The following is a 56937-nucleotide window of genomic DNA, read 5'->3' as shown; positions in this document are numbered from 1 at the left end:
GGCTGCGTGGCCGATCAGCATCCGCTCCGTCACGCGGAAGGTCTTACCGTCCCGCGCATAAAGGTAGGGATGGATCCCTGGGCCATCACCATAGAGCGAATCGAGATCCAGCGCTGGTGTTCGAAAGTTTTTCGTCGCGTTTGCATCGGCTTTCTGCTTATCGAGCGGCGTCGTGTCAAGCGTAATGTCATGGTCGACGAACTGGCCAAGGTAGGTGTAGCCCGCTGGTATTTTCGGATTGTCTCCCTTCGGATCGGGATCTTTCCCCGCCTCCCCGTCCTTCATTGCTTCTGCAAGTTCGAACAGCGCGTCGTCCTCAACGAAAAGCGGCAAAAGACCGCGGAACAGGCGACCAAATTTTCCCGGATCACCGTTTTCTGCAATCTTATCCAGACTGTCGCGGCTCATTCCGCGCACGCCATGGCCGTGCATTGCGATTTCTGTCATGGTCCTTCCTCCAAAGACATTGCCGCAAACCGCTTGCGGCCAATGGTTGCGGAGGAAGCATGACATTAAAACCCTAAGATGCATACTAACCGTATGCACTTTCAGGTTGTACCCGTATTGCGCGCGTTACTTCTCCAATAGCGCCACTGTTTCCACATGCGTGGACCACAGAAACTGGTCGATCGGCGTGACGGACCTGATGCGGTAACCGGCATCCACGAGGATCCGCAGATCGCGTGCGAGCGTCAGGGGATTGCAGCTCACCGCGGCGATCTTCTTGATGCCCGAGCGAGCCAGTTCCTTCACCTGCACTTCGGCGCCGGCCCTTGGCGGATCGAAGACGGCTGCGTCATAAGTCTTCAGCTCCTGAACCGTCATCGGACGACGGAAAAGATCGCGTTTTTCGACGGTCACCGGTTTCAGCCCTTGCGTATTGCGGGCGGCATGATCGAGTGCCTTGAGCGGCTTGTCTTCGCTTTCCACCGCATGCACCCGGCCCAGGCGTGCCAGCCGAAGCGAGAATGTGCCGGAGCCGGCAAACAGGTCGATGATTCGTTTCGCCTTACCGATATGGCCCATGACCAGTTCCGCCATTGCCTCTTCGGCGGGTTTGGTCGCCTGGACGAAACCGCCCGGCGGCGGCGAGACCCGGACAATCCCGAAGTCGATTACCGGCTTCTGCGGCTCGATGACGATTTCGCCATTCACCGAGACGCGGGCAATTCCCTTCAAGGAAAGCACCGTCTCGGTCACCGTCCGGCGTTGCTTGTCGGAAAGCGGCTTCAGTCCTTCGGCGGCAAGATCGAGTCCCGACAGGGTCTCCAGCACCGCAATCCGGAAAGTCTCGGCGCCTGTCGCAAGCGAACGTCCGACGGCCCGTATCGCATCGAACCGTGCCACAATGCCGGGCACGGTGATGGGACATTCCTGGATGGAGAAGATCTGGTTGGTTTCGGCTCGGTTGAGGCCGAGCAGGAATTCCTTTTCCGTCAGCTTGGCGGAAAAGACCATGCGACGGCGCTCGGCCGGACGGGCAATGACGAGATCGCCCACATCGGGGACAAGGCCCTTGGATTTGAGCGCTTCGACGACCAGGCTGCGCTTAAAGGCGTGATAAGGTGCATCGGCCAGGTGCTGCAGCGAGCAGCCGCCGCAGGCATCGCTGTCGGGACCGAAGTGCCGGCAGGGTGGCGTCACCCGATCCGGCGAAATGTTCGCGGTCGACATGACCGTGCCGTGATCGCCGTTGCGGGCAATGGCAAGCGTCTCGCCCGGCAGGGCGTAGGGTACGTAGACGGGACCGTCGGGTCCGTTGCCGATGCCGTGCCCTTGCGCGCCCAGCCTGTTGATGGTGATCGTCACCGTACTCATTGCGGCTTGCGTCCGGCCAGCAGAAATTCCTCGTTACCGTCGCCGCCGGAAATCGGCGAGGGGATCATCCCGAGGCTTTTCCAGCCGATGTCTTCGACAAGCCAGCGCTCCAGTTCGGCGGCCACGGCCGGTGCCGTTTCCGGTTCCTTCAACAGCCCCGCCTTGCTGATTGCATCGCGGCCGGCCTCGAATTGCGGCTTGACGAGCAGCACGCAATGGGCACCCGGCTCGGCAAGCTCGAGCGCTGGAACCAGCGCCAGCTTCAGCGAGATGAAGGAGACATCCGAGACGATGAAGGTGATTTCGCGATTATCGTAATCGTCCGCCGTCAGGTAGCGGGCATTGACCCCTTCGATATTCGTGACGCGATCATCGGCAATCAGCCGCGGATGCATCTGCCCGTGGCCGACGTCGATCGAGGTGACATGTTCGGCGCCGCGCATCACCAGGACCTCGGTAAAGCCGCCGGTGGAGGCGCCGATATCGAGACAGTCGTGGCCAGCCGGATCGAGCTTGAAGTGATCAAGGGCGGCCACCAGCTTCAGCGCCGCCCGCGAAACATAATCCTGGGCCGGATCGTCGATGCTGATGTCGGCATCGGCGGCAAAGGTAAGGCTCGGCTTGGTGACGACTCGGCCGTTGACGGTGACTGTGCCGCGCGAAATGGCGTCGCGTGCACGGGCGCGGCTTGCAACAAGATCACGCGTTACCAGAAGCTGGTCGAGGCGTTGGTCTTCGGAATTGGAGGTCATGGTGGCAGTCAATGCCTGCCAATCCCCTGCCATGCAAGCTTTTCCTGTTCAATCGCGTGTCGCGATGCTTCTCTGCTGCCGGATATACATCTATGTTATGGCCTTCCGGGGCAGGGGGGTGAAGACATGCGTCGCATGACGGTGATGGCTGGTATTTTGCTGGCGGCGGGGCAGTGCTTCGCCAATGACACGACGGCCAAACTCACCACCGGCGGCCTCGTTTATGTCCAGACCTCCGACGTGTCGATGGAGGAGGAGGCGCTTTACCTGTCGCGCGAAGAGGTGCTGGTCGACTATGTCTTCCGCAATGGCAGCGACAAAGACATTGAGAGCATTATCGCGTTTCCGATGCCGGATGTCGTCGGCGGCTCGCAAAGCGATATCGCTTTCGGCGACACTGAGAATGACAATTTCCTCGGCTTTTCGGTGGTCCAGGACAGCCGGCAGATCAAGCCGGAGCTGCAGCAGCGGGCGATCGCCACGGGCATAGACTGGACGGACGATCTGGTGGCGCAAAAGGTGCCGCTGCTGCCCTATAGCGACAAGACGCTTGCGGCGCTGAAGCAGCTTCCGGAAGCCGTCAAGGCGGAATGGGTGGCGCGGGGCCTCCTTTTCGTCAACCGCTACGATGCCGGCAATGGCTGGCAGGAAGAGCTGACGCCGGCTTGGACATTGCGCTCGGCCTATTGGTGGAAGACGACATTTCCGCCCGGCGAACCGGTCCGCGTCAGCCATCGATACAAGCCGAGCGTGGGCGGTACCGTTGCCATGAGTTTCATCGAAAACGGCAAGCCGGCCATGGACTATCGCAGCTATGCGGAGCGCTACTGCATTGACGATGCCTTCATGAAGACGGCCGCCAAGCTGGAAGCGGCAGCCGGCAAATCCGGGCCGCATTATACCGAGCAGTGGATTTCCTACATCCTGACGACCGGCGCCAATTGGAGCGGGCCGATCAAGAAGTTCAAGCTGACGATCGACAAAGGCAAGCCTCAGGACTACGTCAGCTTCTGCGGCAGCGGCGTCAAGAAGGTCGGACCGACGACCTTCGAGATGACGGCCGAAGATTTCACCCCCGAGAAGGATCTTCACATCCTGTTTCTGACGGCAGCGGACTGGTAGCCGCTGCGGACATGCGCATAGACGAGAAAGCTTGTCGCTGACGCTTTCGAAACCGCTTCACCCGGCAGCACCAACGCCGATCTGCGTCTTCCCCAGCGCGCCGAACACGGTCGACACGATGCCGGCGCGGTCCAGGCCTGCCTTGGCATACATGGTGTCCGGATTGGCCTGTTCCATCCAGATATCCGGCAGCACCAGGGAGCGGATCTTCAGGCCGTTATCAAGCAGGCCTTCGACGCTCAGGAACTGCATGACGTGACTGCCGAAGCCGCCCACGGCGCCTTCTTCGACCGTAATCAGCACCTCGTGATGGCGTGCCAGTTGGCGGATCAGGTCATGGTCCAGCGGCTTGGCGAAACGCGCATCGGCCACGGTCGTCGACAGGCCCGCCGCATCGAGGTCTTCTGCCGCCAGCAGACATTCCTTGAGACGCGTGCCGAAGCAAAGCACAGCCACTTTGGCGCCCTGCTTCATCACCCGGCCCTTGCCGATTTCGAGGATTGTGCCCCGTTCCGGCAGCTCTACACCGACGCCTTCACCGCGCGGATAGCGGAATGAGATCGGGCCTTCGTTATAGGCAGCGGCCGTGCGCACCATATGCTTCAGTTCCGCCTCGTCGGCGGCCGCCATCACCACCATGCCGGGTAGGGCGGCGAGGAAGGTCGTGTCGAAGGAACCGGCATGGGTCGGCCCGTCGGCACCGACGAAACCGGCTCGGTCGATCGGGAAGCGGACCGGCAGCTTCTGGATTGCCACGTCATGCACGACCTGATCGTAGCCGCGCTGCAGGAAGGTGGAGTAGAGCGCGCAGAAGGGCTTGAAACCTTCAGTCGCGAGACCTGCGGCAAAGGTCACCGCATGCTGCTCGGCAATCCCCACGTCGAAGGTGCGGGCGGGGAAAATCTCCGCGAGCTTGTCTATGCCCGTGCCGTTTGGCATGGCGGCGGTAATACCGACGATCTTCTCGTCGATTGTCGCTTCCTGGACGAGCGCATCGCCGAAGACGCTGGTATAGCTTGGGGCATTCGGCTTCGACTTCGCTTGGGCTCCGGTGATGACGTCGAATTTGTTGACGCCGTGATACTTGTCGGCGGCCGCTTCCGCCGGCGGGTAGCCCTTGCCCTTCTGCGTCACCACATGGATCAGCACCGGCCCGCGGCCATTGTCGCGCACATTGCGCAGCACGGGCAGGAGGTGGTCGAAGGAATGCCCGTCGATCGGGCCGATATGATAGAAACCCATTTCCTCGAACATGGTGCCACCGGTCACGTAGCCGCGCGCATGCTCGACGGCGCGGGTTATGGCCCGGTCGATGCCGCGGCCGAGATAGGCGGTCAGCTTCTTGCCCAGTTCCCGCACGCCCATATAGGCCCGGCCCGAGGCAAGCCGCGCCAGATAGGCACTCATCGCGCCGGTCGGCGGGGCGATCGACATGTCGTTGTCGTTGAGAATGACGATCAGCCGCGCATCGAGCGCGCCCGCATTGTTGAGCGCCTCATAAGCCATACCGGCTGACATGGCGCCGTCGCCGATGATCGAAATCACATTGCGCTTCGAGCCCGACAGGTCGGCGGCCACGGCCATGCCAAGGCCCGCCGAAATCGATGTGGAGGAATGCGCGGCACCGAACGGGTCATATTCGCTCTCGGCGCGGCGGGTGAAACCGGAAAGCCCGTTTTCCTGGCGCAAGGTGCGGATCCGGTCGCGGCGGCCGGTCAGGATCTTGTGCGGATAGCATTGATGCCCGACATCGAAGATCAGCCGGTCGTCCGGCGTATTGAAAACCTTGTGGATGGCGATCGTCAGTTCGACAACGCCGAGACCCGCGCCCAGATGGCCGCCGGTCTTCGACACCGCATCGATCATTTCGTCGCGCACTTCACGAGCAAGCTGCGGCAGGTCACGGTCCTCGATCTGGCGAAGATCAGCGGGAAGCTTGACCTTGTCGAGCAACGGCGTCGTGGGGAGGGATGTCACAGAGGCTGCCTTCTCTCATCTTGTTCGCAAGCGCGTGCCTTCACAAGATGAGAAGAAAACGGGCTTTTTCAAGTTGTCGCGGTGCCGGTTTCTAATCGATTTTAGCCGGTGGGCAAGGGTACAAACTCTTCCTCGTCTCCCGGCACGATATCGAAGCGACCAGTCCGCCATTCTTCCTTGGCCTTCTCGATCCGCTCCTTTGAGGAGGACACGAAATTCCACCAGATATAGCGCTTTGAAGTCAGCGCCGCCCCTCCGAACATCATGACGTGACAGCCGGCCTGCCCGGCCTCGATGGTGATCTCGTCGCCGGGGCGAAACACCAGCAACCGATCCGCGGCAAACCGGTCGCCTGAAACAACCAGCTCCCCGGACAGGATGTAGACGGCCCGCTCTTCATGGGCGGCGGAAAACGGAAAGCGCCGGCCTGGCTTGAGCCGGACATCCACATAAAGCGTATCGGTCAACGTCGAAACCGGCGATGCAAGACCGTCGAAAGAGCCGATGACGACGCGGCCGCTTGCTCCGTCGGCGTCGATGACCGGCATGGCATCTCTGCCAGTATGCGAGAAGGCTGGGTCTGTTTCTTCACGGTCCTCGGGCAAGGCAAGCCACGTCTGCAGGCCGGAAACAGATGTCGGATGGCCGCGGAGGTTTTCCGGCGTCCGTTCGGAATGGACGATGCCGCGCCCGGCTGTCATCAGGTTGATGTCGCCGGGCTTGATGACGAGTTCGGTTCCCAGGCTGTCGCGATGCTTGATTTCACCGTCGAACAGGTAGGTGACGGTCGAAAGGCCAATGTGTGGATGCGGCTTGACGTCGAGAGCCTGATCGGCGCGCAGCAGAGCCAGGCCCATCCGGTCGAAGAAGATGAAGGGTCGACCAGCCGCCGCTGCCGCGTCGGTAAGGCACGCCGCACCAGGAAACCGCCGATATCGCTGGAGCGCGGGATGATCAGGTTCTCGATGGCATCGCAGGCCAAGGCATCGCCGGCGGCAGGGTCGATTCCGGGAAAGAAGGACATGGCGGCTCGCTAGAGTGTTTCCTGGTCGTCCGGATACTGCCCCAGGAATGTGTTCAGTTCAACGAGAAGCGGCGGGAGGCGATCTGTAACGATCATCCAGACCACCTCATCGAGAATATCCTCGTACCCGTGCCGAAGTACGTTTCCGACGCCCCTGATATTGCGCCAGTCGTGAGCGGGGAAAAGCTCTTCTGCCGTTGGTCCAAGCTTGATACTTGCTTCCGATAGTCTCGCGAGGCATCTTTCGGAAGCATCGCGTGTGATCGAGCTTTGCAGGTAAGCCTCGAAGTCCATTCCGCGCGTATATTGCAGAATGGCTTGTCCATTCTCGACGATGTCACGGATCCGGATCAAAGGGCGCTTAGTAGGCAACGGCTCGATCCCGTTCGACGCTTCTGCGGAAGCGTTCTTTGCGGAGAGGTTCGGGCACGATGTCAACGCTGCTCGCACCGGTGATGCCGATAATCAAAGCGCGCAAATCTTCGATCGCGCTGAAGTAACCCCAGCCCGAATGAAGCAGCGGTTCGGCAAATTTGACGAGGACATCAAGGTCGGACTCGTCCGTCGCTTCGCCGCGCGCAACCGAGCCAAAGATCGACACATGCTCCGCACCCGCGGCGCGCAGTTCCTGCTCGTGCTCTCTTAGCTTGGCGATGACCTGGTCCTTGTCCATGGCCGATAATATAGTCGAGCCCGTGATTTTGGTCGATAGCCGTCGACCTGGCCCTCAGGCTCTCGCCGGAGACCGTCCAAAAGAAAGGCGGCAGAAGCGTTCGGTAAGCTTATTCGCTGTCCAGCGGCTCGACACCCTGGGGGTTGCCGGAACGGTCCAGGCGGATCTTCTCGATGCGGTTTTCCGCCGCCGTCAGCAGCTTTTCGCAGTGCTTCTTCAAGGCTTCGCCGCGCTCGTAGATGGAGATGGATTCATCCAGAGCCACGTCACCGCGCTCCAGCCGCGCCACGATGCTTTCCAGCTCGGCCACAGCCTTTTCAAAGGAATAGCCGCTCACATCGATGGTTTCGCTGTTGTCGGTCATTCCTTACCCTCTCATCAGTCTGCAAATATGCAAGCCGGCCGACTCGGCCAATCCTTCAAGATCATAACCGCCCTCAAGCAAGCTGACGACCCGGTTGCCGGCGTATTTGCCGGCGATCTCCATCACCCGCCCGGTTGCCCAATCGAAATCGTCACCGACCAGATTGATCTGCGCCAGGGGGTCGCGGTGATGCGCATCAAAACCGGCCGAAATGATGATGAAGTCAGGACGGAAATTCTTGAGCGCCGGCAGGACGCGGGACTTGAAGGCTTCGCGAAAATGCTCGCTGCCGTCATTCGGGGAAAGAGGAGCGTTAACAATATTGTTCTTCGTGCCTGTCTCGTCCTTGGCGCCAGTGCCCGGATAAAGCGGCATCTGATGCGTCGAGGCAAAGAGCACCGACGGGTCGTTCCAGAAGATGTCCTGGGTGCCATTGCCGTGATGCACGTCCCAATCGACGACCGCCACACGCTCGACACCGTATTTCTGCTGGGCGTGACGGGCGGCGATTGCGGCATTGTTGAACAGGCAGAAGCCCATCGCCTTCATTTTCTCGGCGTGATGGCCAGGCGGGCGGGAGGCGACAAAGGCATTGTCCACCTGGCCCGTCAGCACGTCGTCGACCGCTGCCATGGCGCCGCCGATTCCGGTCAAGGCTGCCTGCAGGCTCTTTGGCCCCACATAAGTATCCGCCTCGATCTGGTGGATCTCGTCCTCTTCCGGGATTTCGCGCATGACGGCGCGTAAATGCTCTTCCGGATGGGCGAGCAGGACGGCATCCTCATTGGCCTGCGGAGCCTGCTTGCGGTCGAGCTTGTCGAAATTCGGGTGCTGCAGGGCAATCGCCAGGGAGCGCAGCCGGTCGGCCCGCTCGGGGTGGCCTTCCGGCGTCTTGTGCTCGAGAAAGAGATCGTGTTCGTAAAGGCGCGTGGTCATTGGGCGGCCTCATGTGTGAGCATCCGGATGGCGTGCCACTCGACATGGCGCAGATGTGGCATATTTTCAAGCGGGAGCCTTGCGGGCCGCCGTTCGGCTTGAAAGAGTGAACTCGACGAAGACGTCAGCCAGAGGGTGCCGTGGCCAAGGAAACTGTCAAACCGCCGGAATTTCGCGTGCCTTTTCGCGATGTCGACATGAACGGAGAAATGTTCCGCTCCGCCTATGTTTCGCGTGCCGAAGAAGCGGTCACCGATTTCTGGCGCCGCCGCAAGGCATTGAAGGGAGATCCCTTCTTCGCGGTCTGCAAGGTCACCTGCAGCTTTCACAAGCCCTTGAAGCTCGGTGATCTGGTGCGCATGGAGGTGGGCGTCAGCAAGATCGGCGGCAAGACGGCCGGTTTTCTCGTGCGCATGACCCGTGGAGCCGAGGCGGTGGCGGAAGCCGAAGTTGTGTGGGCTGCTTGCGATCCGGAGGACCGCGAGCCAGTCGCGCTGCCGGAAGAGCTGCGCGACTGGCTTTATCAGTTTCTCGACTAGGCGCGCTGCGGCAGCAGAGGATAGCCGGCCATCACTGCACGACCGGCGAGCGCCGCAACGACCGCCTTCAGGACATCCCCGGGAATGAAGGCCAGCGAGCCGAGGAACGCCTTCGACAATCCCATGCCGGTAACAAGCGCCAAATAGGTGATGCCGAATGCATAAAGCACCACCACGCCGCCGATCAGCGCTGCAATGAAGAAGCTGACGCCTTGAACAAGGCCTGCCTGCTCCCGGTTGACGAGTCTTTCGCACAGGAAGCCGGTGACGAAGGCGGCAGCCACCCAACCGATTAGATAGCCGGTCGTCGGTGCCGCAAACACGGCAAGGCCGCCGCGACCGCCCGACAGGACCGGCATGCCGATCGCAGCAATCAACAGCACCAGCAGCACCGCGATCATGCCGCGCTTGGCGCCCAGCACAACGCCAGCCAGCATAACCCCCAGCGATTGCGCCGTGATCGGCACGGGAATGAAGCCCAGCATGATGGACGGCAGAAGCCCCAGCACGATGATGATGGCAGCGAAAAGAGCGGCCAGAACAAGATCGCGGGTGACCATGGTTTGGTATTCCTTAGTGGTGACGATGCCTCACTTCTGCCCTCTCAAGCCACGCGCGTCAATCGCAGCTGCAATCTCGTCGGCGCTGCGCAGGGTCAGGATGATCATCGGCACGGCAAGCGTCAGCGGCCGCGGCTTCAGCCCGCGGGCATAGTGGGCGTCGCGAATGGAAATGTAACGAAGAAGCACTTCCGGCACGAAACGGATGACAAGTCCGACCGACAGGCCAATATCGGACGCCTTCATCAGACCCAGCCGCTCCAGGGGGAGGGCAAGCCAGGTGATCTCGTCGATAAAGGCGCCGATTCCGGTCGTCGCCGTGATTGCAGCCGCCAGCAGCATCAGGCTCGTAAGCCTGAGGAGAACCGTAGCGGCCTGCACGGGTGTGTCGACGAGCAGCGTGAACAGCGCAACGATGACGATGGTCAGCAGGATTGGCCGCAGGCGTTGCCAGGAATCCCGCAAGGACAGGCCAAGCATCGCGTAGAGACCGGCGCTGCAGACAGCCATGATGCCGAGCAGGGGCAGGGAACTCACCACAAACAGTGCCACGCTGGCACCTGCAAGCAATAGGAGCTTCAGGCGCGGCGAGAGCCGGTGCAGCAGGCTGTCGCCCTGGACATAAAGCGTCCTCATGCGGCGATCTCCCTGTAGCGGGAAATGACATCCGAGGCATTGCCGTCTGCTGCAAGCCGGCCCTGGTGGAAGAGCAGGAGCCGGTCGAAATCCGCCACCAGGTCGAGGTCGTGGCTGATGACGATGACGCTCTCCTCAAGCCCATCGATCGTGAACTGAACTAGGTTGCGGTTCCTGAGATCCAGTTGGTTGGTCGGCTCGTCCATGATCAGGATGCCGGGCTTGCTGACCAGAACGGAAGCAAGCGCCGCCAGCTGCAGTTCGCCGCCGGAAAGCTCATGCGCACGCCGGTCCGCAAGATGGGCGATGCCGAAGCGGGACAGCACCGCCTCCACGGCGGCATCCGTCAGCTCACGGGAAAGCTTGCGGCTCTTGAGCCCGAGCGCGATATCCTCTTTGAGGATCGGCAGGATGATCTGGTTTTGCGGGTTCTGAAAGATGAAGCCTGTTTCGGCCCGCACCCGGTCGGCATCCTTGATCGTATCGAAGCCGTTGACACTGACCCGGCCGCTCGACGGTGTCACCAGTCCGTTGATCATCCGTACGAAGGTCGTCTTGCCGGAGCCATTGAGGCCGATCACGCCAATCCGGCGCTCGCTCAGCGACAGCGTCAGCGGATGCAGGATCAGGCGCTTCTCGAAACGTGCTTCTGCTTCTTCGAACCGGATATCCAAGCCTGTTCCCCCGTCTTCGGGCGGTCTATAAACGAGATAGTCGGGGAGGGGAATTCGGAACTGAAGGTGAACATTGAAACCGGCACCGGGGCCGCCTACTGTAACCCATGGCGATTCTGATACCCAACGAGCAAGCCCGCAGAATATTCATGGAAAGGCAGCAGCTTTCGCTGCCGCCCGGGCGCGCCCTCACCAAGGCTGGTCTGCTGCAGCTGATCGACGACCTCGGTTTCGTTCAGGTGGACAGTATCGCGACGGTCGAGCGGGCCCATAACATGATCCTGTTTTCGCGCAACCAGACCTACCGGAGGGAGCACCTGACGGCGCTTCTGGAAAAGGACCGCGAGCTTTTCGAACACTGGACGCACGACGCCTCGATTATCCCGGCGCGCTTCTTCCGGTACTGGAAGCATCGCTTCCGGCGCCGCGAGCCGATCATCGCCGAACGCTGGAAGAAATGGCACGGCGAAGATTTCGATGCGGCTTTTGCAGAAACCCTCCAGCACATATGCGAGAACGGTGCGATCATGTCCCGAGACATGAAGGCGGAGGAGCACAAGTCGGGCGGCTGGTGGAACTGGCATCCGAACAAGACAGCGCTGGAATATTTCTGGCATACGGGCAAGCTCGCCATTGGCGGGCGCGTCAATTTCCAGAAGATTTATGACCTGACGGAGCGGGTCATCCCGCCGCATCATTACCAGCCGGAGGTGAGCGAGGCGGAGTTTACCGACTGGGCCTGCCGCAACGCTTTGCAGAAACTCGGCTTTGCCACTTCGGGAGAAATTGCCGCCTTCTGGGATATCGTTACGCCCGAAGAGGCGAAGAATTGGGTCAGGCAGCACCGCGATGAACTGGTCGAGGTGCTGATCGAAACGGCAGACGGCAGCAAGCCGCGTCTTTCTTTCGCATTTGCCGGATTCATCCAAACCCTTGCCGACCTTCCCGAGCCGCCGGCACGCGTGCGGGTGCTGAGCCCCTTCGACCCTCTTCTGCGCAACCGCGACCGGGCCGAGCGGCTGTTCAACTTCTTCTACCGGATCGAGGTCTTCGTACCGGAGCCGAAGCGGCAATACGGCTATTACGTCTTCCCGCTGCTCGAAGGCGATCGGATGATCGGCCGTATCGACATGAAGGCGGACCGCAAGTCGGGCACGCTCGAGGTGCGCAAGCTATGGCTCGAAAGGGGCATACGGTCGTCAGCCGGCCGCCTCGAAAAGCTCGAGGCGGAATTGCTGCGGGTCGGCCGTTTTGCCGGTGTAAGCAAGATCACCTACCAGAGCGACTGGCGCAGTGCTTAGTGCCGGTTAGGCTCTCCAGCGCAAAAAGACGGTGGCAAGCGGCGGCAGGGTGAGCAGGATCGATGACGCCCTGCCATGCGCCGGATGCGGTTCCGTCCAGGCTTCGCTCTGACCCAGATTGCCGCCGCCGTAAATGCCGGCATCGGTGTTTAAGACCACTTCCCAGCGCCCTTCAAAAGGCACGCCCATGCGGTAACCTTCGCGCGGCACCGGCGTCATGTTGGACGCGATCAGCATGGCCGAGGAACGGTCCTGAGCGCTGCGGAGCATGCCGTAGACGCAATTTTCGGCGTCGTCGGACACCGCCCATTCAAAGCCTTCCGGGTGCAGATCGCTGAACTGCAGGGCAGGCTCCTGGACATAAAGCTTGTTCAGGTCGCCGATTAATCGCTGCACGCCTGCATGGTCGGGCTGGTCGAGCAGGTCCCAAACGATTGAGCCGTCGTGGTTCCATTCCGTTTCCTGGCCCAGTTCGCAGCCCATGAACAGGAGCTTCTTGCCCGGATGGCCCCACATAAATCCGAAATAGGCCCGCAGATTGGCCATTTTCTGCCAGTGGTCGCCCGGCATCTTGCCGAAAAGCGAGCCCTTGCCGTGTACCACCTCGTCATGGCTGATCGGCAGCATGAACCGCTCTGAGTAGGCGTAGACCATACCGAAGGTCATGCCGCCATGATGGTATTTCCGGTAGATCGGGTCGTCCTCGATGTAGTGCAGGGTGTCGTGCATCCATCCCATATTCCACTTAAAGTCGAAGCCTAGGCCGCCCTCTTCCGGCGGCTTGGTAACGCCCGGCCACGCGGTGGATTCCTCCGCCACGGTAAAGGCATGCGGGCAGCGCTCATGGACGATGCTGTTCAGGTGCTTGAAGAACTCGACGGATTCGAGGTTTTCGCGACCGCCATACTTGTTGGGGATCCATTCGCCTGCATCGCGGCTATAGTCGCGGTAGAGCATGGAGGCCACCGCATCGACGCGCAGAGCATCCACATGGTAATGCTCCAGCCATTCCAGCGCGCTGGCGATCAGGAAGCCTTTCACCTCGTTGCGTCCGAGATTGTAGATCAGCGTGTTCCAGTCCTTGTGGAAGCCTTCGCGCGGATCCGCATGTTCGTAGAGGGCCGTTCCGTCGAAATTGGCAAGGCCCCAAACATCGGTCGGAAAATGCGCCGGCACCCAGTCAAGGATGACGCCGATGCCCGCGGCATGGCAGCGGTCGATGAAATAGGCGAAATCCTCGGGCGTGCCGTAGCGGCCGGTCGGTGCAAAGAGGCCGAGCGGCTGATAGCCCCAGGAGCCACCAAAGGGATGCTCCATGATCGGCAGCATTTCGATATGGGTGAAACCCAGTTCCTTGACATAGGGCACCAGCCGCTGGCTGAGTTCCACCCAGTCGAGCGACCGATTGTCTTCTTCCGGAACGCGGATCCAGGACCCGAGGTGAACTTCATAGACCGAGATGGCAGCTTCGCCGGAGCGGTCGGCCCGTTTGGCGCGCATCCATTCCTCGTCGCTCCACCGGAAGGGCTTCGAAGAGGCGATGATCGATGCTGTCGAGGGTGCAGCCTCGCTGGCACGCGCAACCGGATCTGCCTTTTGCGGAAGCAGGTTGCCGTGAGCATCGATGATCTCGAACTTGTACCGCTCGCCATGCGTCAGCCGCGGGATAAACAATTCCCATATGCCAGCCTGGGGCCGAAGCCGCATCGGGTAGCGCCGCCCGTCCCAGGCGCAGAAATCGCCGACCACCGACACGCGCCGCGCATTCGGCGCCCATACTGCGAAGCGGACCCCCTGCACGCCATCCTGTTCCACTGGAATGGCGCCAAGCGTGCGTCCGAGATCGTAATGGGTGCCTTGGCCGATCAGGTGCAGGTCGAGATCGCCGAGCAGCATGCCGAAGGAATAGGGATCCTCCATTTCCTGGACCGCATCGGGCCAATGGATCCTGAAGCGATAGGGTGCCATGCTCCCGGTGAGGCCCGCAAACAGGCCGCCTTCATGAATGGGCTCCAGTTCAGCCAGAACCTTGCCTGTCTCGGCTTCTATTACTTCCACGGTCAGGGCGCCGGGCAAAAGGGCTCGCACCACTATAAGCTCGCCGTATTGGTGACGCCCAAGGATGGAAAAGGGATCACCGTGCCGGCCGTCGACCAAGGCCTGTAAGCCTTCCTGGACCGTACCGGTCATCAAATCGGTGCGCTCGTATCTCATGACACATTCTCCAGAAGTCGTGATGCGATCGCCGAGAAGCCGGCAAGCGGAAGAGGAAGCCATTGCGGACGGTTGCGCACTTCGTAGGCGATTTCGTAGGCGGCTTTTTCCAGAAGGAAAAGGTCGAGGATCTTGCTGCGCGCCTCATCAGCGATGCGCAGTTCTTCCGACCCTTGCGTCGCGTCGAAATAGGCTTGCAGGAAGGCCGGTTCCGCCATGTCGATGAAGCGCTGGATCAACTGCTTGTGGCGCGCATCGTCCACTTCGCTGATCACGTCGCGGTCGAGATCGGCCGAGGCGGCGAGATAGCTCAGCGACCGCAACAGGCCGGCGACATCGCGCAACGGGTTGGTCTTGGCACGCCGCTCCGCAAGGTCGCGGGCCGGCTCGCCTTCGAAATCGATGATATAGGCATCGCTTTCGGCCACCAGGATCTGCCCGAGGTGGAAGTCGCCGTGGTTGCGTGTCATCAATGTGTCTTCGGCCGCACGGGCGAAATGATCAGCGAGGCTCAGCAATTGCTCCTGCTTGTCGAGCAGTTCCTTGGCCTGATTTCCTGGCTCGCCCTCCAGCTCGCCTGCCATGCTTTCGAGCATGCCAAGGCTGGATGAGATCTGTTCCTTGACGGCACCCACCCATTTATCGACATCGCCTGCACCGGCACGCACAGGCTTGAAGTCTTCGTCCTCGGTTGGTTGCGCGAGTGCCACATGCAGTTCGCCCAGCCGCTTGCCGATGGTTGCCGCAAACTCGACGAGAGGCTTGAAATGTTCGTCAGCCGCCTCGGTATCGAGATCGGTCACGGCGATCTCGTCGATCGAGCGGCGAAGATTGCTGAGCATCCAGTTCCAGGCGTCGCCCTGGTTGCGGATAGCGCCCTGAACGATGACCAAAGTATAGCGGTTGCCGTCCGGAGCGGTGCGGGCAACTTCGCCCAGGAGCTGAGCCGTGTTTTTGTAGCCGACATTGGTCAGGTAGCGGGTCATCTCCACTTCCGGATGGATGCCCGGGAAAATGTGGCGGATGAGCTTCACCATGGCCAGATCGCCAAGGATCAGCGAGCTGTTGGATTGCTCGGCGGACAGCCAGTGGACATGCATGTCGTCGTTGAGCGTCATGCAGTCTAGCTTGTCGGTGCCGATGAATTCCAGCGTTCCGGCACGACCGGAAATCACAGAACGTTCGCACAGGCCGCGGATGACGCCGCGGGCAAGGCCCTCCATGGCAAAGCCATCGGTGAGGAAGCCGACGCGGCGGCCCTGCCGGATACGGGCCAGGGCCAGCTGCTGGGCGAGCGCGGTAGGCTGGGTTTCGTCCCACGAAATCGCCAGCGGCAGCAGGTAGGTATCGAGCTTGCCACCCACATCCACTTCCAGCTCGCCCAGAAGTATATTATGGGCAAATGCAATCGGGGTTGCCGAAACCAGACGGGCGGAATTGAGCGCCGACCCCTTGGCTCCGAACCAGCGGCGCTTGCCGAGATAGGTTGGCAGGATCTCGTTCGACAGCGTATTGGCGAGCCGTGGCTGATCCACCAGTTCCTGAAGATCGCGCCGCACGACCATGGTCCCCATGTCCTGCATCTGCTCGGGCGGTTCCGTCCGCCAGGCCGGTCCGTCCGATTCCGCCATCAGCTGGAACCAGAAGAAGCCGTAGGGCGGCAGGGTCAACAGATAGGTCAGCTGTCCGATCGGCGGGAAGGGCGACATGCCGGTGAGCTCGATCGGCACCCGGCCCTCGAACTTGGAAAGATCCAGCTCGACCGCCTGCGGCAGCCGCGACAGGTTTGCGACGCACAGGATCGTTTCGCCTTCATATTCGCGCAGGTAGCAAAGGATCTTGCGGTTGCCAGGCGTGAGGAAGCGTTGTGAGCCTCGGCCAAAGGCATTGTGCTTGTTGCGTAGCGCCAGCATTCGCCGGGTCCAGTTGAGAAGCGAGTGAGCATCGTCGCTCTGCGCTTCCACGTTGACAGCCTGGTAGCCGTAGAGCGGATCCATGACCGGCGGCAGAACCAATCTTGCAGGATCAGCCTTGGAGAAGCCAGCATTGCGGTCCGGGGACCACTGCATGGGCGTGCGGACACCGTCCCGGTCGCCGAGATAGATGTTGTCGCCCATGCCGATTTCGTCGCCATAGTAGAGAACCGGGGTGCCGGGCATGGAGAGAAGCAGCGCGTTCATCAATTCGATGCGCCGGCGGTCGCGCTCCATCAGCGGCGCAAGGCGCCGGCGAATACCGAGATTGATACGCGCACGCCGGTCCGCAGCATAAGTGTTCCAAAGGTAGTCGCGCTCTTCGTCGGTCACCATTTCGAGCGTCAGCTCGTCATGGTTGCGCAGGAAGATGGCCCATTGGCAGTTTTCTGGAATCTCCGGCGTCTGGCGCATGATGTCGGTAATCGGAAAACGGTCTTCTTTGGCAATTGCCATGTACATGCGCGGCATCAGCGGGAAGTGGAATGCCATATTGCATTCGTCGCCGTCGCCGAAATATTCGCTCGTATCCTCCGGCCACTGGTTGGCCTCGGCGAGAAGCATCTTGCCCGGGTGGCTGGTATCGAGAGACGCGCGGATCTTCTTGAGGATATCGTGCGTTTCCGGGAGGTTCTCATTGTTGGTGCCTTCGCGCTCCACCAGATAGGGGATGGCGTCGAGCCGGAAACCGTCGACGCCGGTATCGGCCCAGAAGCGCATGACTTCCAGCAATTCGTCCAGCACGGCCGGATTGTCGAAGTTGAGGTCCGGCTGGTGGGAATAGAAGCGGTGCCAGTAATAGCTGCCAGCCACAGGATCCCAGGTCCAGTTCGACTTTTCCGTATCGAGAAAGATGATCCGAGTTTCAGGAAATTTCTGATCGCTGTCGGACCAGACATAGAAGTCGCGCTCAGGAGAGCCGGCCGGCGCATGCCGGGCGCGCTGGAACCAGGGATGCTGGTCGGATGTGTGGTTGATGACCAGTTCGATGATTACCCTCAAGCCGCGCTGGTGGGCTGCGTCCACGAAGCTGCGGAACTCTTCCATCGTGCCGTAGTCGGGGCTGACGTTGGTATAGTCGGCAATATCATATCCATCATCGCGACGCGGAGACGGGAAGAAAGGCAGGAGCCATATCGTGTTGGCGCCGAGAGACGCGATATAATCCAGCTTCTCGTGCAGCCCCTTGAAGTCGCCTATGCCGTCACCATTGGCATCGTGGAAGGACTTGATGTGAAGCTGGTAGATTACAGCATCCTTGTACCAGAGGGGATCGGAATCCTGGAAAGAGGCCTGTCCCTGAACCTGGCTGCGGCCGGTGGTCACCATATCCATAGTCTTCTTCCTCCCTTATCGGACACGCCAGATTGCGAACGGCAGGCCGTTCTGTGGATCGAGCCTGATTCTTTGTGTCTTTCCGGACAAGGTAAATCGGTTGCCGGTAACAAGATCTTCGACATCAAGCGCGCCATTGTCGGGGAGGTTCCATGACCAAAGCGGTATTTCCACATCCGCCTCTTGGGCATTGTAGGGATCGAGGCTGATGGCGATCAGCAGGGCGTTTTCGCGTCCCGGATTCGACTTCTCGAAGAACATGACATTGTCGTTCCAGGCGGTCAGAAGCTGAAGCCCGAGATGTGAATGCAGAGCCGGGTTTTCCCGCCGGATCCGGTTGAGCAGCCCGATCTCACCCTTGATATTGCCGGGGCGATCGTGGTCCCAGGCGCGGATCTCATACTTCTCGGAATCCGCATATTCCTTGCGCTTGGCATCCGGCCGGCCCTCGCAGAGCTCGAACCCGTTGTAGACGCCCCAAAGGCCAGACAGAGTCGCGGCAAGTGCTGCCCGGATGAGGTAGGCGGGACGCGGCGCGTTTTGCAGGAAGTCCGGGTTGATGTCATGGGTGTTGACGAAGAAATGCGGACGGAAGAACTCCTTCGGCTCTTCCGTGGTGATCTCGCGCATATATTCCTCGAGTTCCCACTTGGCATTGCGCCAGGTGAAATAGGTATAAGACTGCGAGAAACCGACCTTAGCCAGTCGGTACATGACCTTCGGCTTGGTAAAGGCTTCCGAGAGGAAGGCAACCTCGGGATGGCGCGATCGTATGTCAGCGATCAGCCACTCCCAGAACGGAAACGGCTTGGTATGCGGGTTGTCGACCCGGAACAGCTTGACGCCATTGTCAACCCATTTCTGGACAATGTCGCGCAGTTCCACCCACAGCGACGGGATTGCGTCCTTGGCGTAGAAGTCCACGTTGACGATGTCTTCGTATTTCTTCGGCGGATTTTCGGCATAACGGATGGTGCCGTCCGGGCGCCAGTCGAACCAGCCCGGATGCTGCTTCAACCAAGGATGGTCGGGCGACGCCTGAATAGCCAAGTCGAGCGCAATCTCCAGTCCGTGATCCTTGGCCGCATCCACCAGTCGACGGAAATCGTCGAGTGTGCCGAGTTCGGGATGAATGGCGTCATGGCCGCCAGCTTCTGAACCTATCGCGTAAGGGCTCCCGGGATCCTCGGGCGCTGCATGCAGGCTGTTGTTCTTGCCCTTGCGGTTCTTCAGGCCGATCGGGTGAATGGGTGTGAAGTAGAGAACGTCGAAGCCCATCTCGGCTACCCGAGGAAGCTGCGTGATGACGTCGTCGAAGGTGCCGTGGCGGTGCGGGTCGCCGCTCTGCGAGCGCGGAAACACACAATACCAGCTGGCGAAGGTGGCGGCAGAACGTTCGGCATCCACCAGAATTGACTGTGAGCGCAGGCGGTGGGGCCGCCGGTCCGCCAGCGCCATCAGTTCGGCGGTCTCGCTGGCCAGCAGAATTTCAGTACGCTGTGGATCCTGAGCCGCCGTCAACGTGTCGAACAGGGTCTGAAGGCGGGTCTTGATGTCGCCTGCTGCATGCTCGAGCGCATCGAGCACCAGATTAATCCCTTCCTGGATTTCCAGGCGAAGGTCGAGCCGGGCTTCGTGCTTCTTGGTCAGTTCGTAACGGAAGATCTGGTAGGGATTGCGCCAGGCCTCGATCGCAAATTCATGGCGGCCCATGCGCTTCAGCGTGAATTCCGTATTCCAGCGATCGTTGGAGATCAACTGCATTGGCACTTCGGTCCATTCCGCCTCGTCAGCGGCCCGCCACAGCAGGACTGCCGAGAGCGGATCATGGCCGTCGCCGAAGATATCAGCCTCAACCTTGACGGTTTCGCCGACGACGCGTTTGACCGGGAACCGGCCGTCATCCACCGAAGGCGTGATCTTCTCGATCGCAAGCCGCGGCGATGCTGCAGCTTCCTCGGCGGTCCCGACCGAAATTGCGTTGACAATCGGCGATGAGGCGCGGCCCTCGAAGATGCGGAGTTCGCCGGGCTTCAGCTTCAACTGAGCGTCAAAAACTTCGCCCTCGCCGTCAATTGCAGTCAAAGGCAAGAAAGGCGAAGCCGCTTCGCGCAGCACGTTGAAGGGTGCAGCAACGGCGCGGCGAAGGTCACGGTTCAGAACGACGATCCGTACCTTCTCCGAAACGCGAATATCCGCCTTGTCCGTCTGCAACAGGGCCACAGCAGGGGTCTGACTGGTTGATATGACCCTTAGCGGCTGGCGGGCGAAACCCGCCGTGGTTTTGTTGGTGGCTGCATTGATCTGCCGGATATCGGCAGACAGGTCGAAGGAACCCTGCTCGCGCAGGCCACGCAGCCCCAGCCCGTCGCCATGCAGCGGATCGAGCGGGGTGGTTGCTCCAAATTCGAAGCCCATTGGCACCATCAGGCCGCTGGCAAAGGTGGACGCGAGTTTCAAGGCCCGCACCGCCTTGCGCTGCAGCACCTCACAGCTTTCCGTGCCATGCGCCAAGCGCTTGGCAAATGGCGCTTCGGGGAAGGTAACCTGATAGCCGATCTCCCGCTGAACCTGGTATTCATCCATGATCCAGCGTTCTTCAAGGTTCCACCAGGCAAGCGAGGAAAAGCTTCCGTCAAAGCCTGCGCCTTCAATCGCCCTGCGGTCCTCGAATGTTGTGCCGGGTGTCCAGGCGAGAAATACCGTGTCGGACGCAGAGCTGCGGGTCGCGGCGATGAGATCGTACCAGGCTTCAGCGGCGAGGCGACCGATGCCGAGGCAGCGGAAACCGGCAATGCCAAGCGCCGTAAGTCGGCTGATGCGCTCCCGCCAGGCCTCTATATGGTGGGTCTCGTGCATGAAGTCGATGCGCCGACTGCAGCTTTCGAGCGGCGCCGCGCGCGGATCTGCGACGGCCGGCCCGTTCCGTTCCGCGCCGGCAGCAACCTTGTCTATCACAAGATCGAGCATCAGCTTGATACCGTTTTCGCGGGCCGCTTCCATCAGCGTGCGGATGCCGTCCTCAAGGCTTTGCCCAAGGCCGAGTTCCGGGTCGAGTTGATCAAAATTTGCCGTTACGAAAACGCTCGCATTGTGCCCGCGCTCAAACAGCGGCGCGCTGAGCACAGTATCGAAGCCGAGATCCTTTGCGTGGGCGAAAACCTCCCGCCAGGCCTCTATCCCCCTCAGCATCAAGGGGTGCACATAATAGATCTGTGGCGGCACTTGAGAGAGCGAAGTCCGCGTGTCGAACTGGGGGCGCGTGTTCATCGTTTCACCTTGCCGTAGAGTTTCGCATCTAACTGCTGGGCCATGCCCGTGGTTCCGGTCAATCTAAGTGATTGCAATGAATAGGTGTAGCCGCAGTGCGGCCTTCAGCCGTTCCAGAAGCGCGGCAGAGAGCCGCCCGCACCTTCGAGTGGATCGGTCCGCGGGCGGGCCAGCGCCTCGATTTTTGCTCGTTGCGCTTCGCTGGGGGCCGTCGTGCAAATGTCCGCTTCCTGTCCGGGCGGATAAGCGCCGATCACCAGAAAATCGCGGCTGGCATCGATGCGCATGTGGCCGGTTCCGGCGGGAAGCACGAGGCAGTCTCCAGCATTGACGCTGATCTCCTGGCCGGAAGGGCCTCCGAGCATCAGCCGGCCGCGACCGGCCGCAATGCCCAGCACTTCATGGGCGCCGGTATGATAATGATGATAATCGAATACGCCGTCGCGCCAGATGCCTTGCCAGCCATGGCGGCCGAAGCTGGCCTCGAACTGGCGGGCCGCATCCGGTTCGTGTTCGAGAGCATGCCGGTAAATGAGTACTGGCAGCTTGCTATTGTTGGGCACCCAGTCGCTTGACCCGAAGAAGAGCGGTTCAACGGTAAGGCTGCTGGCCGGGCGGCTTGAATCCAGGCTTGGCGGGATAATCTGGACGCTTCGGTTCACATGCCACTCCTCGTTCGTGCCGAGCCGTATCAACCGGCGGTTTGAACGAAGGTTCCGCTTTCAGAGGCAGAAGATGAGGTCAGCTCCGGTTTGCAACCGAGGAGAAACTCCTAGCAGATCACCGTTTGGGCGATCTTGATGCCGAAGCCTTCAAGGCCGACGTAATGCCGCTCGCTACGCGTCAGAAGCTTGATGGAACTGACGCTGAGATCTTTCAAAATCTGGGCGCCAAGGCCGATTTCGAGCCACTCGCTTTCCCGCACCTTGGCTTCCGCATGGGCTTCCTGACCCTGGCGCACTTTACGGCCAGTTTCGGTCTGGCCGACCCCAACGGACCCTTCCCGCAAATAGATGATCACCCCGCGGCCTTCTTCTGCGATCTTCGCCATGTAGCGCTCAATCGCACGATCGACGCCGAATACGTCCTGCGCCACGTTTTCCAGATGCAGGCGGACCGGGATATCGACGCCGTCGCGGATATCGCCGAAGATGACCGCCACGTGCTGCATTGGATCCCAGGGTAGCGAATAAGCGTGCGCCTTGGCCTTTCCATGGGGCGTTTGCACGTCAAAGCTGGATTGCAGTTCGATGAGGGTTTCCTTGCGCTGCCGATAGGCGATCAGATCGGCAACTGACAATTGCTTCAGTTCGTGCTTGACCGCAAATTCGGCGACTTGCTGCCCGCGCATCACGGTTCCGTCGTCGTTGACGAGTTCGGAGATGACCCCGATCAGCGGCAGGTTTGCCAGCTTGCACAGATCGACAGCGGCTTCCGTATGGCCCGAGCGCATCAGCACCCCGCCTTCGCGTGAGATCAGCGGAAAGATATGGCCCGGACGCACAAAATCGGTGGCGCCGACATTGGGATTGGCTAGGTTTCTCACGGTAAGCGTCCGGTCGTCAGCGGAAATGCCCGTTGTCGTCCCGTGCTTGAAATCGACGCTGACGGTGAAGGCCGTCGTATGGGCGCTGTCGTTTTCCGCCACCATGGCGTTAAGATTGAGGCGCTTGGCTTCCTCGCGTGGCATGGGTGCGCAAACGATGCCGGATGTGTGGCGCACGATAAAGGCCATCTTTTCCGGCGTGCAGTGCACGGCGGCGACGATCAGGTCGCCCTCGTTTTCACGATCGTCGTCATCGGTGACGACAACGATTTCGCCAGCTTCGAAAGCACGCAGGGCTTCAACAATGCGCTTCTGGTCATAGGGCATGGGGAGCAATCCTTAAGAACGGCCGCCGGTCTGGGCTCGGTCGCGAAGATAGTGGTCAGCAATCGCGCAGGCGATCATGGCTTCACCGATCGGAACAGCGCGGATGCCGACGCAGGGGTCATGACGGCCCTTGGTGCGGACATCGACATTGCGTCCGTCTGCATCGATCGACTGCCTTTCGCTGAGGATGGACGAGGTCGGCTTGATAGCGAAACGCGCAACCACAGGCTCACCGGTCGCGATCCCGCCGAGAATCCCGCCCGAATGGTTGGACAGGAAGATCGGCTTGCCGTCATTGCCCATGCGCATCTCGTCGGCATTTTCCTCGCCGGAAAGCTCTGCCGATGCGAAGCCGTCGCCGATCTCGACGCCCTTGACGGCATTGATCGACATCAGCAGAGACGCAATATCCTGGTCAAGCTTGGCGTAGATGGGCGCACCGATGCCGGCCGGAACGCCTTCGGCGACCACTTCCACCACGGCGCCGATGGACGAGCCCGCCTTACGGATCTGGTCGAGATAGTCTTCCCAGACGGGAACCATGGCCGCATCCGGGCAGAAGAATGGGTTCTGATCGACCTGGTCCCAATCCCAGTTCGCGCGGTTGATCTTGTGCTTACCGATCTGGATCAGCGCGCCGCGAACCTTCAGGCCCGGCACGACCTTGCGCGCCAGCGCACCGGCTGCGACGCGGGCCGCCGTTTCCCGAGCCGAGGACCGGCCGCCGCCGCGATAGTCGCGGATCCCGTATTTGACGTCATAGGCATAATCTGCGTGGCCGGGACGATAGCTGCGGGCGATCTCGCCGTAATCCTTGGAACGCTGGTCGGTATTTTCGATCAGCATGGAGATTGGCGTGCCGGTGGAGATCATCGTCTCGCCGTCCTCGTCCGTCATTACCCCGGATAGAAGCTTGACGACGTCGTCTTCGCGACGCTGAGTGACGAAGCGCGACTGGCCCGGCTTGCGCTTGTCCATCAAAGCCTGGATTTCCGCATGGGTGAAGCGGATGCCCGGAGGGCAGCCATCCACGACGCAGCCGAGGGCCGGCCCATGGCTTTCGCCCCAGGTGGTGACGCGGAAAAGGTGACCGAAGGTATTATGCGACATCGAAAACCGACCGGCTTTGGCGGAGGAGGTCTCCGGCAACTTCTGACGCGGTTGTCATATGGAAAAGGCTGCCGGGCGACAAGTCCTTCTTGCAGCCTGCACCAGTCGCCCTGGTGAACACTGCGGTCGTCAGGCTGCGATCCTTTGCCAGCCGCCGCGGGCGGCCGCGTGGAAGTCGCCAAAGGTCAACGGCCGTGCAAAGGCATAGCCCTGCAGGTGGTCGCATCCCAGTTCCCGCAAAAGGTCGGCGTGCTGCATGGTTTCCACGCCTTCCGCTACCGTTTCGACGCCGAGCGAACGGGCAATCTCGATGATCGAGCGGACCAGCGCGCGTTCCTGCGGTGACTTGGTGATCGGCATAACCAGTTGCCGGTCGATCTTCAGGCGCTTCGGCTTGAGCTTCAGCAGCGACACGATCGATGTATGGCCTGTGCCGAAGTCATCGATTTCGATATCGATGCCAAGAGCCTTGATGCGGTCGAGATTGCTTGCCGCGGAATCTTCACTTTCGTCCAGGAAGATCGATTCCACCAATTCAAATGAAATTTCGCCAGTAGGGATGTTCAGCCGGGTCAGCGTATCGATCAGCCCATCGTCATGCAGTCGCTTCGACGAAACGTTGACGGAGACTTTCGGCACTTTCAAGCCGCCCGCCAGCCAGCGGAGCTTGTCTTTCAAGACAGTTTCCAGAACGATCTGATCGAGGACCGCAGACACATTGAGATCTTCGGCAATCTTCAGGAACCGCCCAGGCGCAAGCACGCCATGATGCGGATGGTTCCAGCGGATCAGCGCCTCAACGCCGGAAATCTCGTTGGTCCGGGCGCAGAATTGCGGCTGGTACCAGGTGGTGAATTCGTTATTGTCGATGCCGGCGAGTACTTCGTCGGCGGTACGCTTGTGGTTGATGATCTCCGCCTGCAGGTTCTGGGTGAAGAATTCGTAGCGGCTTCGGCCGAGACCTTTTGCCCGATAGAGCGCGATATCGGCATTGACCAGCACCCGCCGAGCGTCGATGTTCATGCCGCTCGCCTGGGCTATGCCGATCGAAACGCCGCAGCGGCAGGAAAAGCCTTCGAAATCGATTGGCTGGTGGAATTCGCCGATGATCCGCTGCGACAGCTGTGCCATCTCCTCGGCGCTGGAACTGCCGGTCGCGACGATGACAAACTCGTCTCCGCCAATCCGCGCCACTAGATCCATGCCACGGACATTGCGGGCCAGGATGCGCGATGCATGCACCAGCATGGCATCGCCCGCCGCATGACCAAGCGTATCGTTGATCTGCTTGAACCGGTCGAGGTCCAGATGCAGGATCGAGAATTTTTGCCGCTCGGACTGGCTCGAGCGCGAAAGCGCGTCAAGTTGCATATCGAGCTTGCGGCGGTTGGCGAGCATGGTCAGCGGATCGTGCAGGGAATTGTGCTCAATTCGCGTCTTTGCCAGTTCGAGCTCCGCGTTTTTCGCGTCCGCCTCATCCTTGGCTGCCTTCAGTTCGGCGGTGAGCACCGCATCCTTGGTCACATCGACGGCAATGCCGATCAGCTTGCGCGATCCGTCGCGTGCTGTCTGAACCTGTCCGACTGAGCGGATATAGCGCAATGTGCCGTCCGCTTGCGGCACGCGCACCAGCAGAGCCTCGTCGGTCTCTCCATGAATATAGGTTGTCGATGCCTTTAGTGCCGCCTCACGGTCTTCGGGCAGCATGAGGTCCAGCCACGTCCTCTGCTCCATTCGCCCATCGGTATAGGGAATGCCGTAAAGCTGGCACATGCGCTCGTCCCAGGTCTCAAGACCTGTGGCAGGGTTGAATTCCCAGATGCCGCAGCCGTAGGAAGCCAAAGCGAGGTCAAGCTTGTTGGAAAGCAGTTCGAGCTCCTGCTCCCGCTGCGAGAGCTCGTCCAGCGCAAGCTCCAGCTCGGCATTTTTGATATCGGTGTTTTCCTTGGCGTCGCGCAGCGTCTGCGTCATCATCACGTCGCCGGTCACGTCCCAGACGATGCCAGTCGTGCGGCGACTGCCGGCCTCGTTCTTGTAATTGGCACCCGCCGACCGAAGATAACGAAGGCTGCCATCCGCCAGTCTGACACGGTAAACCTCAGAACAGGGGCTGTCGGTGCAGGTGCAGTTGAAGAAATGAGCTTCGGCCGCAGCACGATCTTCGGGCAGAACACAATCCAGCCAGTCGTTCAGCCGGCTTGCCGTTCCGCCCACTGGCTGGCCGTGAAGTCCGGCCGCACGCGAATCCCAGAAAAGATGGTCGCCACCCTGGGTTACCTCCCATATGCCGATATTGGACGCTTCCATGGCGAGATTAAAGCGCTTTGAAAGCTCCAGGAGATTGGTTTCGCGGGCCTTGAGGGCTGCGATATTGCGGTTGCGTTCACCGACCAGGGAACTGGTGATGAGGACCGGGATGATGATCGCCAGGCCACCGAGCAGGAGTGCCATGCGGAAATGCAGCCGGTTAGGTGCCATGATGTCCCAGCCGGAACGCGGTGCGATCAGGAGGCGCCAATTTGCCCCTTTGATCGGCAGGGTCCAGCTCATGGGCGACATGTCCTCGACTCTGTCATCCCCGAAAAAGGCCAGATGATCGGGCTTGTCGGCATCGCGTATTGCGATTGCCAGCCAGTCGAGACTGATCTGGCCGGCTTTGGCCGGGGAATTTCCGGAGAAAGAGACACCGGAGGCTTCCAACATTGCCTTTTCGTTGACGACGAGGGCAAGCGCGCCCGAAGCAAGGTTGCTTCTTTCACCTTCGGGCCAAACAGGGATAACCAGGGTGAGGTGACCTTCCTGTGAGCCGCTGAGGATCGAGACCCGGTTGCGGCCGTCGACGGTCTTGAGATCGGTGGCTAGGTGAGACATCCGGATACCGTCCTCCGTGGTCTCAACGGAATCACGGGACAGACCTTTGCGGGTGAATGTCGCGCCGAGCTCGAACTTGGGCGCAAGCGCCACCAGAGAGACATGGGGATTGTCTCTCAGCACCTCGTCAACGGGGCCTTTCAGGCGTTCGGCTGTGAAGCCGGTGTCGCCGGACAGCGTATGGGCCAGATATTCCCCGGTGAGGAAGTCCCGTTCGGCCCGCATCGTCAGCCGCCGCGACAGGAAGCCGCCCGTACTTTCCGTTGCCGCCTTCAGTTCATTGCGAGCCGCTTCCGTATTCCTTCGGTCGAGCACGAAGCCGGTCGCGACAATTGCCAGACAGATGACTGCTGCCACCAACGCGGGGGCGTCGGCCTTGCTCAGACGCGTAAATTTTGAGAACGGAAGCCAGACACTCAATACAGATACCTTTTCCCGTTAACTCCTGTGACGCCGAACAATTCCTATTGGATGCAAGTTAATTTCCACTTTCAGCAGACCCCATGATGTTAATGGGGAAAACTTGTTGGATAATACTTGGCTAACAGAAAATCTATATGGTGAATCGCCTAGTCAAGCCGCGCCGAACGCTTGAAGATGGTTAACAATCAAGCCATTAGTCGTGCCGAAAATGTCATGGTGGCGGGCAAATTTCGCCACATTCGACAGGCTATCTTTGCCCCGAAACAGGACATCACCGACCTCTTCAAGGGCTTAGACCATGCGTATTCTGATCGCTGCGTTGCTTGCGACCGCGAGCATATTCTCGCCCCTCAACACATGGGCACAGAGTGCCGACGTGGAGGCGACCATCAAGGCCATAGACGTCAAGTCGCTCATCCTGACGCTCGATGACGGCAAGACCTACAAAGTGCCGGAGGAGTTCAACTTCCAGGGGCTCAAGGCGGGCGTCAAGGTTCTGATCTTCTTCACCGTTGTGGACGGCAACCGGATCGTCGACGATCTGGAAATCGTTCAATAGCACGAGGCGGATTTAGGCACAGATCGCGGGGCAGGGGCGATCAGACCCAGTCCATCCGGCCGGCGCCGACATCGACAACGAGAATGCGGTCCTGAGGGATCGGCAGCCCGGCGGCTTCGGCTTCGTCCACTCCACCGATCAACCGGAAAAGTGAGCGTATGACCCCGCCATGGCTGACGCTGACGGTCGGACCTTCGAGTGACTGCAGCCATGCCCCCACACGCCAGCAGAGGATCTCGTAGCTTTCGGCGGCCAGTCCCGGGGGAATAAAGCTCCACTTGTCGGCATCGCGGGCCAGCAGTTTTTCCGGCGCGATCTGTCGCACCTCCTTCAGCGTATGCCCTTCCCAGTCGCCGAACGAGAGTTCTCTCAACCGTTCGTCGGTTCGGTAGCCAAGCGGATCCAGGCCCATCGCCTGCCGCAGCCTTTCCATTGTTTCGCGTGTACGCGACAGGGGGCTGGCGACAAACGCAAATCGCTCCGCCTTGCCCAGCATGCTCTTCAAGGTTTCGCCATTCTGGCTTGCCTGGGCGCGCCCGACATCGTTCAGCGGAATGTCCTTCTGCCCCTGTAGTCGACGCTCCGCGTTCCAGTCGGTCTGGCCGTGACGGATCACATAGAGCTGCACTGGATCCGCCTTATGCTGCTTCAATCCTTGACGACTGAAATGTCGGGAGCATCCACCGCCTTCATGCCGACTACATGGTAGCCGCTGTCGGCGTGGTGCACTTCGCCGGTGACGGAGCGCGACAGGTCGGACAGCATGTAGAGCCCGACATCGCCGACTTCCTCGATGGTCACGGTGCGGCGCAACGGGGCGTTATACTCGTTCCACTTGAGGATATAGCGAAAGTCGCCGATGCCGGATGCGGCCAATGTCTTGATCGGGCCTGCCGATATGGCATTGACGCGGATGTTCTTCGGGCCGAGGTCAACGGCAAGATATTTGACGCTGGCTTCAAGTGCGGCCTTGGCAACGCCCATAACATTATAGTTCGGCATGACCTTTTCGGCACCATAGTAAGTGAGCGTCAGCATGGAGCCGCCGTCGGTCATCAGCTTCTCGGCCCGCCGGGCGACCGAAGTGAAGGAGTAGACGGAAATCCGCATCGTTTTGTCGAAATTGTCCGCCGTGGTGTCGACATAACGGCCGGTTAGTTCGTCCTTGTCGGAAAAGCCGATGGCGTGGACGAGGAAGTCGATCTTGCCCCACTGCTTTTCGATGTTTTCGAAGACGGCATCTACGGTGGCTTCGTCGGAAACGTCGCAATGACCAGCCATCGACGCACCGATCTCGGCGGCAAGCGGCTCGACCCGCTTCTTCAGCGCGTCACCCTGATAGGTGAGGGCGACTTCGCCCCCTTGGTTGTGAATGGCCTTGGCAATGCCCCATGCGATCGAGCGGTTGTTGGCGACACCCATGATGACACCACGTTTGCCTGCCATGAGGCCGGAAGCCTGTACCATTCTTTGTCCCCTGACACGCTGGATAGAGGTTGCCTATCGCATAGGCGGACCAAGGGTTCAAGCTGGCACGGATCATCTCGTGTAAGTGCGCGTAACAAAGGGTGCTCAGCCGACCCTTAGACGCGCAAGTTTGACAGCGCTGGTTTCTGCAATCAGAGATAAAGGCCATGGCGCATGTGGCGCATCAAGTCGGTCACTTTCTCGTCTGGCTTTTCCCAAAGCACGATCCTGAGCTCGGCCACCAAATCGCCACGGCGGCCGGTCTCGTCCATCAGCCCCAGTTCCTCGACCCGCACCACCTGATCCGAGCCGGACCAGGGAGCCACTGCCACGGTGCGCGGTCCCTCCGGCGTCTCGACCGATACTTCGGTGCCAAGGACCGCGTCTTCAAGCGAAATCGGCAGAACCGCGTGGATGTCGTATCCTTCGACCCGGAAATTGGGGTCCTTGGCAAGCTTGACGGTCACCAGCAGGTCGCCCTGCTTCATGTTCGGAAGCTTGAGGCCCTGGCCCTTGAGCCGCGCCACATGCCCATCCGTCATGCCCCGCTCAAGCGGGAAACGAACGTCGCGCTCGTCGGAAAGATGAACGGCTACCCAGCTCTGCTTGAGCAGTTCGCCGATCGTCACGGTTACATCCACCGAAAGGTCCGGCGCCTTTTCCATCACCGGTGCCGTGCCGCGGATCCGGCGGACCAAACCTGCAATAAGATCCACCGCCAGCAGCGGCAGTGTCGGCTTGATGTCGCCCGCAGTCTCTCCGCGCTCCCCGGCTTCTGTTGCGGCAGTCGGGCCCGCAGGGCCCGGTTCCCCACTGCGCGGCTGCGGATTTTCCGGTGGAGCAGCATCGGTGCCAGTGCCGAAGATGCGCTCGACCATGTCCTCGGGGCTTTCGCCCGCCTGTGCGGATGGCCCGTTTGCTCGCGCTTGCCCTTCTGTTGCCTGGGCCTGCGCCTGGGCATTGGCCTGGGCCTGGGCATTGGACTGAGCTTGCGCATTGGCTTGGGCGCGCTGCGCCTTGGCGCGAGCCAATTCTTCCATGACTTTCTCGGCATTGGCCTGCGCTGTCTTGGCGCGTTCGGCCGCCTGTCTGGCTGCTTCGCGCTGCTGGGCGATCGTCTGGTGCATCTCGGCCGCTCGATCGTAACGCTTGCGGCGATCCGGATCCTTCAGCAGTTCATAGGCCTGACCGACTTCGGCAAAGCGGCTGCCGGCGTTCGGATCGTCCTGATTGTGGTCCGGATGAATGCTTTTGGCCTTTGAGCGCCAAGCGGCCTTGATCTCGTCTGAGTCGGCATTCCGCTTGACGCCGAGAAGGGAATAGGGATCACGCATAATGAGGCCACCGGTAACGCTTTGGCGGCAAATGCCCCGATCATCGGGCCGCCGTCATATCAACAGGATTCTCAACGGCCTCTCGCAGGTTCGTCATGCCCCGGCGAAGGACTCGATCACGTGTCTCAACGCTAAGTGCGAGTCCTGAATCAGTGGTTACAAAGGGGAAAGCAGCACCCGTCAGGGTTAACGAAAGCTTGCTACTGCCGATCGAAAGCCGTCAGCAGCCAGTCGCCGCCTTCCGTCATGCAGGCCTGGCCCGAAAACATGGCAATGCCTTCGTAGGAATGGCGGGTCGTCGTGAAGTCGCGGCACAAACGGCCTTGGTTCCGGTCTTCGCGGATGGTGGAAACGACCCCGGCGCTGCCGGTCGAGGTGTTCGCCCAAGGAACGGAACTGGTTGCGACCTTTGATAGGTCGGCCGAAGTCACCGCATTGCGTACGGTCATTTCGTCCGACAAGGCTGTACCGGAGCGGGCCTTGCCGGCAACGGTTCCGGTGGAAATCGTCCGATCCACCTTTTCGCCACCGAACAGGTCTAGGCTGCTGGTGCAGCCGGTCACGCAAAGACCGGCAACGGCAATGGCGAGCAGGTTAATGCCCGGCAAACGCGACCTCTTTGTATGGCTATTCGACTTTGCTATCACTACCACTTATGTCCTGTCCGGCAAGAATCACGGGCATCGTTCATGAGGCTGGGAGTATTTGTGTCAATATGGCTGCAACCGGGTTAACAAGTGGTGACTTCACCGAGGAAAGCGAGCCGTTCGGCCTGTTCGGCGCTTGGCTAAAGGATGCCGAAGGCAGCGAGATCAACGATCCGAATGCGGTCGCGCTGGCGACCGTGGATGAGCATGGCATGCCCAATCTACGCATGGTCCTGCTCAAGGGATATGACGAACAGGGCTTTGTCTTTTACACCAATTTCGAGAGCCAGAAGGGACGCGAAATCCTCGGCCAGAAGAAGGCTGCCATGTGCTTCCACTGGAAGTCACTGCGTCGCCAGGTGCGCCTGCGCGGCGAAGTCGAAGTCGTCAGCGATGCGGAGGCGGATGCCTATTATGCGACCCGGCCGCGCGGCAGCCGCATCGGTGCCTGGGCTTCCAAACAGTCGCGGCCGCTCGAAGGCCGCTTCGCGCTGGAAAAATCCGTCGCCGAATACACGGCCAAATATGCGCTCGGCGACATCCCGCGGCCGGCACACTGGTCGGGCTTCCGCATCAAGCCGGTATCGATCGAGTTCTGGCACGACCGGCCGTTCCGGCTGCATGACCGCGTGGAATTCCGGCGCGAAACGCCGGATGGTCCCTGGGAAAAGGTCAGGATGTATCCCTGACGCCAGTTACCGGACGAGCGCGAAGGGTATTCCGGAGGCAAGCGCCGAAACATAGCGGGACTGCTGGTAAAAGCCGTTGAGCGAGATCCGCGGCAGCCCGGTCAGCTGCTTCATATGTCGGTCGCCGAGCGTTCCAGGCTGGGTGGTCACGGCAACGGCAAAGCCAAGCTCCTGCGCAATCGCGTAATCGCGCTCTCCGATGGCCCGGCGGGTGCCATAAGGGTAGGCCATCGAGGTCGGCCGCGTGCCGGTCAGCGTTTGCACATAGTCAGCCGAATGAAGCATTTCTGTCCGCGCGTCCTCCGGCGAAAGCCGGCTCAGGGCGCGGTGACTGATCGTGTGCGCGCCAAGCGAAACCAGCGGATTTTGCGCAAGCGCCTTCAGTTCCGCGGCGTCCATGGTGAGATCGGCAGTAATCTGCAGCGGCTCTACGCCATGGCGTCTTGCCGTTGCGTTGATGCGCGACACGGCGCTCGCTTCATCCGTCGCGCCGACATGATCGGCAAAGCGGTCGAATGCATCGAATTTTCGCGCTTCCGAGGTCAGGTCGATCACTTCGGGCCCGCTGCCGAAATCGAAGGTCAGCTCCGCCTGCTGGCTCAGCAGATCGCCAAGCGTTTCCCACCACAGGGAATGGGTTCGCTCGGCAAAGCCGCGCGTCACGAAGATGGTGAATGGCACGCCATAGCGGGCGAAGACCGGAAGCGCGTGTTCGGCGTTGTTGCGATAGCCGTCGTCCAGCGTGAAGGCGGCGAAGGGCTGCTTTGCCTGCGAGGCGAGGCGGGCGGGCACTTCAGCAAGCGAGATGAACTCGTAGCCTTCGGCAGCCAGGCGTTCGATCGCCTGTGCCAGAAAATCCGGCGTCACTTCCAGATGGCCGCTCGGCTGAAGCGGGCGTGGCTGCTTCGGCCTGACATGGTGGAGCGTGAAGATCGCTCCGCGGCCGCGGGCGTTCACCATCATTCCGGCACGCGCCAGTGCCGCGGCCATGTCAAGACCGCCCGCCATAAGGCGGCGTCTGATGTCGCGGCGCCAGAGTGCCTGAAGTCTCGCTTTCGTATTCCCCACTACGATCACGTCCATGTTACCAGAATGGGCTGACCCTACTCGCGATCGGTTAAACCTTGCTGAATGGAAGCAGGGGTAAATTGCTACCTATGGGCGCAGACTGTCGAAGAGCGGCAGGCCGATCAGGGCGGCTGCTGCGATCAGGCTGAAGCAGATCCGCCGGAACGTTCTTTCGCTGGCCAGACCGAACAGCCGGGAGCCGAAAAACAGGCCGAGCCCGTAAGCCGGGCCGACCAGTATTGAAAGAGCGAGAACCTGCGCCGTCAGGATGCCGCCGATGAGATAGCTCGTGGCCGAGATCAGTGTGGACAGAGCGAAATAAAGTACGAGATTGGCGCGCACCGTCTGCGGCGCAATGGCGCCTCCGAGCCAGTAGGCGACGATCGGCGGACCGGACATCTGGGCCGCGCCTCCAAACAAGCCGGCCAGGGCTCCGACGCCGACCGTCAGCGGCGTCTTAGGCGTTCGATGATAACGCCAGCCGGAAATCAGGAAAAGGAGCAGGCAGAGGACGAGCACCGAAATCATCCAGCGCAAGGTGGTTGATGGCATCAGCGCCAGCAGAGCTGTTCCGGCCGGAACGCCGAACAGGGCACCGGCCAGCATGGTCGCCACTTCCCGCCGGTTGGCGCGGCGAAACCCGTCCGGCACCATGCCGAGGGTGAGGAGGCCATCGATGACGAGCAGCAAGCCGGAAGCGATCTTCGGGTTGGTAGCAGCTCCTGCCAGTGGCACGAAGATCAAGGCGCCGCCGAAGCCGGAAAAGCCGCGTGCCAGTCCGGCAACGAGCGCCGCACCAAATACAAAGGCGAGCTGCGGCAGGCTGAAGTCAGGCAGCCAGGCGTCCAGCAAAGGCCAGCTTGCTGGGAAAGGGAAGTCGTTACCGGGAGCCATGTGTCACTCCACTGAGCGCAGACTCGTCTGCTCGTATGCTGCAGCCTATGGCCGACGGCAACAGCGCTCAAGCTGCGTCTCAGCCTTCTACGGATTTGCGCGGCCGCCCGCCCTTGGCACCATTCCTGCGCGCCGCTGCCGCCTTGGCCGGTGATTTGCTTTGCCCGGCTATGCGGGCCATGTAGGCGCGCGTGCCGAAAATACCTGAAAGCAGACCCAGAACGGAAACATCTACATCCCGCTCTTCCCAATGAAGACCGAATCCACTGCCGAGGATCTCGACTTCTGCCAGTTCTTCGTCGGATGCCTCCTCTAGTCCTTGGATCAGATGGGGCGGGAAGGCGAAAGTACAGCCATTCGTCAGGTCAAGGATCATTCGGCGCAAGTGCTGGTCATAGCGCGCATCTGCTGCGCGCGGTTCCGTTCTCTCCAAAACATTGCCACGCTCGAGGGCGGCATCGATTTGCGCGTCTGTCAGGTCAGCCATGAATGTCCCTCCAGCGGCTGAGGATTTCTTTTTGCCGCTCTTCTACAATCCTCACCGCTTTGCGAATATCGGCGCGCGTAAAACCGTGCGCCCACACGAGTTCCGGCCGACCGTCTTGCCCGACAATATTTATCTTGGCCTGTCCGTCGGCCATCACATGAACATGTGCCGGTTCACGGTCATCGACGAAGATAACGAAATTCAAGCCGCCGCTGCGGAAGATCGTGACCATGAGCCACGATAACCCATCGCGATGGGTTTATCAACCGACGCTAAGCCTTCGTTCCGCCCACCGTGACTTGGTCCATGCGCAGATGCGGCTGGCCGACGCCGACTGGAACCCACTGGCCGCCCTTGCCGCAATTGCCGATGCCGGTATCGAGCTTCATGTCGTTGCCGACCATGGAAACGCGGCGCATGGCTTCAGGCCCGTTGCCGATCAGCATCGCACCCTTGATGGCCGGGCCGATCCTGCCGTCCTCGATCATATACGCTTCGGTGCAGCCGAAAACGAACTTGCCGGAGGTAATGTCCACCTGGCCGCCGCCGAAGGAGACAGCGTAGATGCCCTTCTTCACGGAAGCGATGATCTCTTCCGGGCTTTTGTCGCCGCCGAGCATGTAAGTATTGGTCATGCGCGGCATCGGCGTGTGGGCATAGCCCTGGCGGCGTCCGTTGCCGGTCGGCGCGACACCCATCAGCCGGGCGTTCTGGCGGTCCTGCATGTAGCCGACCAGCCTGCCGTTCTCGATCAGCACATTGTAGGCGGAAGGCGTGCCCTCGTCGTCGATGGTGATCGATCCGCGGCGGTTGTCGATCGTTCCGTCGTCGACGACGGTGACGCCGGGAGCGGCCACCATTTCACCCATGAGCCCGGCAAAGGCGGATGTCTTCTTGCGGTTGAAGTCGCCTTCCAGCCCGTGGCCGACAGCCTCGTGCAGCATCACGCCGGGCCAGCCGGAGCCGAGCACCACATCCATGGTGCCGGCCGGCGCGTCGATTGCTTGGAGATTGACGAGCGCCTGGCGCAGCGCCTCGTCGGCGCCGTTTTGCCAATTGCCCTGCGTGACGAAATCGCCGAAGCCGATGCGGCCGCCGGTTCCGAAGGAGCCCGATTCCTGGCGGTCGCCGTCGCCAACGACGACGGAAATATTGATGCGCGTCATCGGCCGGATGTCCTGCACCCGGTGGCCGTCGGCGCGCAGGATATCGACGACCTGCCAGCTTGCGCCGACCGTTGCCGTCACCTGGCGGACCTTGCCGTCCTTGTTGCGCAGATAGGCGTCGATTTCGGTCAGCAGCTTCACCTTCTCCTCGAAGCTCGGGGAACCGATCGGGTTCTCGTCGCCGTAGTATTTTTTGTTGGTGCGCTGCGGGGCGGCCGCATAGGAACCTGAATGGCCGGCGGTGACCGCCCGCACCGCGTCCGATGCCCGCGACAGGGCGGATGCGGAAAGCTCGCCCGCATGTGCGTAGCCAACGGCTTCCCCCGCCACCGCACGAAGTCCGAAACCCTGGTCGGTGTTGAAGGAGCCGCCCTTCAGCCGCCCATTGTCGAAGGTCAGCGATTCCGCTTGGGCATGCTCGATGAAAAGCTCTCCGTCGTCGGCGCCGGAAAGCGCTTCCAACAGGATCGAGCGCAATCTTGCCTCGTCGCAATCGAAAAGGTTCAACAGGTCGGTGTTCATGGAAAACTCCTTGGCGCCGCGGAAGGATTGCTGGCGGTGTTGCGACCGATGTAGGTCCGCCGGTGCGGCGAAGCAAGACTAAGCTTGATCGGGACCTTGCTGGACCGGCCGCGTCCGCAGATAGGCCTGGACCTCCTGCGGCATGGTTTCGCGCGGCAGTGTGTGGAACTCGCCGGCACCGCTGAACACCATAAAGGCCCGCGGCCGTTCCCAGATTTCGGTAACGTCGCGCCAGATCATCTTGCCGCTGCCGAGGTCCGAAACGACGTCGATACCGTCGGCGTCGACGGTCACATTTGCTTTCGGGTCGCCCATGCACTTGTAGCGGCCGAAGGTGTTGGCGTGGTGAGCACGCCATGTGAAGGCGACGAAAATCAGCGGCAGAAGCGAAACGGTCAACATCACGCCGGCAAGCCAGCCGGCATCGCCCCAGATCAGGAAATAGAACGAGGATGCCGCAAGCAGGACGGAGGTCAGCCAAATGGTCAGCTGCTCGACAATCACCCGCCGCCAAACGAAGGTGCGCACCGCGTCGCGTACGATCTCATCATCATAACGGACGGTGAAGCTGTGGCTGCGGGTCAGATCGGTCAAGGAAGCGCGTCGTAGCCGGGCCCGAACCCGGTCAGCTCGATCGGGATGCCGACGCGGTCCTGGTCGGCCGACTCGCGCAAGGCGAACACGGCGGCCTTGCCGGCCCGCAGGATGCGCATCAGCTCGTCGTCGATTTCCACTTCCACGTAACAGCCTTCGGAAAAGCAGCGGGTGAAATAGGCGCGGCCGATATTGTTGTTGTCGACGTAAAGCTCCATGCCGTCCTTCAGGAGGACGCCGAGCGGCGCAAGAATGCGCAGGATCTTGGCCCGGCGATCGGCGGTCTTGAGAACCACGACGGACAGGCCGACTTCCGGCCGGTCCTCGGCGATGACGTTCTGCATCAGCGCGCACTGGTCGGCCGAAGCGCCGGCCGGCCTGTCGCAGATGATCGACCAGGCGCCGTGGCTTTCCTTGACATTGCCGGCCGGTGGCGTGGCAGGCTGGGGTGCCTGCTGGGCGTTCTGGCCGGTCTTGGGGGCCGCCCGCGGAGCGGTCTGCTGCGGTGCCGGCGATTGTGAGGCTGGCGGCTGCGGAGCCGGCTGCGCCGCATTGGGGGTCGGCTGCGGCCCGGGCTGCTGCGCATATGCCGGAAGCGACAGGGTTGCCGCAAGCATGATGGCAAGGCAGGCGCTGAAACGGGACGAAAGACCCATGGAAACCTCAAGATGGACGAATCGGAGCGGCCATTCTTGTCGCTGGGGAGGCGAATGGAAAGGCCTTGCCCTCTTTCCAGCCGAGTGCGGCGAAAATGGGACTGGCAAAACAACCGCCTGAATTCGAAATCTCTAAAATTCTCTCGCGCTTTGCGGCGTCGATCGGCCTATGCTTCTTAAAGTTCCGCCGAGTCGCGAGACATAAGGCTTGTGGGTGGCATGTCGCGGTGCCGGGAGAGCCGTGAAAAAAGCGTCTGGCCGCGTGGCGCAAAATGCCGCATCAGCCCTTGCTTGCAGATATTGCGGCGGCAGGCAAACTGTGATTGAAGCAGACGATAAAGCTAGGATTCTGCGTTCGGCTTTATCGCGATCAGACGTATGGGGAGAAATGTCGTGATGAACAGAGCTTATGCAGTGATGATCGCCCTCATCTGTCTGCTCTTTACTTCCGTGGCACATGCCGACCAGCCGCGCCCGTGGCAGATGGATCTTCAGGCCCCGGCCTCGCTGATCATGGAGCAGATCCGCTGGTTCGAGCATTACAGCCTGTGGTTCATCGTTCCGGTCACGCTTCTCGTTCTCGTGCTTCTGGTGATCGTCGTCCTCAAGTTCCGGGCGAGCGTCAATCCGGTGCCGTCGCGCACCAGCCACAACACGGTGATCGAGATCATCTGGACCGTGGCGCCAGTGCTCATCCTGTTCTTTCTCGCCATCCCGTCGTTCAACCTTCTCAACGCGCAGCTCCAGCTTCCCGAAGCGGACATGACCGTCAAGGCGACCGCCACCCAGTGGCAGTGGAACTACGAATACCAGGTGGGTGAAAACACGGTGGCCTTCGATTCTTACCTTCTGAAGGATCAGGATCGTGCTGCCGCCGGCAAGGAAGACAGGGGCGTTTATCCGCGGCTGCTGGCCGTCGACAATGAAATGGTTATTCCCGTCAAGAAGACGGTCCGGGTGCTGGCCACGGCGGCCCCCACCGATGTTATCCATGCCTTTGCCATGCCTGCTTTCGGTATCAAGATCGACGCCGTTCCCGGTCGCCTCAATGAGACCTGGTTCCGGGCGGAGACTGAAGGCCTTTATTACGGCCAGTGTTCGGAACTCTGCGGCAAGGACCATGCCTTCATGCCGATCGCCATCCGCGTCGTCTCGGAGGAGAGATACAATACCTGGCTCGCGCAGGCGGCCAATGATCTGCCTGGCGCTTACAAGGCTCTGATGGCCTCCGCCGATCAGCCCGCCGGCAATCTCGCCGTCGCCGCGAACCTGTCTAAGTAAAGGAGGAGTGAGGACAATGGCTGGCCATTCCGCTCAAGACGATTACGCACACGCCCGCGCCGCTTCTCACGACGATGCGCATGTTCACGACGACCATCACGGCCACACGCCCGGATTTGCCGCCCGCTGGTTCTTCTCGACCAACCACAAGGACATCGGCACGCTTTACCTGATCTTCGCGATCATGGCGGGTATCGTCGGCGGCCTGATGTCGGTCGCCATGCGCATGGAACTACAGGAACCCGGCATCCAGATCTTCCACGGCCTGGCTTCCATGGTCTACGGTTATCAGGGCGATGCCTCGATCGACGCCGGCAAGCACATGTACAATGTCTTCACGACGGCGCACGCACTGATCATGATCTTCTTCATGGTCATGCCGGCGATGATCGGCGGCTTTGCCAACTGGATGGTGCCGATCATGATCGGCGCGCCGGACATGGCCTTCCCGCGCCTCAACAACATTTCCTTCTGGCTCATCGTGCCGGCCTTCCTGCTCCTTGTCCTGTCGATGTTCGTCGAAGGCCCGGCAGGCGCCTATGGTGCCGGCGGCGGCTGGACCATGTATCCGCCGCTGTCTACGGCCGGCCATCCTGGCCCGGCGGTAGATCTCGCCATCTTCGCGCTGCACATTGCCGGTGCGTCCTCCATTCTGGGCGCCATCAACTTCATCACCACCATTCTCAACATGCGCGCCCCAGGCATGACGCTTCACAAGATGCCGCTGTTTGCCTGGGCCGTTTTGATCACCGCCTTCCTCCTGCTTCTGTCGCTGCCGGTCCTGGCCGGTGCCATCACCATGGCACTGACGGACCGCAATTTCGGCACCACTTTCTTTGCACCGGAAGGCGGCGGCGATCCGATCCTCTACCAGCACCTGTTCTGGTTCTTCGGTCACCCGGAAGTCTACATCCTGATCCTGCCCGGCTTCGGCATTGTCAGCCACATCGTTTCCACTTTTTCGCGCAAGCCGGTCTTCGGCTATCTCGGCATGGCTTATGCCATGGTGGCGATCGGTGCGGTCGGCTTCATCGTCTGGGCTCACCACATGTATACGGTCGGCCTGTCGCTCGATGCGCAGCGCTATTTTGTCTTCGCGACCATGGTCATCGCGGTTCCGACCGGGATCAAGATCTTTTCCTGGATCGCCACCATGTGGGGCGGCTCGCTGAGCTTCCGCACGCCGATGATCTGGGCGATCGGCTTCATCTTCCTGTTCACGGTCGGTGGCGTCACGGGCGTACAGCTTGCCAATGCCGGCCTCGACCGCGCACTGCATGACACCTATTACGTCGTGGCCCACTTCCACTACGTTCTGTCGCTCGGCGCCGTCTTCGCGATCTTCGCGGCCTGGTACTATTGGTTCCCGAAAATGTTCGGCTACATGTATAGCGAAGCGATCGGCAACCTGCATTTCTGGGTGATGTTCATCGGCGTCAACCTGGTCTTCTTCCCGCAGCACTTCCTGGGGCTGGCCGGCATGCCGCGCCGCTATATCGACTATCCGGATGCCTATGCGGGCTGGAACTACGTTTCCTCGATCGGTTCGTATATTTCCTTCGTCGGCGTCCTGATCTTCCTTTATGGTGTGTGGGAAGCCTTCGCCAAGAAGCGGATCGCCGGAGACAATCCCTGGGGCGAAGGCGCCAGCACGCTGGAATGGCAGCTGTCTTCGCCGCCGCCTTACCACCAGTGGGAACAGCTACCGCGCATCCGATAAGCGATGCATTTGCGAAAGAGGCGGCGCGACTGGCGCCGTCTTTGGCAAGATAGGACGGTTCAATGACAGTTATCGACAATCACGACGCTCTCGGCACCGATGCAGGCCTTCGCCTCTCGGAAGCCGGCGCACGCGATTTCTTCGAACTGTTGAAGCCGCGGGTCATGTCTCTGGTGGTCTTCACCGCCTTTGCTGGCCTGGTGCTCGCCCCCGGTCATATCAACCCGGTTCTCGGCGCCGTCGCCATCCTGTGCATTGCCGTGGGTGCCGGTGCGTCCGGCGCGCTCAACATGTGGTATGATGCCGATATCGACGCGGTGATGAGCCGGACGGCCAAGCGTCCCATTCCCGATGGCCGCATCCTTCCTCAGGAGGCGCTGGCCTTCGGGCTGATGCTGTCCGCCTTCTCGGTCGTTATCCTCGGCCTGGCCGTCAACTGGTTTGCCGCCGGCCTGCTTGCCTTCACCATCTTCTTTTATGCTGTGGTTTATACGATGTGGCTGAAGCGCTCGACGCCGCAGAACATCGTCATCGGCGGCGCATCGGGTGCATTTCCGCCGATGATCGGTTGGGCCTGCGTCACCGGCGGCGTGTCGCTCGACAGTATCGTGCTCTTCCTCATCATCTTCCTGTGGACGCCGGCCCATTTCTGGGCACTGGCACTGTTCAAGATGCGCGATTACGGATCGGTCGGCGTGCCAATGATGCCGAACGTCGCCGGTGAAGCGTCCACGAAGAACCAGATGCTGGTCTATGCCGTCACAACCGCGATCATCGCCGTCGTGCCGAGCTTCACCGGGCTTGCAAGCCTCGGCTACGGCCTGTTCGCCGGCGTGCTCGGCATCATATTCGTCGGCTGTTCCATCGCCGTTCGGCGGATGCCGGATGGCGACGAGAAGATGCTGCCGGCAAAGAAGATGTTCGCCTATTCTGTCTTCTACCTGTTCGCGGTCTTTTCCGCGCTGCTGGCGGACCATTTTGCGGCGCGCCTGGTCAGCCTTGCTGGAGGCGTTCTGTGATCGAAACCGTCAAGCTCAACGAGGCTCAAAGAAAATCCCGCCGCAACCGCAATGTCGCGCTGGGGCTGGTGCTGGCCGGCCTGGTCGTGCTCTTCTACGTGACGACGCTGGCCAAGGTCGGCGGGTTCTGGAACTAGGGAGCGCGGTTATGGCGGAGGTGGCGCAGAACGGTCAGGCAAAGCGAGCTAGCAACGGGGCCATCTTCGGCGGATGCGCCGTCTTCGTCGTCGCCATGGTGGGCATGGCCTATGCCTCGGTTCCGCTTTATCGCCTGTTTTGCCAGGCCACCGGCTATAATGGGACGACCCAACGCGTCGAGCAGTATTCCGACACCGTGATCAACAAAACGGTGCAGGTGACGTTCGACGCCAATATTTCTCCCGGCCTGAACTGGGATTTCAAGCCGGCGCACAGCGTCACCCCGAAGATCGGCGAAACCGTACAGATCGAATACACGGCGACCAACCGCTCGCCGCATGCCACAACCGGAACGGCCGTCTTCAACGTGACGCCGATGGAAGCGGCGGTCTACTTCAACAAGGTTCAGTGCTTCTGCTTCACGGAGCAGACTCTGCAGCCTGGACAGTCGGTAAAGATGCCCGTGGTTTTCTTTGTCGATCCGGAAATGGCCAAGGCCGAGGAAACCAGGAATATCAAGACGATCACCTTGTCTTACAGCTTTTATCCAAGCCAGCCGGCCAAGCCGGTTGCAGCTCTGCCGGAAGGCGCAAAAGCCAAGGACACGAAACTTTAAGAGGGTTCGCCGGTTTCCGGCGAAGAGGCATCATTCGGGGGATTCTGACATGGCCGAAGCGCATCAGAAAAATCACGACTACCACATTATCGATCCCAGCCCCTGGCCGCTTCTGGCGTCCATCGGCGCTTTCGTCATGGCCTTCGGCGCCGTCGGATACATGCGCTACGTCAAGGGCGGCGAATTCCACATTTTCGGCCTGAACCTTGCCAATCCGTGGATCTTCTTCATCGGCCTGGCCATCATCATCTACACCATGATCGGCTGGTGGTCGGACACGATCAAGGAAGGCCGGGCCGGCGCCCATACCCGCGTCGTATCGCTGCATCTGCGCTATGGCATGATCATGTTCATCGCCTCCGAGGTGATGTTCTTCGTTGCCTGGTTCTGGGCCTTCTTCGACGCCAGCCTTTACGCCAACGAGGCGATTCAGGCATCGCGCGTCCAGGCACTGGGCGGTCAGTGGCCGCCGAAGGGCATCGAAGTGCTCGATCCCTGGCACCTGCCGATTTACAACACGGTGATCCTGCTGCTTTCGGGCACTTGCGTCACCTGGGCGCACCATGCCCTGCTTCACAACGACCGCAAGGGCATGATCACCGGCCTGGCGCTGACGGTGGCGCTTGGCGTACTGTTTTCCTTCGTCCAGGCTTATGAATACATGCACGCGCCTTTCGAATTCGCGAATTCGATCTATGGTGCGACCTTCTTCATGGCGACGGGCTTCCATGGCTTCCACGTTCTCGTCGGAACGATTTTCCTGCTGGTCTGCCTCATCCGGGCGATCAATGGCGGCTTCAGCCCGACGCAGCATTTTGGCTTCGAAGCGGCGGCCTGGTACTGGCATTTCGTCGACGTGGTCTGGCTCTTCCTGTTCTTCGCCATCTACATCTGGGGCGGCTGGGGCGCACCCTTGGCCGAAGGCTGATCCGGCGCTTTCAATCAACTCCGGTAAGGGCGGCGTCAGCCGCCCTTCTGCTTTCTGAGGACCAGGCATGACCACCAAAACCCCCATTCCAGACGCTGCTGGCCACCCCTTGCCGCCGCGCCGTCGAGGCCGCATCCTTGCGACGGCGCTCCTGGTTATGGCGGCAATGGCCATCCTGCTGACGCTCGGCACCTGGCAGGTCGAGCGTCTGCATTGGAAGGAAAAACTGCTGGCCGACATCGCCGAGCGCCGTTCGGCAGAGCCGGTTCCCCTGGCGCAGATCGTTTCCCTGACGGCGAGCGGTGGCGATATCGAATACCGGCGGGTGTTGGTTTCTGGCACCTTCGATCATGCCAAGGAGCGGCATTTCTTTGCCACTTTTGAAGGCCGGACCGGCTTTTATGTCTACACGCCGATGCGCCTTGCAGATGGCCATGTGCTGTTCGTCAACCGCGGCTTCGTGCCCTATGAAATGAAGGCGCCGGAAACCCGGATGGCCGGAGAGACGGCAGGCGAGCAGGCCCTGACCGGTTATGCGCGAACCCGGCTTGCCGAAAAGCCGTCCTCCATTGTGCCCGACAATGATCTGGCCAAGAATATTTTCTACTGGAAGGATCTCGATGCGATGGCGGCGAGCACCCGCCTTTCTGCAGCAAGCGTGCTGCCCTTCTTTGTCGATGCCGATGCGTCCGTTAAAAATCCCGGAGGCTGGCCGAGGGGCGGCGTCACGCAATTCGATCTGCCTAACAGCCATCTGCAATATGCGGTGACATGGTACGGACTTGCCTTGGCGCTCGCAGCCGTGGTTCTCGGCGCCTTGATCAAGCGCCGTCGCGCCTGACCGCCCATAGCCAGCCGGAGCGGCGGCAGCTAAGCTTCAGTTCTGCCCGAGGAGAGGGGGAACATGGTCTTGATGTCGAACCTGTTCGTGGCGCTGACCGCGCTGCTTCATATCGGCTTTCTAATCTTGGAAATGTTTCTTTGGACCGGGCCGACGGGCCGAAAGGTGTTCCGCATGTCGGAAGGACAGGCGGAGGCGACCCGGATCCTTGCCGCCAACCAGGGGCTCTACAACGGCTTCCTGGCTGCCGGTCTTTTCTGGTCGCTGCTCAATGGGGATCCGGTCTTTGCCCTGCAGTTGAAGCTCTTCTTTCTTGTATGCGTCACTATTGCCGCTATATATGGCGCGTGGTCGGTCAAGCCGCGTATCCTGCTCATCCAGGGCGGTCCGGCCATACTCGCTCTCGTCCTGACTTTGCTGGCGTCCTGATTTGATGAATTTGGCCTTATCCGTGAAAAGCCCGCTGTCGATCCGCCTTTGCGGACCGCGCGGCTTCTGCGCCGGTGTCGACCGGGCAATCCAGATCGTCGTGCTGGCCTTGAAGGCGTATGGCGCACCGGTCTATGTCCGCCACGAGATCGTCCATAACCGCTACGTGGTCGAAGGCCTGGAGGCCAAGGGCGCCGTCTTCGTTGAGGAACTCGACGAGATCCCGGCGGAACATCGCCAGCAGCCCGTCGTGTTTTCCGCTCATGGTGTGCCGAAATCGGTTCCGGAAGACGCAACGGCTCGCAACCTCTTCTATCTCGACGCGACCTGCCCCTTGGTCTCGAAGGTTCACAAGCAGGCCATGCGGCATCAGCGGCTCGGCCGTCACGTCGTCCTGATCGGTCATGCGGGACATCCGGAAGTCATCGGGACCATGGGCCAATTGCCGCCCGGCACGGTGTCGCTGGTCGAGACGATCGAGGACGCGCAGGTCTATGTCCCGCAGGATCCCGATAATCTCGGCTATGTGACGCAGACGACGCTTTCCGTCGATGATACGGCCGGCGTCATCGCCAAGCTGCAGGAGCGTTTTCCCAATCTCATGGCGCCAGCAGCCGATTCAATCTGCTATGCCACGACGAACCGCCAGGAGGCGGTCAAGCACGCGGCGCCCGGCTGCGATCTCTTCATCGTCGTCGGCGCGCCCAATTCGTCCAATTCCAAGCGCTTGGTCGAAGTGGCGCTGCGGGCGGGCGCGAAACGCTCCATTTTGGTGCAGCGCGCCGATGAACTGGATTGGGCCGAAATCGGCCAGATCCGCACGCTCGGCCTGTCCGCCGGCGCATCGGCACCGGAAGTGATCGTTGACGAAATCATTGCCGCCTTCAAGCACCGCTTCGACGCGACGATCGATCTTGCCATCACCGCAGAAGAAACCGAAAACTTCCTCGTCAACCGCGAGCTGCGCAATGTGCCGCTGACGGTCGAGGATATGGCCTGGGTGAATGGCTCGAGAAGCGTTTCGGCTTGAACCCGAAATTATCTCTGTGAATTGATAGCCGTCCTAGTCCCTGCCGGCTCTAGCGAAGGGCAGGGCGAGCGGCTAGGAAGAGCTGCAACGCATCCGCTCGGGCTCCATCACAGCAGGAACAGGTTTTGGCCGTTTATACTGACATCACCGAAGACGATTTGAAGCGGTTCCTCGACCAGTATGACGTCGGCGAGCTCACCTCGTACAAAGGGATTGCGGAAGGGGTCGAAAATTCCAACTTCCTGCTACACACGACGCGCGACCCGCTGATCCTGACGCTCTACGAAAAGCGGGTCGAGAAATCGGATCTGCCCTTCTTTCTGGGGCTGATGCAGCATCTGGCGGCGGGCGGACTGTCCTGCCCGCTGCCCTTGCCGCGCAAGGATGGCGCGCTGCTCGGCGAATTGTCCAAGCGTCCCGCCGCCCTTATCTCCTTTCTCGAAGGCATGTGGCTGAGAAAGCCCGAGGCAAAGCATTGCCGGGAGGTTGGCCAGGCGCTGGCGGAACTTCATCTCGCCGGCGACGGGTTTCCGCTGACGCGGCCGAACGCGCTTTCGCTCGACGGCTGGACGCTGCTTTGGGAAAAATCCGCAGACCGCGTGGACGAGGTGGAGACGGGGCTGCAGGACGAAATCTCCTCCGAGCTCGAATTTCTGTCTGCCCATTGGCCGAAAGATCTGCCGGCCGGTGTCATCCACGCCGATCTCTTCCAGGACAATGTCTTCTTCCTCGGCGACGAGCTCTCCGGCCTGATCGACTTCTATTTCGCCTGCAACGATCTGCTCGCTTATGACGTCTCGATCTGCCTCAATGCCTGGTGCTTCGAAAAGGACGGCGCCTACAATATCACCAAGGGCATGGCCCTCCTGGAAGGTTATCGGGCGGTGCGCCCCTTGTCGGATGAAGAGATGGCTGCCCTGCCGGTGCTGGCTCGTGGCTCGGCCTTGCGCTTTTTCCTGACGCGGCTCTACGACTGGCTGACGACCCCGGCCGGGGCGATGGTCGTCAAGAAGGATCCGCTCGAATATCTGCACAAGCTGCGCTTCCACCGGCAGATCGCATCGGTTGCAGAATACGGGATTTCCTCATGAAGCAGGTCCAAATCTTCACGGACGGCGCCTGTTCCGGCAATCCCGGCCCCGGCGGCTGGGGCGCCATCCTGCGCTATGGGGAGACGCAGAAGGAATTGTTCGGCGGCGAAGCGGAAACCACCAACAACCGGATGGAGCTGATGGCGGCGATCAGTGCCTTGAATGCGCTGAAAACGCCTTGCGAAGTCGATCTCCATACCGACAGCAAATATGTCATGGACGGCATATCCAAGTGGATCTTCGGCTGGAAGAAGAACGGCTGGAAGACGGCCGACAAGAAGCCGGTCAAGAACGGCGAACTCTGGCAGCAGCTCGACGCAGCCAACCAGCGCCACAAGGTCAAGTGGAACTGGGTCAAGGGTCACGCCGGCCATCCGGAAAACGAGCGCGCCGACGAACTGGCGCGGCTCGGCATGGCGCCGTTCAAGAAGCGGTAAGATGAGAAGGCGCCGCGAACAGTCTCGGCGGCGTAGCAGCTGTGCCTCGCTCTGTGGTGAGGGCAGAGAGGAACCAATCGGTCCTTCCGCAAACCGTGGATATCCTGCGCTGCTGCGGGAAATCGCCTGACGCTGGTTGCGCTTCCGGCGCAAGCCACTATCCTGCCCGCAAAATCAAAGAGAGGCTATTCATGATCCTGCATTGCGTCTTCGTTCGCTTCAAGGCTGCTACCCAGCCGGCCGATAAGCAGGCAATCTACGAGGCGGTTGGCGCTCTGAAGAACGTCACGCCCGGTATTCTTGATATCAAATATGGGCCGAACATTTCGCCGGAAGGGCTGAATGGCGGCTTCCTGGACGGGTTCGCAGTGACCTTCGAAAGCCCGGAAGCGCGCGATGCCTATCTTGCCCATCCCGAGCATATTGCGGTCGGCGAGCGGATCGTCGCAGCAAGCGATGGCGGCCTGTCCGGTCTACTGGTCTTCGATATGGCCGTATGACAGGCTGCGGGCTCCGGCCCCGCCGCCTGTTTCCGATGTCGTCGTCAGACGCTAAGGCCAGTCGCGTCTGAGAACGATCAGAGCTGTTCCATCATGGCTGCGGCGCCGGATACGGTCGCCTGGCCTGGGCTTTCTTCGACGGCGAGGGATTTGACGACGCCGTTTTCGACCAGCATGGAATAGCGCTTCGAGCGCACGCCGAGGCCGCCGGCGGAAAGATCGGCATCGAGCCCGAGAGCCTTGGTGAACGCACCATCCCAGTCGGCCAGGAAGTGAATCTTGCCCATGCCGCCGGTCTGCTGTGCCCAGGCGCCCATCACATGCCAGTCGTTGACGGCGACAACCGCAATGTCATCGACGCCCTTGGCCAGGATCGTGTCGCGGTTTTCCAGATAGCCGGGCAGGTGGTTGAGCGTGCAGGTGGGCGTGAAAGCACCCGGAACCGCAAAGAGAACGACCTTCTTGCCCTCGAACAGCTGCCGTGTGGTGATTTCCACGGGACCATCAGCGGTCTTTTCCTTGAACGTAGCTTCCGGCAGTTTTTCGCCAATGGCAATCGTCATGCATCTCTCCTCTTGATAACAGGTCCTGTGCCGCCTGCTTGACGCGCACTATAGACTCGGGTCGAGCGAACACAAGCTGAGCGAACATAGGTCAGCCTTGGAGGCTGAGCGGGGAGGCGGCTAGTCGAAGGCGAGAGAGGTTTCCATGGCCCGGCCGCCGGCGATCGCCAATATGCCCCAGCGCTTGCCTTTGAAGTCATAGCCCTTGGGCAGTTTTCCGACCGGCATGTCGAGAGAATAGCGGTCGCCGTTGCGCTGGCCGTTGACGCCGTCGAACAGGGCATGCCCTTCCGGTCCGGTGACGATGACCTGCGGCGTTCCGCTTGCTTCATCGGGAAGACGCAGCGTCAGGCTCAGCACGTCGCCACCTTGCGTCATGACATATTGGGTCACGGCAAACGTATCCGAAGGCGCTTCCGGCAGCTTGCTCTGGGCATCGGCAAGAATCATCGCCTCCTCCACCGGCGTGCCCTTCAAAGGCTGAAGCGCCAGCGAAAACTCCGCTTGGAAGGGTATGCAGATATTGCGGCACAAGCCGACAAAGGCGGAGGCATTGAGGCTGAGCGGCGAGCCGGTCTTCTGAGCGGTCAGCTCGAACGGGAATGCCACGGCGCCGTCATAACCGATATCACGCAGCGTGCCGTTGTCGATCCGCTTTGGAATAGGATAGGATACCTTGTCGAGCGTCACGCTGCCCGTCTTCGAAAACACGATCTGCGGCGGTATCCCGGCATCGCCCGGTTCTCTCCAATAGGTGATCCAGCCGGGCTTGGGCTCGATCTGCAACGCACCGCGCACCTTGCCGTCCGCCTCCGGCGGCATGACGACGATGCGCATGCGGCCGCCTTCATTGGCCGCCCAGGGTGTGATCTCGGCGCAAGCGCCGCCGGCCGCTGTCAACCCCATTCCTATGAACAGGCCGGCTGCAAGCCTGGCTGAGCATTTACGGGCGAAAATTTGAAACTTCTTCATAGACAAGTATTTAACCGGTCCCGGCTGCCGTCACCAGTTGAATGGACCACAAACCCGTTCATTTTCGGTTGATTGATAGGGGACACTGCCCCATCTTCTCCATGACAAGGCAATTGCGGGCAGGCTTCCCATCGTGGGCAGGCGCCGAGCTGGAGGCAGGATGGCTCTCTCAACCCTCAGGGATAAGCGCGAACGCGGCTTTCTGGATGGGCAGCTGCTGATCGCCATGCCGGGCATGCAGGATGGCAATTTTGCGCGTAGCGTCGTTTATGTCTGCGCTCACTCTGCGGCTGGTGCCATGGGCTTCATCATCAATCGCCCACAGCAGATAACTTTCACCGAGGTCCTGCAGCACCTCAAGCTTTTCGACCAGGCGGATATCATCATGCTGCCGGGCCAGACGCGGGAATTGCCGATCCTTTCCGGCGGTCCCGTAGAATCCGGGCGCGGCTTCGTGCTGCATTCGGACGACTTCCGTAGTGACTCCTCCATCCCCGTCAGCGACGACATTTCACTGACCGCGACACTCGATATCATCCGGGCGATCTGCGACGGTCGCGGGCCGGTGCGAGCGACCATGATGCTCGGCTATGCGGGCTGGGGCCCGGGCCAGTTGGAGCTGGAGATTTCCAGCAATGGCTGGCTCAATTGTCCGGCCAGTGAGGAGCTGATTTTCGACCGTGATATCGACGGCAAATATGATCGGGCATTGGCTTCCATGGGCATTTCCCCTGAAATGCTGTCGAGCGAAGCCGGTCACGCCTGAAACTTATCGGAACGAACCTGCGCTCCATGCGTTTTCTCTGCAGCAGGACAAAATGTCCGCAACAAGGAGAAGTACAATGAGTAGCACCAGTGACAAGATGGCCGGCAAGGGCAACGAAATCGCCGGCAAGCTCAAGCAGGCTGCAGGCGATGTGACCGATAACGACAGATTGCGTGCGGAAGGCTCTGCTCAGGAAGTCAAGGGCGACGCGCAGCAGGCTAAAGGCAAGGTCAAGGATGCCGCCAAGGGCTTTGTTGACCGCGTCTAATACCTGGCACAACCTCCAAGTCAAAAAACCTGTTCCGACATTTGCCGGGGCAGGTTTTCTTTATGTGCTCCCGGACTGATTGGAAAGCCGATGCGCCTTTACGACTGTGATCATTGTGGACAAACGATCCATTTCGACAACCGCACTTGCGTCAACTGCGGTCACAGGCTGGCCTTCGTGCCGGAGCGCCTGGCCATGCATGCGCTGGAGGAGGAGGGCACGGACGGGACCTGGCACCTGATTGCCAAGCCGGACCACAAGGTTCGGCTTTGCGCCAACGCGGCCATGGATATCTGCAACTGGACTGTGCTTGCGGACGACCCGGAGCCGTTCTGCCCGGCTTGCCGCCACAACCGTCTTGTGCCCGATGCCTCCACGGAAGCCGGGCTTAACCAGTGGCGCAGCATCAGCCAAGCGCAGCGGCATCTGTTTTACTCCCTGATGCGGTGGAACCTGCCGCGCACCAACCGCCAAGAAGATCCGCAGGGCGGCCTGGTCTTCGATTTCCTGGTGGACGAGATCAAGCCAGACGGAACGGTGGTTCCGGCCATGACCGGTCACGAGGATGGGCTGATCGCCATTCGCGCTGCGGAGGCTGACGACGTCACCCGCGAGCAGGTTCGCGTTTCCATGAACGAGCCCTACCGCACCATGCTCGGGCATTTCCGGCACGAGACCGGTCATTATATCTGGGACAAGCTGGTGCGCGACGGCGGCATGACCGACGCTTTCCGTGCCGTCTTCGGCGACGAGACGATCGACTACGGGGAGGCGCTGAAGCGCAATTACGAGCAGGGACCGCCGCCCAACTGGCAGGACTTCTTCATCTCGACCTATGCCAGCACCCATCCATGGGAAGATTTCGCGGAATGCTTCGCCCATTACCTGCACATCGTCGACACGCTGGAAACTGCGCGTGCCTATGGCATGACGATCGAGCCGAGGCGGCACGAGGAACTCGCCGCCGAAGTAGCTTTCAATCCTTATAATGCGGAAAGCGCCGAACAGATCGTTTCGGCCTGGATACCCTTCAGCGTGGCGCTCAACAGCGTCCACCGCTCCATGGGCGTGCCGGATCTTTACCCGTTCATCCTTAGTCCGGCCGTGGTGACCAAGCTGCAGTTCATTCACGAACTCATTCACAACAACCAGCGACAGAGGCTGCAGGCATCGATCACGCCGGCGGGATCTGTGGCGTTCAGCGGCTAAGTGGAGCTGCTTCAGGCGCGCTTGGTGAGCGGGAAGCGTTCCTTCAGCAATCGCAGCACCGCATCCGCCGCCGCAGGCGGGCCGAACAGGTAGCTCTGGCCGAAGTGGCAACCCATTTTTGCGAGCTCGGTCGCGTCCTCGTCGGTCTCGACGCCTTCGGCGACCACGTCCATGTCCAGAGCGCGGGCCATGGCGATCACCGATCTCAGCAGCACCGCCCGCTTTTCAGTCGCGTTGCGCACCAGGGCTTGATCGAGCTTGATCGTATCAAAGGGGAACTGCGTCAGGTAGCCGAGCGAGGAATAGCCTGTTCCGAAATCGTCGAGCGCCAGGCTGAGGCCTATTTCCTTGAGCTTGGCGAGCACCAGCCGCGCCTGTTCCGGGTTTTCCATCATCATGGATTCGCGCAGTTCCAGCTTCAGCTGTCCGGCATTGATCTGCGTCCTTTGCAGCAGCGACCGCATGTCGTTGTAAAGGTCGGCGTTCAGAAGCTGGGCGCTGGGCAGGTTGACCGACACGAAGACCGGAAGCTCGCCAGTCTGCCTTTGCCAGCCGATCAGGTCTGAGGCCGCCCGGTCCATGGCAAACATGCCAAGCGGCCCGATGAGGTCGGACATTTCTGCGATTGGGATGAATTCCGATGGCGGAATGGTGCCGCGCTTGGGGTGTTCCCAGCGCATCAGCGCTTCGAAACCGGCAATCTCGCCATCCCGCAGCCGAATGATCGGCTGATAGGCAAGCGACAGTTCCTTGCGCTCGATGGCACGTCGCAGATCGGTCTCGATCTGCAGGCGATCGGTGCCCGACGAACGGAAGACGGGGCGGAAGGGCTCCACCTTGTTGCCGCCGGCGCGCTTGGCACGGTACATGGCCAGTTCCGCATCGGCTAGCAATCCGGCAGCGCTTTCCTGCTGGTCCACCCAGGAGGCGAGCCCGATCGAGGCCGTCAGGATGATCTCGCGATTGGCGAAATTGATCGGCACCATGATCGCCTTGGAAACCGCATCGGCGAAATCGGCCACTTTAGCGGGGTCGCGCTCGGAAACGAGGATCAGTCCGAACTGGTCGCCCGCTAGCCGCGCCAGCGTGTCCTGCGGCTTCAAAAGCCTGCGCAAGCGGCGGGTCAGCGCGATCAGGATGTTGTCGCCAGCAGCAATGCCAAGCGAATCATTGACCTGCTTGTAGCGATCGATGTCGATGGTCATCACCGTTGGGCGCACCATGTCGCCGCCCGGCGCCAGCGTCAGCACGGCTTGCAGGCGGTCGAGAAAGACCTGGCGGTTCGGAAGGCCGGTGAGATTGTCATGCAGCGCATCCTGCAGCAGCCGCTCCACCGAATTCTTCTGCTCCGTCACATCGATGATCGTGCCGACGCAGCGGATGATCTCCCCATTCGAGCCGAGAACCGGCCGGGCGCGGATCTGCAGCCAGTGGAAATGGCCGTCCTCGGCGCGAATGCGGAATTCGTGATTGAGCCGGCCGCGGCGGTGCTCCAGGAGCACGTCCAGCGTCGCCCGGAAGCGGTCGCGGTCGTCCGGATGCAGGCGCGGCAGCCAGTTGCGGACAGGTCCATGCATAGCGCCGGCATCCAGCCCGAGGCGGGTGGAAATATCGGGCGTGGTGACCAGCCGGTCGCGCGCCACGTCCCAATCCCAGACCGTGTCGCCGCTGCCCGTCAGGGCCAGCGACTGGCGCTCAAGGTCGGAAAACAGGCCTTGCTGGTAGGCGCCGCCGGCAAAGGCATGCTGCATGACCGTAAAGCCGATCAGCAGCACAATGAGCACGAGCCCGCCGCCGAGTGCCGGCTGGATGATGTCGTTGTCGAGCCGGCCGGTGACCGTCAGCCAGCCGCCGAACAGCCAGACGAGGATGAGCGCCCAGGTGGGCACCAGCAGGATCGCCCGGTCGTAGCGGTTGAGGCCGAGATAGATGATCAGCAGGATGCCGACCGTCGCCGTCAGTGCAAAGGAAAGCCGTGCAATGCCGGCTGCGACCGATGGATCGTAGATGGCGACGCCGCCGAGCAGCAGCAGGCCGACAACCCAGGCAAGCGTCGCATAGCCGAGATGCACATGCCAGCGATTGAGATTGAGATAGGTAAACAGGAAGATGACCATGGAGGAGGCAAGCGCCACTTCAGCCGCTGCCCGCCAGATCCGCTGGTCGCTCGAGGTGATGGTGATCAGCTTGTCGAGGAAGCCAAAGTCGACGCAGATATAGGCAAGCACGGCCCAGGCAAGGGCCGCTGCGGCCGGCAGCATCGAGGTGCCCTTGACCACGAAGAGGATCGTCAGGAACACGGCCAGAAGCCCGGCAATGCCGAGCACGATGCCGCGGTAGAGCGTGAAGGAATTGACCGTGTCCTTGTAGGCGTCCGGCACCCAAAGGTAGATCTGCGGCAGCGAGGGCGTCGCTAGTTCCGCAACGAAGGTGATGGTCGAGCCCGGGTTGAGGGTGATGCGGAAGACGTCGGCATCGGGGCTGGGAATGCGGTCGAGGGCAAAACCTTCCGACGGTGTGATCGAGATGATGCGCTGCGAGCCGAGATCCGGCCAGAACATCTGCGAATTGACCAGCCGGAAATGCGGCGCGACGATCACCCGCTCGAGCTGTTCCTCCGAAACATTGGCCAGTGCAAAGACGGCCCAGTCGCCCTGGTGCCCCGGCGAACTGGCCCGCACTTCGATGCGGCGGCGGATGCCGTCGGCGCCGGCGGCGGTGGAAACCTGGAAGGCCTCGCCCTGATTGGTATAGATTTCGGTGGTCTTGGTCAGGTCCAGCGCCGTGTCGTCACGGGAAATCTTCACGGGTTCGGCAGAACGGGCGTCCTGTGCAGGTATGAGAACGACGAAGAACAAGGCGATCAGCGTGACAAGCCAGCCGATCGGGGACGCAATACGCGGGATACGAAGGTTCATGATTTCATCAGCTTCCCGAACTCGCCGTCGTCCGGCAACCGGGAAAACATCACGTGGTCGCGCCATTCCCCGTTAATTTTCAGATATTTGCGCAAAAGACCTTCCCGCTCGAAGCCGGCTTTTTCGAGAAGCCGCATGCTTTTCCAGTTTTCTGGAATACAGGCTGCCTCAATTCGGTGCAACTGAAGTCCGCCATAGATATACGGGATAGCCACCTTCAATGCGGCCAACATGTGGCCTTGGCCGGCATGCTTCTCGCCCATCCAGTAACCGATCATGCAGCTTTGCGCCGCCCCCCGGCGGATATAGCCGATGGTGAGGCCGCCCAGCAGGGCGGAGTCATCCCTGCGAAACAGCAGGAGGGGAACCGCAAGACCCGAGGAACACTCCTGGCCGGCCCGCAACACACGGGCTCGGAATGAGGCTTCTGTCAGTTCGTCCGAGCGCCATGTCGGCTCCCACGGCTGCAGAAAGCTTCGGCTGTCGGAGCGCAGCCTGTACCATTCGCGGTAATCGGAATTGCGCGGCAGCCGTAAAAGATGATCTTGCCCGTAAAGCTCCGGCGTATCCGGCTGTCGTGACAGGAACCGAAACACCGACTTGGTCATTCTGCTGCTCCGGGCAGTGCGGTGGCCTAGGAACGAGGCCTAGCCAACCGCCTTTTGCGTCTTAGCCGCCGGCGAGGAAAGCGCTGCGGAAATGTCGCTGATCGGCGCGAGCTGCTCGATCGGGCCGACAGCCGACAAGGTCGGGACGGTGTCGAAGAACAGCCGTCCGGCAAGATCCGTCAGGCGCTCCGTGGTAATGCCTTCCAGCCGTTCCATCATTTCCGGATTGGGGATCGGGCGGCCGTAAAGCATCATCTGGCGGGCGATCTGGCCGGCACGCGCTGCAGGGCTCTCCTGTCCCATCAGCAACTGTGCGCGGATCTGCGCCCGGGCCCGGTCGATTTCCTGCTGATGGATGGTTTCCGACGACTTGCGCAGCTCGTCGATCACCACCGGCAGCAGGTTCGGCAGTTCGCTGCCGCTTGTGGCCGCGTGCACGCCGAAAATGCCAGTGTCGGAAAAGCCCCAGTGGAAGGCATAGACCGAATAGCAGAGGCCGCGATGCTCGCGCACTTCCTGAAACAAGCGCGAGGACATACCGCCGCCCAGGATGTTGGCGAGGATCTGCGAACAGTAGAAGTCGCGCATGTGATAGGCCTTGCCTTCAAAGCCGATCAGCAGCTGGGCATCCATCAAGTCCCGGTCTTCGCGAACGTCGCCCCCAATATAGCGGGCGGGCTCCAGCACAGGCGGGCTGCTCGGGGCGGTCGGCAGGCTGGCAAAGCGCTCTTCGACCTGCTTGACGAACGTCTGGTGGTCAACCGCGCCGGCTGCCACGACGAACATCCGGTCCGTCGTGTAATTGCGGGAAAGATAGCCGCGGATCTGGCCGGGGGTGAAGCTGTTGACCTTGTCCGGCGTGCCGAGGATCGGCCGTCCGATCGTTTGGCCGCGATAGGCGACTTCGGAAAACTTGTCGAAGACCACGTCGTCGGGCGTGTCGTTGGCCGCGCCGATTTCCTGCAGGATGACGTGCTTTTCACGCCGCAGCTCTTCCTCGTCGAATTCCGACTCCGTCAGGATGTCGGCGAGGATATCCACCGCCAGCGGAACGTGATCCTTGAGCACGCGGGCATAATAGGAGGTCGTTTCGGTGGAGGTGGCAGCATTCAGTTCGCCGCCGACATTTTCGATTTCTTCGGCAATGTCGCGCGCACTGCGCCGCTTGGTGCCCTTGAAGGCCATGTGCTCCAGAAGATGAGCGATGCCATGTTCTTCGGTGGTTTCGTTACGCGATCCGGACTTGATCCACACACCGAGCGCGACGCTCTCCAGGTGGGGCATTGTCTCGGTCACGACAGTCAGCCCGGAGGAAAGCCGGGTGGTCTCAACATTCATATTCAAGTCTTTCTGGCGCTGCCGTCACTTGGCGCGGGCATGCTGGCCAATGAAGGTTTCAATGGCCTTAAGCTCCGGTTCCAAGGTTTCGAAGCGCTCCTCCCTTTGCATCAGATCAGCGAGCCATGATGGAAGCGCCGGGTCAATTCCGCAAGCGGATTTTACCGCGGCCGGAAATTTGGCGGGATGGGCGGTCGCCAAAGTGACCATTGGACTGGTTGGTTTCATGTTCTTTTTGGCCACGAAAACGCCGCTCGCCGTGTGCGGATCGAGGAGGTATCCCGTGTCGGAGAGCGTGTCGCGAATGGTCGCCGCAACCTGTGCCTCGGTGGCTCGACCGGCGCGGAATTCGCGGCGGATCGCCTTCAAAGCCTCGGGGTTGATCTCGAAGGCACCCGACTGTTTCAATCCTGCCATGGCCGTGCGTACGGCGGTGGCATCGCGGCCATAGGCTTCGAACAGCAGGCGCTCGAAATTGGACGAAATCTGAATATCCATGGAAGGCGAGGTGGTTGCCTTGACGCCGCGCATTTCGTAGCGACCGGTCTTCAGGGTTCGTGCCAGGATGTCGTTGTCGTTGGTGGCGATCACCAGCCGGTCGATCGGCAGGCCCATCTTCTTGGCGACATAGGCGGCGAAGATATCACCGAAATTGCCAGTCGGTACGGTGAAGGAAATTTTCCGGTCCGGCCCCCCGAGCGACAAAGCGGATGTGAAATAGTAGACCACCTGCGCCA

55 protein-coding genes and 1 pseudogene (2 of these 56 only partly in view) are annotated in these 56937 nt (G+C 60.9%); 20 read left to right on the top strand and 36 right to left on the bottom strand.

Going from position 1 to position 56937, the window contains the following annotated elements; all coding sequences use genetic code 11:
• From E2F50_RS11425 to E2F50_RS11415, 3 genes are all read right to left on the bottom strand, one after another.
• Positions 1–432, bottom strand: the 5' end (the start) of a protein-coding gene (locus tag E2F50_RS11425; RefSeq protein WP_245515367.1) for a peroxidase family protein. It extends 1209 nt beyond the left edge of the window; only the first 432 of its 1641 coding nucleotides appear in the window; its start codon is at positions 430–432; the stop codon falls past the left edge of the window.
• A 141-nt stretch (positions 433–573) separates the two neighbouring features.
• Positions 574–1818 (bottom strand): class I SAM-dependent RNA methyltransferase, encoded by a 1245-nt coding sequence (locus E2F50_RS11420; protein ID WP_133316225.1) that lies wholly within the window; start codon positions 1816–1818, stop codon positions 574–576.
• Entirely contained in the window at positions 1815–2570 is a 756-nt protein-coding gene (locus tag E2F50_RS11415) for a TlyA family RNA methyltransferase (RefSeq protein ID WP_133316428.1), read from the bottom strand. Before E2F50_RS11415 ends, E2F50_RS11420 begins: the two co-directional genes overlap by 4 nt.
• A gap of 126 nt (positions 2571–2696) precedes the next feature.
• Here E2F50_RS11415 and E2F50_RS11410 point away from each other — a divergent pair, with 126 nt between their 5' ends.
• Positions 2697–3692: a DUF4424 domain-containing protein gene (locus tag E2F50_RS11410; RefSeq protein ID WP_425375377.1), complete on the top strand. Its 996-nt coding sequence runs from the start codon at positions 2697–2699 to the stop codon at positions 3690–3692.
• A gap of 57 nt (positions 3693–3749) precedes the next feature.
• On the opposite strand, the gene dxs is transcribed toward E2F50_RS11410, so the two are convergent.
• From dxs to E2F50_RS11380, 6 genes and pseudogenes are all read right to left on the bottom strand, one after another.
• A complete protein-coding gene (gene dxs, locus E2F50_RS11405; RefSeq protein WP_133316224.1) occupies positions 3750–5669 on the bottom strand; it encodes a 1-deoxy-D-xylulose-5-phosphate synthase in 1920 nt (639 codons plus the stop codon).
• 101 nt (positions 5670–5770) lie between these two features.
• Positions 5771–6693 (bottom strand): annotated as a pseudogene (locus E2F50_RS11400) (pirin family protein).
• A 9-nt stretch (positions 6694–6702) separates the two neighbouring features.
• Complete coding sequence (locus E2F50_RS11395; protein WP_245515366.1) at positions 6703–7065, bottom strand: HepT-like ribonuclease domain-containing protein; 363 nt, start codon at positions 7063–7065, stop codon at positions 6703–6705.
• On the bottom strand, positions 7055–7366 hold the full coding sequence (locus tag E2F50_RS11390; protein WP_133316223.1) for a nucleotidyltransferase family protein: 312 nt from the start codon (positions 7364–7366) through the stop codon (positions 7055–7057). Before E2F50_RS11390 ends, E2F50_RS11395 begins: the two co-directional genes overlap by 11 nt.
• Before the next feature lie 109 nt (positions 7367–7475).
• Complete coding sequence (locus tag E2F50_RS11385; protein WP_133316222.1) at positions 7476–7730, bottom strand: exodeoxyribonuclease VII small subunit; 255 nt, start codon at positions 7728–7730, stop codon at positions 7476–7478.
• A 3-nt stretch (positions 7731–7733) separates the two neighbouring features.
• Positions 7734–8666 (bottom strand): histone deacetylase family protein, encoded by a 933-nt coding sequence (locus tag E2F50_RS11380; protein ID WP_133316221.1) that lies wholly within the window; start codon positions 8664–8666, stop codon positions 7734–7736.
• Between the two features lie 140 nt (positions 8667–8806).
• On the opposite strand from E2F50_RS11380, the gene E2F50_RS11375 reads away from it, so the two are divergent.
• A complete protein-coding gene (locus E2F50_RS11375) occupies positions 8807–9205 on the top strand; it encodes an acyl-CoA thioesterase (RefSeq protein WP_133316220.1) in 399 nt (132 codons plus the stop codon).
• On the opposite strand, the gene E2F50_RS11370 is transcribed toward E2F50_RS11375, so the two are convergent.
• Genes E2F50_RS11370 through E2F50_RS11360 form a run of 3 tightly spaced genes read right to left on the bottom strand, consistent with a single transcriptional unit; the run spans position 9202 to position 11075 of the window.
• Positions 9202–9765, bottom strand: a complete 564-nt coding sequence (locus E2F50_RS11370) for a biotin transporter BioY (protein ID WP_133316219.1) — start codon at positions 9763–9765, stop codon at positions 9202–9204. The two genes, E2F50_RS11375 and E2F50_RS11370, sit on opposite strands and share 4 nt — an antisense overlap.
• Before the next feature lie 30 nt (positions 9766–9795).
• Positions 9796–10401, bottom strand: coding sequence for an energy-coupling factor transporter transmembrane component T family protein (locus E2F50_RS11365; RefSeq protein ID WP_133316218.1), 606 nt, complete (start codon positions 10399–10401; stop codon positions 9796–9798).
• Positions 10398–11075 carry an energy-coupling factor ABC transporter ATP-binding protein gene (locus E2F50_RS11360; RefSeq protein WP_133316217.1) on the bottom strand — a complete coding sequence of 226 codons (678 nt, stop codon included), beginning with the start codon at positions 11073–11075 and terminating at the stop codon, positions 10398–10400. Before E2F50_RS11360 ends, E2F50_RS11365 begins: the two co-directional genes overlap by 4 nt.
• Before the next feature lie 107 nt (positions 11076–11182).
• On the opposite strand from E2F50_RS11360, the gene E2F50_RS11355 reads away from it, so the two are divergent.
• Positions 11183–12376: a winged helix-turn-helix domain-containing protein gene (locus tag E2F50_RS11355; protein WP_133316216.1), complete on the top strand. Its 1194-nt coding sequence runs from the start codon at positions 11183–11185 to the stop codon at positions 12374–12376.
• A 6-nt stretch (positions 12377–12382) separates the two neighbouring features.
• Here the strand turns inward: E2F50_RS11355 and glgB are convergent, their stop codons facing one another.
• The 7 genes from glgB to E2F50_RS11320 all read right to left on the bottom strand — a co-directional run bounded on the left by glgB (position 12383) and on the right by E2F50_RS11320 (position 27442).
• Positions 12383–14590: a 1,4-alpha-glucan branching protein GlgB gene (glgB, locus tag E2F50_RS11350; protein ID WP_133316215.1), complete on the bottom strand. Its 2208-nt coding sequence runs from the start codon at positions 14588–14590 to the stop codon at positions 12383–12385.
• The gene (gene treS, locus E2F50_RS11345) at positions 14587–17892 is read right to left on the bottom strand and encodes a maltose alpha-D-glucosyltransferase (protein ID WP_245515389.1); all 3306 of its coding nucleotides are present in this window, start codon (positions 17890–17892) and stop codon (positions 14587–14589) included. The genes glgB and treS overlap by 4 nt, the downstream gene beginning before the upstream one ends.
• A gap of 21 nt (positions 17893–17913) precedes the next feature.
• On the bottom strand, positions 17914–21168 hold the full coding sequence (locus E2F50_RS11340; protein ID WP_133316213.1) for a maltotransferase domain-containing protein: 3255 nt from the start codon (positions 21166–21168) through the stop codon (positions 17914–17916).
• A gap of 104 nt (positions 21169–21272) precedes the next feature.
• Positions 21273–21830, bottom strand: a complete 558-nt coding sequence (locus E2F50_RS11335; RefSeq protein ID WP_425375376.1) for a cupin — start codon at positions 21828–21830, stop codon at positions 21273–21275.
• Between the two features lie 110 nt (positions 21831–21940).
• Entirely contained in the window at positions 21941–23041 is a 1101-nt protein-coding gene (gene ribB, locus E2F50_RS11330; protein WP_133316212.1) for a 3,4-dihydroxy-2-butanone-4-phosphate synthase, read from the bottom strand.
• 12 nt (positions 23042–23053) lie between these two features.
• Entirely contained in the window at positions 23054–24151 is a 1098-nt protein-coding gene (gene aroC, locus E2F50_RS11325) for a chorismate synthase (protein WP_133316211.1), read from the bottom strand.
• Between the two features lie 129 nt (positions 24152–24280).
• Positions 24281–27442 carry a bifunctional diguanylate cyclase/phosphodiesterase gene (locus tag E2F50_RS11320; protein WP_245515365.1) on the bottom strand — a complete coding sequence of 1054 codons (3162 nt, stop codon included), beginning with the start codon at positions 27440–27442 and terminating at the stop codon, positions 24281–24283.
• Between the two features lie 301 nt (positions 27443–27743).
• Between E2F50_RS11320 and E2F50_RS11315 the strand changes: the two genes are divergently transcribed.
• Complete coding sequence (locus E2F50_RS11315) at positions 27744–28004, top strand: DUF1344 domain-containing protein (RefSeq protein ID WP_133316210.1); 261 nt, start codon at positions 27744–27746, stop codon at positions 28002–28004.
• A 40-nt stretch (positions 28005–28044) separates the two neighbouring features.
• On the opposite strand, the gene E2F50_RS11310 is transcribed toward E2F50_RS11315, so the two are convergent.
• The 4 genes from E2F50_RS11310 to E2F50_RS11295 all read right to left on the bottom strand — a co-directional run bounded on the left by E2F50_RS11310 (position 28045) and on the right by E2F50_RS11295 (position 31458).
• Positions 28045–28632, bottom strand: a complete 588-nt coding sequence (locus tag E2F50_RS11310) for a histidine phosphatase family protein (RefSeq protein WP_133316209.1) — start codon at positions 28630–28632, stop codon at positions 28045–28047.
• A 20-nt stretch (positions 28633–28652) separates the two neighbouring features.
• On the bottom strand, positions 28653–29471 hold the full coding sequence (gene fabI / locus E2F50_RS11305; protein ID WP_133316208.1) for an enoyl-ACP reductase FabI: 819 nt from the start codon (positions 29469–29471) through the stop codon (positions 28653–28655).
• Between the two features lie 152 nt (positions 29472–29623).
• The gene (locus tag E2F50_RS11300) at positions 29624–30805 is read right to left on the bottom strand and encodes a DnaJ C-terminal domain-containing protein (protein WP_133316207.1); all 1182 of its coding nucleotides are present in this window, start codon (positions 30803–30805) and stop codon (positions 29624–29626) included.
• Between the two features lie 200 nt (positions 30806–31005).
• Positions 31006–31458, bottom strand: a complete 453-nt coding sequence (locus tag E2F50_RS11295) for an RT0821/Lpp0805 family surface protein (protein ID WP_133316206.1) — start codon at positions 31456–31458, stop codon at positions 31006–31008.
• A gap of 62 nt (positions 31459–31520) precedes the next feature.
• On the opposite strand from E2F50_RS11295, the gene pdxH reads away from it, so the two are divergent.
• On the top strand, positions 31521–32141 hold the full coding sequence (gene pdxH / locus E2F50_RS11290) for a pyridoxamine 5'-phosphate oxidase (protein ID WP_133316205.1): 621 nt from the start codon (positions 31521–31523) through the stop codon (positions 32139–32141).
• 6 nt (positions 32142–32147) lie between these two features.
• Here pdxH and E2F50_RS11285 read toward each other — a convergent pair whose 3' ends face one another.
• From E2F50_RS11285 to E2F50_RS23395, 7 genes are all read right to left on the bottom strand, one after another.
• Positions 32148–33149 (bottom strand): polysaccharide deacetylase family protein, encoded by a 1002-nt coding sequence (locus E2F50_RS11285; RefSeq protein WP_245515363.1) that lies wholly within the window; start codon positions 33147–33149, stop codon positions 32148–32150.
• Between the two features lie 147 nt (positions 33150–33296).
• Complete coding sequence (locus E2F50_RS11280; protein ID WP_133316203.1) at positions 33297–34103, bottom strand: sulfite exporter TauE/SafE family protein; 807 nt, start codon at positions 34101–34103, stop codon at positions 33297–33299.
• 79 nt (positions 34104–34182) lie between these two features.
• Complete coding sequence (locus E2F50_RS11275; RefSeq protein ID WP_133316202.1) at positions 34183–34590, bottom strand: DUF2442 domain-containing protein; 408 nt, start codon at positions 34588–34590, stop codon at positions 34183–34185.
• On the bottom strand, positions 34583–34822 hold the full coding sequence (locus E2F50_RS11270; protein WP_133316201.1) for a DUF4160 domain-containing protein: 240 nt from the start codon (positions 34820–34822) through the stop codon (positions 34583–34585). The genes E2F50_RS11275 and E2F50_RS11270 overlap by 8 nt, the downstream gene beginning before the upstream one ends.
• Positions 34823–34862: 40 nt before the next feature.
• A complete protein-coding gene (tldD, locus tag E2F50_RS11265; protein ID WP_133316200.1) occupies positions 34863–36278 on the bottom strand; it encodes a metalloprotease TldD in 1416 nt (471 codons plus the stop codon).
• Positions 36279–36356: 78 nt separating this feature from the next.
• Complete coding sequence (locus tag E2F50_RS11260; protein ID WP_133316199.1) at positions 36357–36872, bottom strand: YcxB family protein; 516 nt, start codon at positions 36870–36872, stop codon at positions 36357–36359.
• A complete protein-coding gene (locus tag E2F50_RS23395) occupies positions 36869–37528 on the bottom strand; it encodes an invasion associated locus B family protein (RefSeq protein WP_245515362.1) in 660 nt (219 codons plus the stop codon). Before E2F50_RS23395 ends, E2F50_RS11260 begins: the two co-directional genes overlap by 4 nt.
• A 396-nt stretch (positions 37529–37924) precedes the next feature.
• Between E2F50_RS23395 and coxB the strand changes: the two genes are divergently transcribed.
• The 12 genes from coxB to E2F50_RS11195 all read left to right on the top strand — a co-directional run bounded on the left by coxB (position 37925) and on the right by E2F50_RS11195 (position 47558).
• Entirely contained in the window at positions 37925–38809 is an 885-nt protein-coding gene (gene coxB / locus E2F50_RS11250) for a cytochrome c oxidase subunit II (RefSeq protein WP_133316422.1), read from the top strand.
• Positions 38810–38825: 16 nt separating this feature from the next.
• The gene (gene ctaD / locus E2F50_RS11245; protein WP_133316198.1) at positions 38826–40529 is read left to right on the top strand and encodes a cytochrome c oxidase subunit I; all 1704 of its coding nucleotides are present in this window, start codon (positions 38826–38828) and stop codon (positions 40527–40529) included.
• Between the two features lie 62 nt (positions 40530–40591).
• Positions 40592–41548, top strand: coding sequence for a heme o synthase (gene cyoE / locus E2F50_RS11240; RefSeq protein ID WP_133316197.1), 957 nt, complete (start codon positions 40592–40594; stop codon positions 41546–41548).
• Positions 41545–41685 (top strand): hypothetical protein, encoded by a 141-nt coding sequence (locus E2F50_RS23210; RefSeq protein WP_202615450.1) that lies wholly within the window; start codon positions 41545–41547, stop codon positions 41683–41685. The genes cyoE and E2F50_RS23210 overlap by 4 nt, the downstream gene beginning before the upstream one ends.
• Positions 41686–41696: 11 nt before the next feature.
• Positions 41697–42302, top strand: a complete 606-nt coding sequence (locus E2F50_RS11230; RefSeq protein ID WP_133316196.1) for a cytochrome c oxidase assembly protein — start codon at positions 41697–41699, stop codon at positions 42300–42302.
• A 49-nt stretch (positions 42303–42351) separates the two neighbouring features.
• On the top strand, positions 42352–43230 hold the full coding sequence (locus E2F50_RS11225) for a cytochrome c oxidase subunit 3 (protein ID WP_133316195.1): 879 nt from the start codon (positions 42352–42354) through the stop codon (positions 43228–43230).
• 67 nt (positions 43231–43297) lie between these two features.
• Positions 43298–44071, top strand: a complete 774-nt coding sequence (locus tag E2F50_RS11220; RefSeq protein ID WP_133316194.1) for an SURF1 family protein — start codon at positions 43298–43300, stop codon at positions 44069–44071.
• A 63-nt stretch (positions 44072–44134) separates the two neighbouring features.
• Positions 44135–44500 carry a DUF1304 domain-containing protein gene (locus E2F50_RS11215; RefSeq protein ID WP_133316193.1) on the top strand — a complete coding sequence of 122 codons (366 nt, stop codon included), beginning with the start codon at positions 44135–44137 and terminating at the stop codon, positions 44498–44500.
• Positions 44501–44504: 4 nt separating this feature from the next.
• Entirely contained in the window at positions 44505–45530 is a 1026-nt protein-coding gene (ispH, locus tag E2F50_RS11210; protein ID WP_133316192.1) for a 4-hydroxy-3-methylbut-2-enyl diphosphate reductase, read from the top strand.
• A gap of 125 nt (positions 45531–45655) precedes the next feature.
• The gene (locus tag E2F50_RS11205; protein ID WP_133316191.1) at positions 45656–46621 is read left to right on the top strand and encodes a homoserine kinase; all 966 of its coding nucleotides are present in this window, start codon (positions 45656–45658) and stop codon (positions 46619–46621) included.
• Positions 46618–47058 carry a ribonuclease HI gene (rnhA, locus tag E2F50_RS11200; protein WP_133316190.1) on the top strand — a complete coding sequence of 147 codons (441 nt, stop codon included), beginning with the start codon at positions 46618–46620 and terminating at the stop codon, positions 47056–47058. Before E2F50_RS11205 ends, rnhA begins: the two co-directional genes overlap by 4 nt.
• Before the next feature lie 191 nt (positions 47059–47249).
• Positions 47250–47558, top strand: a complete 309-nt coding sequence (locus E2F50_RS11195; protein WP_133316189.1) for a Dabb family protein — start codon at positions 47250–47252, stop codon at positions 47556–47558.
• Positions 47559–47635: 77 nt separating this feature from the next.
• Here the strand turns inward: E2F50_RS11195 and E2F50_RS11190 are convergent, their stop codons facing one another.
• Together E2F50_RS11190 and E2F50_RS11185 are read right to left on the bottom strand one after the other, a co-directional pair.
• Entirely contained in the window at positions 47636–48121 is a 486-nt protein-coding gene (locus E2F50_RS11190; RefSeq protein ID WP_133316188.1) for a peroxiredoxin, read from the bottom strand.
• A gap of 120 nt (positions 48122–48241) precedes the next feature.
• The gene (locus E2F50_RS11185) at positions 48242–49027 is read right to left on the bottom strand and encodes a protein-disulfide reductase DsbD domain-containing protein (protein ID WP_133316420.1); all 786 of its coding nucleotides are present in this window, start codon (positions 49025–49027) and stop codon (positions 48242–48244) included.
• A 226-nt stretch (positions 49028–49253) separates the two neighbouring features.
• On the opposite strand from E2F50_RS11185, the gene E2F50_RS11180 reads away from it, so the two are divergent.
• The 3 genes from E2F50_RS11180 (at position 49254) to E2F50_RS11170 (ending at position 51336) form a co-directional block, all read left to right on the top strand.
• Complete coding sequence (locus E2F50_RS11180; RefSeq protein WP_133316187.1) at positions 49254–49859, top strand: YqgE/AlgH family protein; 606 nt, start codon at positions 49254–49256, stop codon at positions 49857–49859.
• A 76-nt stretch (positions 49860–49935) separates the two neighbouring features.
• The gene (locus E2F50_RS11175; protein ID WP_133316186.1) at positions 49936–50127 is read left to right on the top strand and encodes a CsbD family protein; all 192 of its coding nucleotides are present in this window, start codon (positions 49936–49938) and stop codon (positions 50125–50127) included.
• A gap of 90 nt (positions 50128–50217) precedes the next feature.
• Complete coding sequence (locus E2F50_RS11170; protein ID WP_133316185.1) at positions 50218–51336, top strand: zinc-binding metallopeptidase family protein; 1119 nt, start codon at positions 50218–50220, stop codon at positions 51334–51336.
• 11 nt (positions 51337–51347) lie between these two features.
• Here E2F50_RS11170 and E2F50_RS11165 read toward each other — a convergent pair whose 3' ends face one another.
• The 4 genes in view from E2F50_RS11165 to thrC are tightly spaced (at most 39 nt apart) and all read right to left on the bottom strand, a layout consistent with a single transcriptional unit that may run on beyond the window.
• Positions 51348–54254, bottom strand: a complete 2907-nt coding sequence (locus tag E2F50_RS11165; RefSeq protein WP_202615439.1) for an EAL domain-containing protein — start codon at positions 54252–54254, stop codon at positions 51348–51350.
• Entirely contained in the window at positions 54251–54862 is a 612-nt protein-coding gene (locus tag E2F50_RS11160) for a GNAT family N-acetyltransferase (RefSeq protein ID WP_133316184.1), read from the bottom strand. The genes E2F50_RS11165 and E2F50_RS11160 overlap by 4 nt, the downstream gene beginning before the upstream one ends.
• A 39-nt stretch (positions 54863–54901) precedes the next feature.
• Complete coding sequence (locus E2F50_RS11155) at positions 54902–56200, bottom strand: M16 family metallopeptidase (protein ID WP_133316183.1); 1299 nt, start codon at positions 56198–56200, stop codon at positions 54902–54904.
• A 24-nt stretch (positions 56201–56224) separates the two neighbouring features.
• Positions 56225–56937, bottom strand: partial view of a threonine synthase gene (gene thrC / locus E2F50_RS11150; protein WP_133316182.1) — the 3' portion only. 682 nt of this gene lie beyond the right edge of the window; 713 of the gene's 1395 nt are visible here — the last part of the coding sequence; its start codon lies beyond the right edge, outside the window — the gene reads right to left on this strand; the stop codon is at positions 56225–56227.

The sequence above is a fragment of the Rhizobium deserti genome (assembly GCF_004358025.1).
Lineage (GTDB): Bacteria > Pseudomonadota > Alphaproteobacteria > Rhizobiales > Rhizobiaceae > Neorhizobium > Neorhizobium deserti.
The sequence above is the reverse complement of the archived record's forward strand: the minus strand, read 5'-3'. Positions and strand labels throughout refer to the sequence as shown.

Bases quoted from the DNA above. Each gene is read 5' to 3' on its own strand.
- tldD (WP_133316200.1), bottom strand. From the start codon at position 36,278: ATGAACACCGACCTGTTGAACCTTTTCGATTGCGACGAGGCAAGATTG.
- glgB (WP_133316215.1), bottom strand. From the start codon at position 14,590: ATGAGATACGAGCGCACCGATTTGATGACCGGTACGGTCCAGGAAGGC.
- E2F50_RS11175 (WP_133316186.1), top strand. From the start codon at position 49,936: ATGAGTAGCACCAGTGACAAGATGGCCGGCAAGGGCAACGAAATCGCC.
- E2F50_RS11370 (WP_133316219.1), bottom strand. From the start codon at position 9,765: ATGGTCACCCGCGATCTTGTTCTGGCCGCTCTTTTCGCTGCCATCATC.
- E2F50_RS11220 (WP_133316194.1), top strand. From the start codon at position 43,298: ATGACCACCAAAACCCCCATTCCAGACGCTGCTGGCCACCCCTTGCCG.
- E2F50_RS11285 (WP_245515363.1), bottom strand. From the start codon at position 33,149: ATGGCGGGCGGTCTTGACATGGCCGCGGCACTGGCGCGTGCCGGAATG.
- E2F50_RS11165 (WP_202615439.1), bottom strand. From the start codon at position 54,254: ATGAACCTTCGTATCCCGCGTATTGCGTCCCCGATCGGCTGGCTTGTC.
- E2F50_RS11170 (WP_133316185.1), top strand. From the start codon at position 50,218: ATGCGCCTTTACGACTGTGATCATTGTGGACAAACGATCCATTTCGAC.
- ispH (WP_133316192.1), top strand. From the start codon at position 44,505: ATGAATTTGGCCTTATCCGTGAAAAGCCCGCTGTCGATCCGCCTTTGC.
- E2F50_RS11410 (WP_425375377.1), top strand. From the start codon at position 2,697: ATGCGTCGCATGACGGTGATGGCTGGTATTTTGCTGGCGGCGGGGCAG.
- E2F50_RS11155 (WP_133316183.1), bottom strand. From the start codon at position 56,200: ATGAATGTTGAGACCACCCGGCTTTCCTCCGGGCTGACTGTCGTGACC.
- aroC (WP_133316211.1), bottom strand. From the start codon at position 24,151: ATGTCGCATAATACCTTCGGTCACCTTTTCCGCGTCACCACCTGGGGC.
- pdxH (WP_133316205.1), top strand. From the start codon at position 31,521: ATGGCTGCAACCGGGTTAACAAGTGGTGACTTCACCGAGGAAAGCGAG.
- E2F50_RS11365 (WP_133316218.1), bottom strand. From the start codon at position 10,401: ATGAGGACGCTTTATGTCCAGGGCGACAGCCTGCTGCACCGGCTCTCG.
- E2F50_RS11180 (WP_133316187.1), top strand. From the start codon at position 49,254: ATGGCTCTCTCAACCCTCAGGGATAAGCGCGAACGCGGCTTTCTGGAT.
- E2F50_RS11380 (WP_133316221.1), bottom strand. From the start codon at position 8,666: ATGACCACGCGCCTTTACGAACACGATCTCTTTCTCGAGCACAAGACG.
- E2F50_RS11225 (WP_133316195.1), top strand. From the start codon at position 42,352: ATGGCCGAAGCGCATCAGAAAAATCACGACTACCACATTATCGATCCC.
- E2F50_RS11340 (WP_133316213.1), bottom strand. From the start codon at position 21,168: ATGAACACGCGCCCCCAGTTCGACACGCGGACTTCGCTCTCTCAAGTG.
- E2F50_RS11280 (WP_133316203.1), bottom strand. From the start codon at position 34,103: ATGGCTCCCGGTAACGACTTCCCTTTCCCAGCAAGCTGGCCTTTGCTG.
- E2F50_RS11420 (WP_133316225.1), bottom strand. From the start codon at position 1,818: ATGAGTACGGTGACGATCACCATCAACAGGCTGGGCGCGCAAGGGCAC.
- cyoE (WP_133316197.1), top strand. From the start codon at position 40,592: ATGACAGTTATCGACAATCACGACGCTCTCGGCACCGATGCAGGCCTT.
- ctaD (WP_133316198.1), top strand. From the start codon at position 38,826: ATGGCTGGCCATTCCGCTCAAGACGATTACGCACACGCCCGCGCCGCT.
- E2F50_RS23395 (WP_245515362.1), bottom strand. From the start codon at position 37,528: ATGGGTCTTTCGTCCCGTTTCAGCGCCTGCCTTGCCATCATGCTTGCG.
- E2F50_RS11160 (WP_133316184.1), bottom strand. From the start codon at position 54,862: ATGACCAAGTCGGTGTTTCGGTTCCTGTCACGACAGCCGGATACGCCG.
- E2F50_RS11415 (WP_133316428.1), bottom strand. From the start codon at position 2,570: ATGACCTCCAATTCCGAAGACCAACGCCTCGACCAGCTTCTGGTAACG.
- E2F50_RS11195 (WP_133316189.1), top strand. From the start codon at position 47,250: ATGATCCTGCATTGCGTCTTCGTTCGCTTCAAGGCTGCTACCCAGCCG.
- E2F50_RS11385 (WP_133316222.1), bottom strand. From the start codon at position 7,730: ATGACCGACAACAGCGAAACCATCGATGTGAGCGGCTATTCCTTTGAA.
- E2F50_RS11300 (WP_133316207.1), bottom strand. From the start codon at position 30,805: ATGCGTGATCCCTATTCCCTTCTCGGCGTCAAGCGGAATGCCGACTCA.
- E2F50_RS11390 (WP_133316223.1), bottom strand. From the start codon at position 7,366: ATGGACAAGGACCAGGTCATCGCCAAGCTAAGAGAGCACGAGCAGGAA.
- E2F50_RS11270 (WP_133316201.1), bottom strand. From the start codon at position 34,822: ATGGTCACGATCTTCCGCAGCGGCGGCTTGAATTTCGTTATCTTCGTC.
- rnhA (WP_133316190.1), top strand. From the start codon at position 46,618: ATGAAGCAGGTCCAAATCTTCACGGACGGCGCCTGTTCCGGCAATCCC.
- E2F50_RS11315 (WP_133316210.1), top strand. From the start codon at position 27,744: ATGCGTATTCTGATCGCTGCGTTGCTTGCGACCGCGAGCATATTCTCG.
- E2F50_RS11185 (WP_133316420.1), bottom strand. From the start codon at position 49,027: ATGGGGTTGACAGCGGCCGGCGGCGCTTGCGCCGAGATCACACCCTGG.
- E2F50_RS11230 (WP_133316196.1), top strand. From the start codon at position 41,697: ATGGCGGAGGTGGCGCAGAACGGTCAGGCAAAGCGAGCTAGCAACGGG.
- E2F50_RS11215 (WP_133316193.1), top strand. From the start codon at position 44,135: ATGGTCTTGATGTCGAACCTGTTCGTGGCGCTGACCGCGCTGCTTCAT.
- fabI (WP_133316208.1), bottom strand. From the start codon at position 29,471: ATGGTACAGGCTTCCGGCCTCATGGCAGGCAAACGTGGTGTCATCATG.
- E2F50_RS11190 (WP_133316188.1), bottom strand. From the start codon at position 48,121: ATGACGATTGCCATTGGCGAAAAACTGCCGGAAGCTACGTTCAAGGAA.
- ribB (WP_133316212.1), bottom strand. From the start codon at position 23,041: ATGCCCTATGACCAGAAGCGCATTGTTGAAGCCCTGCGTGCTTTCGAA.
- coxB (WP_133316422.1), top strand. From the start codon at position 37,925: ATGAACAGAGCTTATGCAGTGATGATCGCCCTCATCTGTCTGCTCTTT.
- E2F50_RS11355 (WP_133316216.1), top strand. From the start codon at position 11,183: ATGGCGATTCTGATACCCAACGAGCAAGCCCGCAGAATATTCATGGAA.
- E2F50_RS11275 (WP_133316202.1), bottom strand. From the start codon at position 34,590: ATGGCTGACCTGACAGACGCGCAAATCGATGCCGCCCTCGAGCGTGGC.
- treS (WP_245515389.1), bottom strand. From the start codon at position 17,892: ATGGTGACCACCGGCCGCAGCCAGGTTCAGGGACAGGCCTCTTTCCAG.